The sequence below is a fragment of the Myxococcaceae bacterium JPH2 genome (assembly GCA_016458225.1).
In the GTDB taxonomy this organism is placed as follows: Bacteria; Myxococcota; Myxococcia; order Myxococcales; family Myxococcaceae; genus Citreicoccus.
Map to the genome: position 1 here is coordinate 861,184 of JAEMGR010000005.1, position 57,671 is coordinate 918,854.

The following is a 57,671-nucleotide window of genomic DNA, read 5'->3' on the forward strand; positions in this document are numbered from 1 at the left end:
TCCCGACCAATTGATGAAGTTGGAGAACAAATACTGGAACTGGATCGTCCTCTTCGGAGAGAGTCATCTGGATAGCATCAACAACTTCGTAAAGCTATTGGCGGAGAAGGTACCAACTCCCGACCAACTGACAAAGAGCCATTAGACACCTCTCCATTCAGCTCCCAGCCCCACTCATGAACTACTATCCCTGGCTTAACGCAGAAGACTCATCCTTCGCCTGGATCATGGCGACGCCCAACGTGCTGGCAAACAACCCCGACGAATACCTGCTCTACCGAGGGGTGTCTGTGAAGAGTTGGTTCCCAGCGAGCCCGACATTCTACCTGTCGAAAGGGCGCGGCATGGAGCTGACGGACTCCATCCCCAATGCGGTCAACCTCTGCTTCACCTCCGCGCGATTGAAGACGTTCATGGAGGAGCATTCAGGCGCAAGCCTTGAGTTTCTGCCGGTGCGCCTGCTCGATCAGAAAGAGCGACCCGTCCAGGAGCCGTATTACCTCATGAACCTGTTGGACACGCTGGACTGTGTGGACCTCGAGAAGTCCAAGTTCGAGCGGGCCGTGATCGATCCTTCCCTCATCATGACGTTCTTTCTGTTGGTGCTCGATGAGTCCAGGATCCCCGAGGACAAGAAGCTCTTCCGGCTGAAAGAGAGCCCCGAGTTGATCATCATCCGAGAGGATCTCGCGCAGGGAATCCTGGACACGGACCATAATGGGATGATGTTCCTGGAGATGCATGAGTACGGCAAGGAATGGGGAGGCCGTTGAAGTCCAGGAGGATGAGCCCTTGCTGACCGTGCAACATCATGAGGAGAACGCTCTCTACGCCCTCCAGCTCCTGGAGGCCCACTTGGATCAAGGGCAGCGCCCCGCCGAAGAACGGGAGCAGTTCCTCTTCCACATGTCTCGACATGGCCGGATCGCAGCCATCAGTGGCCTGCTGGTCCGCATGGATGTGCCCGCCTTCCACGACCGCCTTCGCCGCTCCGGCACCTATCGGCTGCGATTGCTCAGGGAGCGGCAGGCCGAGGGGCGCCCCTTCAACCACTTCACCGGGACTGGCCAGATTGCTCCCTTATGCGATGCACTCGCGGCAGGCGATGATGCCCTGGCGAAAGAGATTGCCGCGTTGTCCGCACCCTCCTGGGTGCGGCGAAAGGAGTTCGAGGACGACTGTCATTACGGACGCATCCTGGGCCTGCTCGCGTCCGACGGGTCACCCATTCCAAGTGATGCGGAGCTCCTCCTGGCGGACCTCGTCCGGAGCACGGGCGAAGACAGCGCGCCCCGGGTACGAATCTGCCGCGCACTGTTGGTACAGGAGCCAGAGGCTTTCCACGGAGCCCTGCAGGCGCTCGTCGAGGAGCACGGGGCACACTTCCGCTCCCGGGCAGGCTCGCTCGAGGCGAGTCAGGCCTACTTCCAGACGGAGCGCGCCATCTTCGTGGAGGGGCTGGCCTTGCTGCGACTAGCCATGAGACGGGGATTGGCCGTGGAGGAGCGAGAATACGCTTTTCTTCCCAGTCCTGCCTGGGCGAGGTGAGCGGACGGACGGCATTGGCCGTCGAGCCTGGCGTGTTGGTACCCGGGAGTGACTGGAATCCACCCACGCGCCTGTTCTAAAGCTGCGCGTGATGCGCGACCTCACGATTCCGTTGAAAGAGCTGAGCGAGTTCGACCTCCCCGCCGTGTGCATCGTCACCGGTCAGACGGAGGGCGTGGTCTTCAAGCCCGTGAAGTTCACGTGGTACCCGCGCTGGGTGAACTTCTTCGTCCTCCTCAACCTCCTCATCGCGTTGATCATCGCCGCGATCACCACGCGGCGGGCGAATGGCCAGTTGCCTTTCACCGAAGAGGCGTGGCGCGCGTGGCGGCTTGGACGCATCCTCTTCCCGGTGTCGTTGATCAGCGGCATCCTCCTCATCATCGCGGGCACCTGCTTGATGGTGGGGGAGGTCGTGCCCTTCGGGCTGATCGTCTTCGCGCTGGGCATCGCACTGCCCGTTGGGTGTCACTTCCGCTTCGTGCGGAACAAGGGCCCGGTGGTGAACCGGATCGACAAGGAGACCCTCACGCTGAGCCTGCCGAGCAGCGAGGCCGCACAGGCCTTCCAGGAGCGCCTCTATCCGCGCCGTCGGCCCCTGGCGAACCGCCCGACCATGGGGCGCGTGGGATGACCCTGCCCGTGCCTCCCGAGGGCGCCCTCTGCGGAGGCCACTCGGACATCGTCGCCACCAGCATCTGTCCGCGCTGTGGCGCCTTCATGTGCCCGCGCTGCGAACACCGCGTCCGCCCTGAGTCCGTGCCGATGTGTCCCGCCTGCTGGGAGCTGCGCGCCAGCAAGCTCCAACCCGCCCCAGGGCTGGGCGTCGCCCCCTCCACCGTGGGGCTCATCGCCGGCGTCATCGCGCTGATTCCCCTCTGCCCCATCATCCAGGTCGTCGCGCTGGTGCTCAACGTCATCGTGTGGATGCGCAACCGACGAGCCCCTCCTCCGACCGGCCGCTGGAAGCCGCTCGTGGGAATGGGGCTCGCCGTGCTGGGCTCGGGCATCACAGCCCTGGCCTATTTCGTCTTCAGCCGTCCGGACTGAGCCCAGGCGCGCGCGAGAATTCCCACCGCGCCTGGGGTTGCCCGTCCTCACCCTCCGGAACCACCGTTGCCGCATGGCGACGGACCTCACCCGGCTCCCCACGTACGCGCGCGCGGACGCAGTTCACGTGGTCATCGAGTCTCCCCGGGGCTCGACCCTGAAGCTCAAGTACGAGCCCGCGCTCCAAGCCTTCTCCGTGTCCCGGCCCCTCCCGCGCGGCCTCGGCTATCCGTTCGACTGGGGCTTCATCCCCGGAACGGTCGGCCCCGACGGCGACCCGCTCGATGCCCTGGTGTACTGGGACGACACGAGCTGGCCGGGCGTCGTGCTGCCATGCCGCCCCTTGGGTGTCCTCCTGCTCGACCAGCGCCCCAAGGGCGGGCCTCGGGACGCGAGGGAGCGCAACGACCGGCTCCTCGTCGTGCCCCTGTCCGCGGCCCGCGCCTCGGACCTCGGCTCGGTGATGGACCTGTCCGAGCGCGAGCGCGTCGAGCTGGAGCACTTCTTCCTCGCGACCCAGCGCTTCGAGGACAAGGACGCGAATGTCCTCGGCTGGGAAGGCCCCGAGGCCGCCTTGCAGCAGGTGCGGCACGCCGTGACGACGGAGCCATGAGATGACCAGGCCCACGCCCATCCGAGGCCTGGGGCCGGACAGCTCGCTGGGCGAAGCCGCCCGGCTCAGCCTCGCGGGCCGGCTCGCGGACGTGCACACCCACGAGGCCCGACTCCGACAAGGGCACGACGCGGACACCGTCCACGACCTGCGCGTCGCCACCCGCCGACTCCGCGCCGCCCTACATGTCTTCCGATCCCTGGGCCGGATGAAGACGCTGGAGCGAGAGGTGAAACGATTCCAGGACGCGCTCGGCCAGGTGCGGGACCTGCACGTACAAGCCGCGTGGCTGGACTCGGCCACCCACGAGCAACAGCCTCACGTCCAACGGGACATCACCGCGCTGCGCGACACCCACCTGTCCGACCAGGAAGCGCGGAGCCAACAGCTGTCCCGCGAGGTCCAGCGCTGGCACCGCTGCACCGCGCCCCGGCTGCGCTCGCGACTGAAAGACGTGAAGGATTCCCATCGCTTCATCAGCCGCCCCATCCGCCAGCAGCTTCGCAAGCGATTGCGCCGGGTGGACCAGTCCATGGCGCACTATGCCAAGGCTCACGACCCGACCACGGCCCACACGCTGCGCAAGGAATTGAAGAAGCTGCGCTACGAAATCGAGCTGCTCCAGCCCGCCCGCCCGATGCCGGACACCGCCCTCCAGGTGATGGAGCAGCTCCAGGATGGGCTGGGCGCACTGCATGACACGGACGTGCGCATGGAGCTGCTGGAGCACGACGCCGCCCAGGGCACCCCGCCCGAGCGCCGCGCCGCGCAAGCGCTCCTGCCCCGCGTGCGCGAGGAGCACGAGACGGATGCCGCCCAGGTGGCCCGTGCGCTCCGACGCTGGCACTCGGGCGCGCTGCCCCAGACGCTGCACGACGTGCTCACCTGAAGCGCGGCCCCCGTTGCACAATCCCTCCCAAAACGTTAAAAATCAGTAAATTCAGCTTTCATGGACGCAAGGGGCGCGTCCTCGGCACCCGCTCTGGGGGGAGCGGCGACCGGCCTCGTCCACCCCCAGGGGCCGACCATGAACCGTCGTGTGTCGTTGCTGCTGTGGTTCGCGCTGTCCAGCGTGTTGTGGGGGCCCGCCTCGGGCCTCGCGCAACAGCAGTTCTCCTATCGTCATCCAGACGTGCCCATGGGCAGTCCGCCGGTGACGACGGTGCGCGTGCTGTTGGAGCTGGGGAACACGACGTTCACCTCGCCGCAAATCACCATCACGCCCAGCGCCGGCACGGCGGAGACCTTCCCCGCCACGGACGGGCCGCATGACCTGTCGAATCGCGATCGCGTGTTCCTCCAGGGCATCGGGACGAACACCGTCATCCTCACGTACTTCGCGCGCAGCTTCCTGGCGATTCCGCCCAACCTCTGCGTCGTGAGCGGCACGGGCAACCCCACCCAGACGTATGACTTCTCCCTGCAAGGCTTTCCGACCATCACCGCGTACCGGATGACTGGCTATGCCGCCGCGTCGCAGGACGCGTGCTGGTGCGCCAAGCGGCGCGTGAAGACGAACCTGAACTGGGTCGTCGCGCCGCCGGGCGTGGACAAGGGCCGCATGCCGCAGGACATCGCGCTCGTGCTGGACCGCTCGGGGAGCATGACCGCGTCGGTCGTCGCGGGGATGTCTCGCTGGCAGGCGCTGCAGTCCGCCGCGGGCCAGTTCGTGGCCTTCTGGAAGCAGGAGGGCCTGGCCTCCAGTCGCTCCGGAGGCGTGGACCTGGGCAAGGACCGCCTCGCCATGTACCTGTTCTCCACCAGCGTCCAGCCGCTCAGCGCGGCCAGCCCCTATGTCGAGCGCGGCGCCACGGGGGCCGCGTGGGACGGGCTCGTCACGGAGCTCAATGCCGCCACCGCGACCGGCGTCACCGCGATGGGCGCGGGCCTGCGTGACGCCATCGAGCGCTACCAGGCCGACGTCACCGCGGGCCGGACGCTCAATGACCTGACCGTGGTGCTGATGACAGACGGCATGCAGAACCAGGAGCCCATGGTGAAGGAAATCACCATGGGCTCGCTCACGGGCCTCAAGACGCTCCAGTTCTCCACGGGCGAGGAGCCGCTCGTCGAGCGCTGCGTCCCCATCCTCTCCGTCCCCGTGGGGGACGTGGGCGTGCCGTGGGCGCAGTTGCTGGACCGCATCTCCCAGCAGACCTCGGGCAAGAGCCGGTTGACGCCCGCCATGGGGATGTCCGTCGCGCTCACCCAGACGCTGGTGGACACGCTGAAGGGCAACACGCCCTCCGCCGCGCTGCAGGTGCAGCAGAGCACGCCCGCGACGGCCGGCGCGGTGGCGCACCCGGTGGTGCTCGATGGCTCGGTGAAGAACGCCATCGTGGTGCTCGGGTGGCTGGGCACCTCGGACCTGGCCAAGGCGGGCCTCACGCTGCGCATCCTCCGGCCGGATGGCAAACCCGCGCAGCCGGTGGCTCGGACCGACGGGAACTTCTTCACCGTGCAGCGCGTGGACCTGCCCACCAGCGGGCCCGCCGGCAAGTGGACGATGGAGGTCACCAACAAGGTCGCGCAGGCCATTCCCTATCAGCTCTCCGTGTTCACGGAGGAGGCGGCGCTGGACTTCGACCTGCGGGTGCGCGGCATCCGCCATCCCGCGGGTGAGCCGCTCGTGCTGGAGGCGCTGGCGTTCCAGGACGGAAAGCCCGCCTCCCCGTCCGACGTCCAATTCAAGGTCGAGACGCGGGCCCCGCTCACGCCGCTGGGCGCGCTGCTGCGCGACACGAGCGGCAAGGTCTACACGGATGACATCAAGGGCCAGCGCACCGCCTACGAGGTGAAGCTGGACACGCTCATGAAGGACGGCAGCTTCCGCGAGAAGGCCCAGGCCCAGGTGAGCAAGACCTGGGAGATGGCGCCTCAGGACAAGGGGCGCTGGACGCTCGACTTCGCGGACACGACGGTGCCGGGCACGTACCGCTTCCTCGTCACGGTGGACAGCGCCCAGGGCCTGCACCGCGTGGAGACCGTGGAGGCGCACGTGGAGGTGCTCCCGCTGCCCAAGGCCACCGACTACAAGGTCGAGGACCTGGGGAGCGGACGCTTCCGCATCCGGCTCGTGCCGTATGGGGGAACGGGACTGCCGCTGGGCCCCGGCTTCCAGAATGAGCTGCGCGTGTTCGCGAAGGGCAAGGAGCTGCGTCACCCCGCCGAGGCCGGAGACAAGGCCGAGTTCCAACTCCAGGACCCGTACCAGGACGGCACGTACCTGGTGGACCTGGCGAACCTGAGCGCGGACCTGCCCATCACGGTGGTGCTCTCGGGCATCCCGCTGCTCCAGGGCACGCTCGCGAAGCTGGAGCCCGTGCCCGCGGGTTAGGCGCGCTCACGCCCGAGCAACCGTCGCGCGTGGGCGGCCACGGCCTCACCCAACGCGGTGGGGTGACGGACCTCGAAGTCGAAGGGCAGCCGCGCCAGCTCGCGCGCGAACCAGCGCAGGTCGTCCGTCTGCCCTCGCAGCAACACACCGGCCTCGGCGCGCTCCAGCACGCCGAGGCCCGGGAACACCTCGCGCCGCGCGGCCTCCAGGTCCGTGTGCAGCAGCACCTCCACCGCGTGCGCGCGCGGGAGCGTGGCCACGGAGACCGTGAGGTGCGCCAGCGCGTCAAAGTCAGGCGGGCGCTCGAAGGCCACGCCCAGCGACTGCACCGAGCGCACGCGGTCCAACCGGAACGAGCGCGGCTCGCGGCGCAGGTGGCAGTGGCCCACCACGTACCAACGCCCACTCCGGTACGCGAGGCCATACGGGTCGAAGTCGCGCTCGGTCTCCTCGTGCTCCGCGGACGCGTAGCTCAGGCGCACGCGTTGGCGCGCTTGGGCCGCCGCGCTCAGCGCCGTCAGCGCCGCGTTGTCCCGAGGCGTCTCGGGCGACCGCGACAAGTCCAGCCGCACCGTCTCGTCCACCGCGCGCACGCGTCGCTTCAGCGGCGCTGGCATCACCCGCTCCAGCTTCGCCTGCGCGCTGGCCACCGCGGGTGCGGCCTCGGCGAGCCCCAGTCCTCGCGCCGCCAGGAGCCCCACCGCGAGCGCCATCGCCTCGTCGTCGGTGAACATCATCGGCGGCAGCTTGAAGCCCGCCGCCAGCAGGTACGCGCCGTCCCGGCCTCGCTCCGCCGTGAGGGGGATGCCCAGCGCCTCCAGCGCGGCCACGTAGCGCCGCACCGTGCGACGGTCCACCTCCAGCCGTCGCGCCAGCTCGGCGCCGCTCATCCGCCCGTGCGTCTGGAGCAGCTCGAGCACCGTGAGGACGCGCGTGGTGGGGCGGGACACGAGGCCTCGTTCGAATGAGGGCGGATTCGGCCCTATATCGCGTCTAGGGTGCGCGCGCGCCCCCCGAGTCGGGTGGGTCCGCACCGAGGTCCGACGCATGACTCAGACAGCTCACCTGTGGCTCTTCTTCGTAATGGTGTTCGGCATCATCGTGTTGCCCGGCCTGGACATGGCCTTCGTGCTCGCCAGTTCGCTGGTGGGAGGACGCAAGGCGGGGCTGTCCGCCGTGAGCGGGGTGGTCGCGGGGAGCATGTGCCACGTCGCCGTCGGAGCGACGGGCGTGGCGGTGCTGCTCCAGGTCATGCCGGTGGCCTTCAACGCCTTGCTGTGGGGCGGCGCGCTGTACGTCGCGTGGATGGGCGTGTCGCTGTGGCGCGCCGGCGCGGCCTTCACCGCCCGCCCCCTGACCGAGCGGCGCTCCTCGTTCGCCACGTTCCGCCAGGGCGCGGTCACCAACCTGCTCAACCCCAAGGCGTACCTGTTCATGTTGGCGGTGTTCCCCCAGTTCTTCCGCCCCGAGTACGGGCCGCTGTGGCTCCAGACGCTCGTGATGGGCGCCATCATCGCGGTCACCCAGGTGGGCGTGTACGGCTCGCTGGTGCTCATCGCGGACCGGGCGCGCGGCTGGCTGGAGACGAACCCCGCCGCCAGCACCGCCGTGGCTCGGGTGGTGGGCTGTTTGATGCTGCTCGCCGCGGTGGCCACCGCCGTGGAGGGTTGGCGAGGCGTGTGAAGGATGCGGGAGGTCCGCGTTCGACCTGCGCGGGCACTGCCCGCCATCGGGCACCTCTCGGCCCGACGAACGGAAGGAGTCCTCCATGCTGCGTCGAACCTTGTGGGCCGCAGTGGGTTTCCTCGCGTCGGGCATTGTTGGATGTGGAACAGCAGGTGACGTGGGGCCCCAGGGGCCCGCAGGGCCCGCCGGCACGTACCAGGTGGGGCCGGGCCTGACGCTGAAGGATGGCGTGCTGAGCGTGAGCACGGGGACGACCGACACCACGGTGGTGGCGGGGAACGACACGCGGCTGAGCGATGCGCGGCCCCCACTGGCGGGCAGCGGCTCCTACATCCAGAACGGGACGACGCCGCAGGACGCCTCCCTCACCATCTCGGGGACCGCCACGGCGAAGGGCCCCATGACGAGCCGCACGAACCTGCGGGTGGACGCGCAGGCGGACGTGGCGAACCCCCTGCCGCTCCTGCGGGTGGAGAACTCCTCGGCCACCGCCCCCATCTGGGCGAACTACCCGCTGTTCACGGTGGACTCCGCGGGCGGGCTGCTGGCGCGTGGCGAGCTGGGGCTGGGCAAGGTGCCCATGAGCGGCAAGGGGCTGCGGCTGATGTGGCACCCCAGCAAGGCGGCCTTCCGCGCGGGCGGCGCTGACACCGAGTGGGATGACGCCACGGTGGGGAACTACTCGTGGGCGGGCGGCAACGCGAGCACGGCCAGCGGGTATGGAACGTTCGCCATGGGAGACCACTGCGTCGCGAGCGCCACGGGAGCCGCCTGCTTCGGTTCCACGAATCAGGCCACTGGGACTGTGTCGTTCGCCTCCGGCGCATCCACCACGGCCAGCGGCTTTGCCGCGACGGCGATGGGGTACACCGTGAGCGCGCAGGGCCAGGGCTCGGTGGCCATCGGGTATCGCGTGGTGGCGGACGCGGACTACGCGACCGCGATGGGGACGCGCGTGAACACGGGTGGGCACCTGGGCTCGTTCATCTGGGGCGACAACTCGACGACGACCATCGCGTCCAACTCCGCGGACAACCAGTTCTTGGTGCGCGCGGCCGGCGGCGTGCGCCTGCGGACCAGCCCCTTGCTGACCACCGGCTGCGACCTGCCGGCGGGCTCGGGCGTGTTCGCGTGCACTTCGGACCGCAACCAGAAGGAGGACTTCCGCGCGCTGGATGGCGAGGAGGTGCTGGCCAAGGTCGCGCGACTCTCCGTGGACACCTGGCGCTACAAGGAAGAGGCGCCCGGCGTGCGCCACCTGGGCCCTGTCGCCCAGGACTTCCGAGCGGCGTTTGGCCTGGGCACTGATGACAAGAGCATTGGCATGCTCGACATCGACGGGGTGAACATGGCCGCCATCCAGGCCCTGGAGCGCCGCACCCAGGAGCTGCGCGCGCGCACCGCCGAGGTCGACACGCTCAAGGCGGAGCTGGCCGAGCTCAAGCGCGGCCTGTCCCGCCTGGAGGCCACGGTCCAGGCCCGAGGTCACCAGCCGTAGCCCTGCTCCGCGCGGAGCGAGGCGCGCCGTCGCTCAGCGCTGGGAGAGGCCGTCCCAGGCGCGCATCGCCAGCGCGGCGACCTGGAGCAGCTCGGCCTCCGGGGCGCCGTCCTGCGCCTGCACGGACATGCCCTGGAGCACCGCGCCGAAGTAGCGGGCCAGCGACCTCACGTCCGTGCCGGACGGGACGTCGCCCTCGGAGATGCCGCGCGCGAGGCGGGCCTCGAGCTGCGCCAGCGCGTCCGCGCGGAGGCTGGCCGTGTGCGCGACGACGGCCTGGTTCTCCACCGCGCACGTGAGCGCGGCTGTCGAGATGAGGCAGCCCCGCAGCGCGTGGTTCCTCACGAAGTGGACCGCGGAATCCCGCAGCACGCGCGCGAAACACTCACGCGTCGTCCCCTCGCCCGTGAGCGCCTGCTGCGTGAACGCCCCCACCCCGGCGCGGTAGTGCGCGAGGCACCGCCGGTACAGCGCTTCCTTGGACTCGAACGCCGCGTAGAGGCTGGGCGCGGTGATGCCCATGGCCTGGGTGAGGTCCGCGATGGACGCCCCCTCGTACCCCTGGCGCCCGAAGACCGTCATCGCGCGCGCCAGCGCCTCTTCCACGTCGAAGCCGCGGGGACGTCCGCGGGCCCTGTGCGCTTCTGTGGGCTTCTTTTTCATAGCAGTCACTATTGAAATCCCCAGCCCGGCCCCTTAATTCCGTAGCAGTCACTACGTATTCAGGAGCCTCCCCTCATGCATTCCGCCTTGGCCGCGCTGCTGGTGGCCGCCAGTCTAGGAGCAAATCCCGCCGTCCCCGAGCCCTCCGAGCCACGCGCCCTGGCGGCGCGAGTGGACGCGGCCATCGACCGGGCCATCGCCGAGAAGCGCATCGTGGGCACGGTGGTGCTGGTGGCCCAGGACGGGCAGGTCGTCTACCACCGGGCGGCCGGGGCCCTGGACCGCGAGGCCGGGCGTCCCATGCGCGAGGACGCGGTGTTCCGGCTGGCGTCCATGACCAAGCCGCTGGTGTCGGCGGCGGCGCTGGCGTTGGTGGAACAGCACCAGTTGGAGCTGGATGCGCCCATCACGAAGTGGCTGCCCACCTTCCGTCCCAAGCTGCCGGACGGGCGCGAGCCGGTCATCACCGTGCGAAACCTGCTGACGCACAGCGCGGGGCTGACCTACGGCTTCTTCGAGCCCGGCGGGGAGGGGCCGTATCACCGAGCGGGCGTCTCGGACGGCCTGGATGCCTCGGGGCTGTCGCTGGAGGAGAACCTGCGGCGCATCGCCTCGGTGCCCTTGTCGTACGAGCCGGGGACGCGCTGGGCCTATTCCGTGGCCACGGACGTCCTGGGCGCGGTGGTGGCGCGCGCGGCGGGGGTTCCCTTGCCGGAAGCGGTGGAGCGCCTGGTGACGAAGCCGCTCGGGATGACGGACACGTCGTTCCTCGCTCGGGACGCGGCGCGGCTCGCGCCGGCCTACGCGGACGGACGCCCGGAGCCGACGCGCATGCAGCAGGACAACCAGGTGGTGCCCTTTGGCACGGGCGGCGTCCGCTTCGCCCCGAGCCGAGCCCTGGACGCGCGCGCGTTTCCCTCGGGCGGGGCTGGCATGGTGGGCACCGCGGCGGACTACCTGAAGTTCCTGGAGGCGCTGCGCCGAGGCGGCACGCCCATCGTGACGGCCGCCAGCGTGAAGGAGCTCTCCACCGCGCAGCGCGGTGAGGAAGCGCAGACGCAGGGGCCCGGCTGGGGCTTCGGCCTTCTGTCGGCGGTGCTGGTGGACCCCGCGAAGTCGCACGGCCCGCAGTCCGCGGGCACGCTCCAGTGGGGCGGGGCGTACGGCCATAGCTGGTTCGTGGACGCCAAGAAGGGCCTGTCGGTGGTGGCCATCACCAACACCGCGTTCGAGGGCATGTCCGGCGCGACCGGCATGTACCCCAGCGAGATTCGCGACGCCGTCTACGGCGCCACCGCGCCCGCCGCCGCGCCCGCGAAGGGCGTGCGCCTCTACACGCTGGACTGCGGCCGCATCGACCTGGCGGACATGGGCATGTTCTCCGACACGGGAGAGCACGCGGGCGAGGCGGGCTCGATGCCCGCGCCCTGCTTCCTCATCCAGCACCCGAAGGGGAACCTGCTCTGGGACACCGGCCTGGGTGACGCGGTGGCCAAGCTCCCGGACGGCCTCTCGCCCATGCCCGGCGTTCGCTTCCACGTCGCTACGACGCTCGCCTCGCAGCTCGCGCAGTTGGGGCTGAAGCCGGCCGACATCCAATACGTGGGCATCTCGCACATGCACGCGGACCACATGGGCAACGCCCTCGCGTTCCCCCAGGCCACCTGGTTCGTCAACGAGGCCGAGCTGAAGCGTGCCCAATCCCTGTCGTCCCCCGCCATCGGCGTGAACCCCGCGCTGGTGAAGGGCCACGCGAAGGCGAAGACGACCTACGTCGACCTGGACCAGGACGTGTTCGGCGACGGCACCGTGCGACTCATCAAGGCGCCGGGCCACACGGTGGGCCACCGCGTGCTGATGGTGAAGCTGGCCAAGACGGGCGCCGTCATCCTGTCCGGCGACCTGTTCCACACGCGGGAGAACTTCGAGAAGTCGCTCGTGCCGCCCTTCAACGACAGCCGCGCGGACACGCTGGCGTCCATCGACCGCATCAACCGCCTGATGCGCAACTCGGGCGCGCGGCTGGTGGTGCAGCACGAGTGGGCGGACTTCAACGCCCTGCCCAAGTTCCCCGCGTATCTGGAGTAGGCACCCGCGAACACCGCACCGGATGGCCCACCGCCGTCCGGTGCGTCACGCTGGCGTGCCCCAATGGGCAAGTCGACGGTCGAGGGCGCGCGGCTAGAGTGGTGGCGCCATGACCTTCAAGACCGCCGACCTCTGTGACACCCACGGCAGCGCGCCCCACTTCCAGGTCGCCTCCCCCGGACTGCTCGACTACGGCGGGCGTCGCGCGTTCTTCGGCCCCATCAGCACCGTGCACGCGCTGGAGGACAACTCGCTCGTGCGGCGCGCGCTGGAAGAGGAAGGGCGAGGCCGCGTGCTGGTGGTGGACGGCGGCGGCAGCCTGCGGTGCGCGCTGGTGGGAGACCAGCTCGCGCTGCTCGCCGAGCGCAACGGCTGGGCCGGGGTGGTGGTGAACGGCTGCATCCGAGACGCGGACGACGTGGCTCGCATCGCGGTGGGCGTCAAAGCGCTGGGCACCCACCCCCGCAAGAGCCTCAAGCGCAACGAGGGCGAGCGCGACGTGGAGGTCCGCTTCGCGGGCGTCACCTTCCGGCCGGGGCAGCACCTCTACGCGGACTCGGACGGCCTCGTGGTCTCCGACACGGCGCTGTCCTGAGCGACGCGTCACCGCCGGTGAGACCCTGCCCGCTTCCCGTGTCGGTGGGGAGCCAGCCAGGCCCACTTTGACTGCCTCCTGGGCCACGAGAGTGATAAGGGGCGCCCCCCCATGCGTGCCTGCGGACTCGACTTCGGAACCAGCAACACCGCCGCCGCACTCCCTGACGGGACCGTGCTGCCCCTGCAGCCCCACACGACGGAGCCGCGCCTGTTCCGCTCCGTCCTCTTCTTCCCGGACGAAGAGCAGAACTTCTACGCCGGGGCGGACGCCATCCAGCGCTACCTGGAGGACAACACCGGACGCTTCATCCAGTCCGTGAAGTCGTTCCTCCACAGCACCTCGTTCCGCGCCACCCAGGTGCGCGGGCGCACGTACACCATCGAGGACCTGGTCGCCGTGCTGCTGCGTCGCGTGCGCGAGGCCGCGGGCGAGCGGATGGGGGGCCCTCCCGAAGCGGTGGTGCTCGGACGGCCCGCCGTCTTCACGTCAGACCCGGAGCGGGACGCGCTCGCGGAGAAGCGCCTGCGCCGCGCCGCCGAGCTGGCCGGCTTCACGCACATCCAGTTCCTCATCGAGCCCATCGCCGCCGCGCTCGCCTACGAGGCGCAGCTCACGCGCGACGAGCTGGTGCTCGTGGCGGACTTCGGCGCCGGCACCACGGACCTCACGTTGATGCAGCTGGGGCCCTCGCGCCGAGGCAACCCGGACCGGCGCCCGGACGTAGTGGGCTCCACCGGCGTGCGCGTGGGTGGCGACCGCTTCGACGCGGAGATCATGCGCTACAAGCTGCTGCCCCGCTTCGGCGCCGGCTCCACGTACAAGGTCATGGGCATCAGCAAGAAGCGCCTGCCCATTCCGCAGCACGTGCTGGCCAAGCTGCTCTCCTGGCACGAGATGTCCTTCATCCGCGAGAAGTCCACCCAGGAGCTGCTGGAGGTCATGCTGGAGACGAGCGACCGCCCGGCGGAGATTGAAGCGCTCCACGACCTGGTGATGGACAACCTGGGCTACCGCCTGTTCCGCGCCATCGAAGCCGCGAAGGTGAAGCTGTCGCGCGAGGAGTCGACCACCATCGACTTCGAGGAGGCGCGCATCCACCTGCACGAGCCCATCACCCGCGCCGAGTTCGAAGAGGCCAGCCGCGGGCTGCTCGACGAGTTGGAGCAGTGCACGGACGGCCTGCTGTCACGCCACCCCGAGGCGAAGAACATCGACGCGGTGTTCCTCACGGGTGGCTCGTCGCAGATTCCCGCCGTGCGCGAGCTGTACGTGCGCCGCTTCGGTGAGGACCGCGTGCGCACCGCCGATGCCTTCACCTCCGTGGCCGAGGGTCTCGGCCGGGCCTCCGCCAACCTCTCGGCGTGAGCCCGAGGACCTGGGAGCCCAAGACTCCCAGGTCCCCTGTCTGTCCTATCGCGGGCGCTCCACCGGCAGGCTCTTGAGGTAGTCGACGGCGGCCTGGGCGGCAGGGTTGCCGTTCGTGTACCGGGAGAGATTGTCGATGAGCTCCTGCCGGTTGCGGATGGGCTGCGACGACGAGTCCAGGTTGAGCGGCGTGAGGAGGCGACGCAGCGCGCCCTTGGGGTCCTTCGGGTCGCTCTGGGCCACGGCCTTGAGCAGGCCCGCCGCCTGCTCGCCCGTGACGCCGCCGTACTTCAGGCGCTGCGCGAGGATGGGCAGCGCGTTGTCCTGGCCCTCGCCTCGAACCAGCGGGAGCTGCTTGGACAAGTCCTGGATCTGCTCGGGCGACAGGCCCATGTCCTTCGTGAGGTTCGCGAGCTGGTGCGAGTCCCCGTGGAGGAGCTGCTCCTGGTAGTTCTTGTCGTTGGGGAGCGCGGCCTGGAGGTACTTCTTGATGTCGTCGTTCTTCTTGATGTCCTCGATGCCGTTGCCCACCAACTCCGCGACGCCGCTGAAGGCCTCGCCGAAGCCACGGGTGAGGCTGCCCGCGACCGCGCCACCTGGGAGGGTTTGCGCGACGCTGCCCAGGACCGCGATGGCATCGCCGAAGGCAGCCACGGCATAGGCCGGGTTCTTCGTCTCGGCGGTCTTCTGGGTGTGAGACGCGAGGGACGCGGCGTTGGCCACCACGCCCAGCGCGGGAGACAACTCGGCGGCGAGCTTCGCGAAGGTGGCGCCCTTGCTCCCGAGCTTGCCCGCGTTGACCAGGCTTTGCGTGGCGCCAGCGGCCAGCTCCAATCCCTGCTCACCCGCGGTGGCCAGGTCCTTGATGCCATCCGCGTACGCCTGGTTGTCCAGCTTGTCTTTGCCCCAGGCGGCGTAGAAGGCGACCGCGCCGCCTCTCAGGGCACGCGTCGTGGGGCTGGCGTTGTCCCAGTCCTCGGTGAGGGACTTGAGCTTGTCCGGGTCACCGTCCGCCGCGCCGTCCAGGTCCGCCCACGCCTGCTGGCCATCCGCCGCCGAGCCCTTCGTCTCCACGCCCGGCTTGGCGTAGGAGTCCACCAGGCCCTTGATGTCTTCTTTGTATTGCTCGTAGGCCTTCTTGGGCTCGCCCGGGTTCGCGGCGATGTACTTGCCCGCGAGGTTCTGCACGGCCGGGGCGGTGATGTCCTTCTCGAAGTCCGGCTGCGTCCCGAAGGCCTTCTTCAGCTCGGGGTCCTTCTGGACTTGCTTGGCGAAGTCGACGGCCACCTTCGGGTCGGGCGAGTGGGCCACCTCCTTCATCGCGTCGTAGATGGCCTGACGCGCCGCCGGGTCCTGGATGGAGGCGCGCGCCAGCACGGCGGCGTTGGCGGGCTTCTGGAGCGTCTCGGCCAGCTCGCGCTTCTTCTGGTCCGCGGTGTCGTAGACGGCCTTGTTCTTCGGGTCGTTGCGGTAGGCCTCGATGTACTTCTGCTTCTGCTCGGACGTCAGGCCCGGGCCCACGCGCGCGAGCTGGCGCTGCAGCTCGGTGTTCTTCTCCTTGACGGCGTCGTTGGCCTTGGTGACTTCGCCCGTCTTGGATTTGATTTCATTGATGGGGCCCGCGTGCGCCGGGTCCGTGCCCAGCCGCTCCACGCCGAGCCGCGCGCCGATGTTCTTCCAGGTCGGGTTGGTGCCCGCCAGGTCGCGCAGGTCCTGGTCCCCCAGGTAGCCCTTGTCACGCGCCGACTTGAGCGCGCCGAGGATTTGCTCGCGCGTCTTCTCGCCGTCCTTCGTGGTCAGCGTGTACTCGCCATTCTCCTTCGTGTCGAAGAAGCTGGAGCCCTTGGGCGCGACGATGCCGTCCAACTCCTTGTCATCCTTCAGGCGCTTGACGAACTGGGCGATGAAGTCCGGGTCGTTCTTCTTCTCCTCGATGACGCCGAAGAACTTGCCTCGGATGTCCGTATCCCGGTTCGTGACGGGCGCCTTCTTGATGAGCTTGTCGTAATAGTCGTTCGCCTCCGCCACCGACTTGGGATTGAGCGGCTGGTTGGGCGTGGGCTCCTGCTTGGGCAGGTCCGACGGGTTCACCGGCTGGTTGCGCGGGAGGTTGGCGTTGTCCGCCACCATCATCCGCTGCAGCTCGGGAGGCACGCCCGCCTTGGTGATGGCCGCCTGACGCTCGGGTGAACCCGGAGGCGCGTCCAGGATGCTCTTCACGTCCTTGGCCGGAAGGCGCCCCGCCTCTTGGTATTGCGGCTGCTCCTTCAAGTACGAGTCCAGGGAGTCGTAGGACTTCTGGCTCGTCGGGTCGAAGACCTTGTCGCCCTGCTTCACCACGACGTGGCCCGAGTCGCCCTCGGCGCCCGCGCGCTGGTCCTTCAGGAACACCATCTCCGCGCGCCCGCGCAGCTCCGGCGAGGACTTGTCGATCCAATCCGCCGCCACGTCCAGGCAGTTGGCCTTGCCGTCGCGCGCGTCCTCCGTCAGCAGCGACGTGGCCTCGGTGCTGTTGGCGGCCTGCGGGCCCTCTTGAGGACCGAAGCGCTTGCGGAACTCCGAGCCCACGGGCGGGCCGTCGAACGTGGCCGCGTCCTCGCCCAGCCCCGTCTTGATGCGCTGGAGGTCCTGCCGGCTGAACGGCGGCTTCGCGTTCGTCTGCGTGGCCAGCGTGTTGGCCTTGAGCGCGGCCGTCTCCGCCTTCTTCGCCGTGTCCCGAACCTTCACGTCCGCCGCGGCCACGCGGTCCGTGGCCTGCTTCAGCTTCTGGCCCGCCGCGTCCAGCGCTGTCTTGGATTGCTGCGCCTGTCCTGGCGTCAGGCCCGGCTTCAGCGTGGCCTTCTGCGCGTCCGTCACGGACTTCTGCGCGACCTGCTGTTGCTGTCTCGCGGCCTCGGCGGCCCGTCGAGCCGCCTCCGCCGCTCGGGCCGCGGCCTCGGCGGCCCTTCTCGCCGCCTCCGCCGCACGCCGCGCCTCTTCCGCCGCGCGTTCCGCCGCCGCCTGCGCACCTGCCCCGGAAGCACTGCTCCCGCTGCTGACACCTTGGACTCGGCCCATGAGATTCACCCTTTTCTGTCTAGAGAGAGGTCCTTCATCTCCCTACGTCCCAGAAAAAAGTGGGTTACATGGCAGCCCTGCTCCCCACAGAAACCGAGTCACCCCTACGCAAACGCCAGACGGAGGCAACCTCCCGACATCACGCGTCAGGCCAAGCGGCAATCCCTCTCAGGGCCCGACCTGGACCGTGCGGCTCAGCCAGTCCACGCCGCCGCGTCCGTCGCGCGCCACCACCCAGAACGTGACGGTTTGAGGCACGTCCGCGGTCTCGTACTTCGACGTCGGGTCTCCGGGCTTGCCGTCCACGGGCTCCAGCGAGCGGAACGCCTTCACCTCGCCGTCGCCGGTGGCGAACCAGCTGTAGAAGACCTGCTCCGTCTTGGGGCCGTCCGCCGTGTCATACGTCTCCGCGCTGCCGTCGGCGAGCACCGGGCGGAAGCGCACCTCCGAGGCCAGCGGGAGCGGCCCCGCCAGGGTCGCGTCATTCCACAGCACGTCCGAGAGGGACGGGTTGTGATTGGGCGCCGTGGTGGTCCGCAGCGTCACGCGCCGCACGCCGCGCTCGATGCCCTCGGGCGTGCCGCTGCCATCCGAGGCCTCGTAGCCGACGAAGAGGGGGATGCCCTGGGCGAGCGCCTTCTGCACCGCGGGGTCGTTGAGGTTCGGCGTGTCCCCGCCCGTGCCCGTGCCCGGGAAGGACTCGCGCAGGATGGCCTGCACGCGCGGGTCGCTCAGGGACAGCACGCCCTCGGACAGCTCGACGCCGTTCGAGCCCGGGCAGCCCGTGTCGCCGTAAGGGTTCACGTCCGCGCGGCACAGCGCATACGTGACGGTGACGGGCCGGGAGTCCGGCGTCACCGCCAGCGCGGTGAAGGTGACGGGTGGCGGGAGCTGCGAGGCGCCCGGGTCGAGCACCAGCTCGGCCGGCTCGCTCTTGATGGCCAGCACGCGGACGCGGCGAATCTCGCTCTGGAGTTCGAAGTCGGGGCCGCACGCGGCCAGCGCGACGACCGAGGCGAGGAGGATGGACTTGCGCATGGCCTAGAAGCTCCCCTTGGCGCCGATGACAGGCAGGATGGGCAGACCCTTGAAGAACTCACGTTGCGAGTAATTGTAGTTGTAGGCCACGCCCTCCACCGCCGCGTTGTTGTAGGCGTTCATCACGTCCAGGAAGACATCCAGGTTCCAGGTGTCGAAGAGGAAGGTCTTGTCCACGCGGACATCCAGCTGGTTGAACGAGGGCAGCCGCTGCGAGTTCACCGCGGCGAAGTAGGGAATGAAGACATCCGTGGTGTCGTCGCGCCGCGAGCCCAGCACCGGCGTGGTGGGGTTGCCCGAGGCGAACCGCAGACGCGCGCCCACCTCCCAGCCCCGCGGCAGCTTGTAGCTGGCGATGGCCGTCAGCACGTGCGTCTGGTCATTGTCGAAGAGGCGCCACGCCGCGCCCGGCTCGTCCCGACGCTCGCTGCGGCTGAGCGTGTAGGAAATCCAGCCGAACAGCCGGTCCGTCAGCGAGCGGCGGATGAGCAACTCCAGGCCGTAGATGCGGCCCACGCCGCCGTTCTTCAGCCGCTCGGGCACCAATTCGCCGTCGCGCTCGATGGTCGCGTTGGAGCGGACGATGAGCCCGGTCAGGTCGTTGTAGAAGACCTCGCTGCTGACGAACCACTCGGGGACGGGCTGCCACTCGGCGCCCACGCCGTACTGGAGCGAGCGCTTGGCGCCGAGGTTGGGATTGCCGAAGGGCACCGTCGGCTCATCCTGGATGGGCGGCCCGTGGTAGACGCCCGCGCCGCCCTTGAGCGACAGCGTCTCCGTCAGCGCGTAGCGCACCGCCAGCCGCGGGTTGACCGTGCGCTGACGGTGCTCCTGGTCCGTGAAGACATAGCTCTCGGCGCGCACGCCCGGCACCACCAGGAGCCCCGGGAGCGGCTTCCAGCGCACCTCCGCCCAGAGCGACGGGAAGTACTGCGTGAAGTGTCCATCCGCGGTGACCAGGCTCTCCGTCACCAGCGGACTGGGCGGTTCGCCCTCGCGCGGCGGCGCCTGGATGTTGGCGGTGACGTTCGAGAAGTTGGCCACGATGTCGATTCCGCCCGCGACGGACACCGCATCACTGAACACATACTCGGCCGTGGGTCGCAGATACACATCGGTTGACGCGATGCGTAGGTTGCGCTCGCCAATGACGAACTGGACGAGGGTGTTGCCGAGGAGTCCTTGCGTGTCGAGGGTGAGAGCGCCGTCGCGGTACTGGTGGCGCAGCCGCAACTGGTTGAAGCCCGTGGTGACGTCGAGGTTGCCATTGACGGACGGGTCGTCATCCGCGGGACGGTCGAACAGCAATGCCAGACGGTCCCGCGACGTGAGGGCCTGCACCGTGAAGGTGTGTGCCTTGGCGGGCTTCCAGACGAGCTTGACCTGGGCGTCGTGGTAGCGCGGCGCGGTCTGGAGGTTGGGGCCGTCCTCGCTCTGGGGAACGGCCTTGAGCACCAGGTCCACATAGGAGCGCCGGCCGCCCACCGCGAAGCTGAGCGTGTCCGTGATGGGGCCCTCCACCACGGCGTTGGATTCAATGAGGCTGATGCCCACGGTGCCGTGGATGCGGTCCGTGCGGGGCTCGCGGCTGCGGATGTTGATGACGCCGCCGGTGATGTCTCCGTAGTAGGCGGAGAAGTTGCCGGGCAGATAGTCCACCGCCTCCAGCAGCTCTGAGTTGTAGACGGAGGTCAGCCCCCCGAAGTGGTACAGCAGCGGGATGCGCAGGCCGTCCAGGAAGACGCCGGACTCCTGCGGGCTGGTGCCACGGATGACGAGCTGTCCGCCATTGAACGCGGGGCGCGCCACGCCGGGCAGGTTCTGCACCACCTTCAGCGTGTCGCCCTGGGTGCCAGGGATGCGCTGCACCTCGGCGGCCTGGATGGTGGTGCGGGTGACCTCCTTGCGCTCGCGGGCGCTGCGCACCACCGTCTCGTAGGGGCTGAAGAAGCGCTTCTGCACGTAGTACGTGGCCTGCGTCTCCAGGCCCTCGCTGACGGACTCCTGGGTGCGGAAGCGGTCATAGCCGCCCAGCACTACCAGCACCGAGTGGGTGCCCACCGGCACGCCGCGGAAGGAGAAGCGCCCGTCCGCGTCGGTGACGGCGGACTGCTCCAGCTCCGGCAGCACCACCTCGGCGCCCGCCAGCGGCTTGCGCGTGCCGCGCTCCAGCGCCCGGCCGCTGAAGTTCACCGGCGCCTCGGGCGCGCCACCGTCCACGCCGCCATCCGCGGACTCCGGGGGAGGCGCGGGACGGAAGACGAACTGGTAGGCGTACTGGATGCGGACCGGCGCGGGGACGTTGTCCACCTCCGCCGGCTCGAACTCGAACTGCTTCACGGCCGCCGTCGCGGCCTCGTCGAAGCCGTGGCCCGCGGGCTGGGACACCTCGACGGCGGTGACGGCGCCGGTCTCCGAGATGTCGATGACCATCACCACCGTGCCCTCGAGCTGCTGGGCGGCGGCTTCCGGCGGATAGGTCGCCTCCACCTGCCGCTTGAGCGCGGGGGGCTTGGTGAGGACACCGGCGGGGGGACCCGCGTCGGCGCCCGCGTCCGGGGCCTGTTGGGCCACGGCCGCGGACGCGAGAAGAAGACAGAGAACGGACGCGAGCGTTTTCATAGGGGGTGCGCGGGTCTCCCGCGCACCGTCCTAGCGTCCTCCGAGGCTGGGAGCGAGCACGATTTCGATACGGCGGTTGAGGCTCTTGTGCTCCTGCGAGTCATTGGGCGCGATGGGCTGGTACTGCCCGTAGCCCGCCGCCGACAGCATGGTGGGGTCCACGCCCGAGTCCTGGAGCGAGTGCACCACCGCCATGGCCCGCGCCAGGCTCAGCTCCCAGTTGGTGGGGAACGCGCCGCCGCTGGTGGGCACGTCGTCCGTGTGGCCCTCCACGCGAATCATCTTCCCCTTCACGCCCTTGAGCGCCTCGGCGATCTTCGCGAGCGCCTCCTGGCCCTCCTTGCCCACGCGCGACGAGCCCGAGGCGAAGAGAATCTTGTCCTTGAGCTGCACCGTCATGCGGCCCTTCAGCTCGGAGAGCTGGATCTTGCCGTCGGAGATCTCCTGCTTGAGGCTCTGGGCGAGGCTCTCGTACTCGGAGCTCTTCTTCTCCAGCTCCTCCTTCGCCTGGGCCAGCTTCTTGGAGTTGCGCGACAGCTCCTCGTTGAGCGCCGCGAGCTGCGCGTTCTGCTCCTGGAGCCCCCGCCGCTCGGCCGCGGACTCGGTCAGGCGCGACTCGGCGGTGGCCAGCCGGGACTCCAGCGCGGCCTTCTCCTGCGCCAGCGCGGCCCCCTTCTCCTCCAGCTCCTTCACCTTCGCCTCGGCGGCCTGCCGGCCCCCCTTCTCGTCCGTGAGGTTCTTCGCGAGCTGCTCCGCCTCGAGCGCCTTCGCGTCGAACTTGCCCTGCGAAACGCACCCCGTGGACAGAGCCACGAGAGCCGCCAGCACCAGACGTGTCCGCATATGTACGCATCCCTCCGACAAATGGTGGAGGCGCGAGCCTAGCGTCCCGGACCCAGGTCGTCAGGCGCGGAGTTCTGAAATTTTGAGCCGAAACTTTCCTGCTCGGAGGGCGAGCGAGCAGGCTCAGTGGGGGAAGATGGGGTGCGCGTCGAGCCAGACGGAGAAGAGGGCATCCGCGAAGTTCTTGCCGGGGATGAGCAGGCCGCCGGTGGCCTCTCCCGCGACGAGGAGCCCGGAGCCGGGGACGTAGGTGAGGACCAGGTCACCGCCCTTGTGCACGTCACGCAGCGAGTTGAGCAGGGTCTCCATGGCGTGGTGCAGCGTGCCATCGCGCAGGTTCGGGTTGCGGCGCAGCCCGTCCCGGAAGCTCTCCACGAGCTGGGAGCGGCTGATGTTGCGCAGGAAGCGGAAGTGGAGGCGCTTGAGGCTGTCCGACGCGACGGCCTGGGTGGTGCACGAGGGCGAGTCCTCCAGGTAGAGGCTCCAGACGTACACGTTGAAGAAGAGCTTGCGCTTGAGCTCCATGTGGGCGAGCGCGAGCGTGCGGCCCTCCACCTGGAGCGAGTCCGGCATGTTCACGCCACCGGCCTGGCCCGCGTGAGCGACACCGGTGGCCAGAAGCACCCCCAGTGCCAGCTCCACCGTTCCCTTGCGCCATGGCTTCCCCGTCATGCACCCATCCCCTTGCTGCTGCCGCGTCGGTGATCGCAACGGTGCGCACGGGGCCCGCATGAGGCCACCACCCTGGATCACCGGGCTGTGGGGTAGTGGACGGCAAGCCGGGCGAAATGGCAAGGATGTTGGCGTACAAAGGACCCCACGTCCGCGGGGCAACCGAGAGATTGCCCTGGCGGTCCGACATGGCTCGCGGACCCGCCTGACAGGGTCGGGTCCGCAAGCCGCGGGGGGCACGGCGAGCCTCAGCGGCGCGAGGGGGGCGCGCCGTCCTGGCTGTAGCGGTCGCAGAGCGCCAGGTACTCATCGCTCGAGATGCCGAGCGCGGTGACCCGCTGCTTCTTGAGCCGGGGGCGCTCCAGTCGCGTCTTGATTTGAACCATGCGCATCAGGGGCAGGCCCATGTACGTCTGGTTGATAAAGGTATTCTCCTCCATGTCATCCCAGGCGATGACCATGCCGTCCTCGAAGAGGATGCCTTCCTGGCTGATGACGAGCGCGGGCTTGTCCAGACGCCCCAGGGCGCGGATGCAATTGAAGACCATCCACGCCGTGGCCAGCGTGATGAGCCCGATGAGGACCATGAAGAGGGGCTCGCCCATCAATCGCCAGGTGAGCGTCCCGAAGAGCAGCGTCCCGCCCGTGAAGGCCACGGCGCCCGCGATGAGCCGGGTCCGCGAGTAATAGAGTTCGTGCGGCTGCTGTGCCTTCGATTTCGTCCGAGCGGAGCTGTAGATTTGCATGAAGTGACGCCTGCGGTTGGAGAAGGGGTCAGTCGGCCAGTCGGGCCGACAGGTAGGCCAGGAGCACGGGTGCGTTGGGGATCTTCGCCTCGTCTATCTTTCGCGACTTGCCGCGCGCGACGATGATCAGCTCGCGGGTCGACACGGATTCATCTTCCTCATCCTGGCGGCGGATGCTGTCGATGTCTTCCCAGCGCAGCAGCTGGCGCTTGTGCGTCAGCCCCGCGTCGCTGAGCACGAGCGGCCCGAAGCGCACCGACTGGCCCTGGGCGACCTGGCGCCGCACGCGCTCCAGCAGCACCGGGACGACGCGCGCGTTCACTTCCTCGTGGAGCGCGTCCGCGTCGTCCCAGAGGTCCAGCCGCAGCCGGTACGTGCCGGCCGGGTGCTCCAGGACGAGCCGCGCGTACATGCGGTTCTCGACGATGCCGCGCACCTCGCGCCACGCGATGCGCGTCTCGCCCGCGCGGAGCCCCTCGGCGTCCAGCACCAGCGCCTCCGGGGCGCGCAGCCACGCGAACACGTCGCTGGCGCGCCACCCGACGGCGTAGACGCCGGCCGGAATCCCGAGAACGAACAGGAAGAGCCCGGCGCGAGACAGGAAGAGCGCCTCGAGCAGCGCGCGCGGCAACACGTACACCGAGCCGAGCGCGAGCAGCGCCGCCACCACCAGGAAGATGAGCACCACGCCAAGGACGAGCCAGAACAGCGAACCGCTGGGAAAGACGCGGCCGTACGAATGCTTCAGCAGCGGGACCTCCGGTGATGTCGCCGAGCACGGCCCCGGGCAGGGCCGCGTGAGTCTCGGGATGATGGCCCTGCTTCTATAGGCAATCACCCCTGCTTTGACGACACCTTTCGCCCCCGCCTGCCCCCCACGTTCGCTCGCAGTGCGGTGCGAGCGACACGGCACGGCCTGCCCCGCGTTAACATCCCAGATTAAATGTATCAGCCGCTTGAGCTGGCATCTCCTTGCAAGTGCCGACTTCGTGAACACTCAGCAGGTCGGGTTCTGTCCGAAACACTCGCTATTGGTGTATGGAGCCTCTGCTTTTCGCAGTGCCCCCCATGAGGAGTCCTCGATGCGTCGTCTTGGCTCAGCCATTCTTGCCGTGAGCATGCTCGCGGGTTGCGGCGGTTCCGTCGCCCCCGAGCCTTCATCTGAAAACACCGCGCGCCAGGAGGCGCCGCTGACGTCCACCGACGTGGACGTGGCCCCGGAGTGTCAGGGCATCATCAACTTCGTCAACACCGCCTCGTTCCAGACGCTGGACGCGTACCTGCCGAGCGACGTGGCGAGCAACCTGGTGGCCCGGCGCACCACGGCCCCCTTCGCGACGCTGGCGGAAGTGGCGGCGGTGCGGCTGGTGGGCCCGGCGCGGCTCGAGCAGATTGAAGGCGGCGCGCGCGCGGAGAGCTTCATCACGGCGAGCTGCGTGGGCATCGTGGACGAGCTGGCCGTCTCGGCGGATGACGCGGCCGCCATCGTGGCGCTGGTGAACAGCATCAGCTCCACCGAGCTGCACGAGGTGCTGCCCAACGCGTGGAACGGCGCGGTGAACCTGCTCACCCAGCGCCCCTTCACCAACGTGGACGCCATCGGGAACGTGACGGGCATCGCCACGGTGAGCATGCGCGCCCTGCGCAACGCCGCCACGCTGAGCAAGCCGTTCGAGGACCTGGTGGCCGCCATTGCAGCCACGCCCCGTGGGGACTTCTACGGACGGGTGTACCGCCACTTCGACTGGTGGGGCACGCTGCACAACCGCGACTACTACAGCCGCGTCGACGTGCAGGAGTGCTTCGGCATCGACCCCGTCGACATCCCGGGGTACCCGAACAACCTGCCCTCCATGCGCGCCACCCTGGCCACCGCGGCCGAGGTGAACACGGTCATCGGGGACACGGTGAACTACGCCCACCACATGCACCCGGTCTCGCCCGCGCTCATCACGGCGGGCATGAACAACCTGACCCAGCAGACCCAGGGGCGCTCGTTCAAGGGCTGCTACTTCCGCTACGCCGAGGATCCGTGGAGCGGCCACAACATGGCGTTCTTCGTGGACCCCGCGACCGGCTTCGGCGTGATGGCCGAGACGTACTGGAGCGAGTGATTCCGTCGCGCTCGCGGGGCAGGTGAGCCCACGAGCGCGTCACGGGTTGGCTCGGGCTCCGGTCATGTGCCGGGGCCCGGGCGTCACGCGTTCTCGGCGCCCTCGAACTTCACGCGGGCGTGAGACATGACGTGCTCCACCGCGAGCAGGTGCCACGCCACGTCCCGCATCTGCGAGGCGGCGGTGGGGTCGGTGAGCGACTCGCGGAGCTGCGCGGGGGTGATGCCGAAGGGCTCGGAGGACTCGCTCAAGAGCTCCAGCGTCTTCTCCGGCGTCAGCTCCAGCTTGTCCCGGCTGGCGATGGCGCGAAGCACCAGGGCAATCTTGAGGCGCCGCTCCACGTCCTCGCGGATGCCCGGGTGATGCAGCCACCCGTCGAGCGCCTCCTGCTGCTCCGCCAGGCTGAACTGCTTGAGCGCCAGCGACTCGCCCTCGAGCTGCGACCAGCGGCGGCGGATCTCCTCGTCCACCAGCGCCTTGGACACCGTCACGTCCGCGCGCGACACCACCGTGTCCAGCACCAGGGCCTGCGCGTCCACCCACAGGAGGTCCGCCATCTCCTGCTCCATCTCGTCCACGATGGAGTCCATCACGGCCTCGTGCGAGTCCCCGCGTCCCAGGGCCTTGAGGAAGGCATCGGACTCGGTGTCGGGCATCGTCACCTCGCGGGCGGCGCGCACGTCCACGATGAAGCGCGCGGGCTTGCCGCGAAGCTGCTCGGCCGGGTACTCGTCCGGCAGCGTGACGCCCACCTCCAGGCTGTCACCCACCTCGGCCTCGGCGATGACCTCCGCGAAGCCGGGCAGCATGGCCTGCGGCGCCAGCTCCATCCAGAAGCCCAGCCGCGTGCTCAGCGGGATGAGCTGGCCATTGGCATAGCCGAGGATGTCGAGCTGCACCTCGTCCCCCATGGCGACGGGCTCGCCTTCCTCGCGGGGACGGGACTGGGCCTGCGCGCGCGCCAGCTCGTGGAAGCGCTGCAGCAGGTCCTCCTCCGTGAGGTCCTCGGGAGCGGGGACGGTGATGTCCAGGTGCTCCAGCGAGGGCGCCTTCACCTCCGGCAGGTTCGACACGCCCTGGAGGCCCGTGGCGACGGGGAGGCGCTGCACCAGCTGCCGCACCGGGGACTCCGCGGGCGGCGGAGTCCCACGGGCCGCGGCGGGAACAGGAGACGGCTTCTTCGAGGCGTTCTTCTTGTCACTGCTGGCCACCGGGGGGCCTCCTGGCAGATAGCGACCGTGATCCCAGACGGGATTGAAGCGAGAGCGACTCAACGGTGCCTACCAGAATAGGGCCCTCCGGCGACAATACCCAGAAGTTCCCGGGATGAAGGACTACCCGAAGAGCCCGCCCACGAAGCTGGAGACGGCGGAGACGCCGGCGCCGATCTGGCTGACCACCGGGATGTTGGTGGCGGCGGCGACGGAGCCCACGGCGGTGATGACGCTGGTGACCTTCTTGGTGGTGCTGGCCTTGGGGTCGCGCACGGCGGAGTAGGCGCTGGCCACGTCGAAGGCGGCGATGGCGACGTTGGCGCCCGGGGCGAAGCGGCCCGCGGCCTTGGCCAGCGGACCCGCGGCGGCGCGAGCCGCGGCGGTGGTGGCGGCGCGAGCGGCGGCCTTGCCTCCCTCGTTCAGCGCGGCGCGAGCGGCGGCGCGGGTCGCGGTGCCCGCGGCGGTGCGCACGGCCGTGCCACCGGCCCTCACGGCGCCATCCACGGCGGTGCGGACACCGGCGCGCACGGCGGTGCGGCCCGCGCCCTCGAAGGCGCCCTTGGCGGCGGCCTTGGCGGCGGCGCGCGCCAGCTTGGGGCCCGCGCCCGGGACGGCGGCCTTGAAGGCGCCGCTGGCGGCCTTGTAGGCGCTGCCGAACTTGTGGGCGTCGCGGGCGATGTCGAGGCCGCCCTTGACGGTGGAGACGACGCCCTTGCCCGCGGCGGCGACCGAGCCCACGGCCTTGTCCCAATCCTGGCGGCTGCCGCTGCGCACCGCGTTGCGGATGTCGGAGGCGGCGGTGCCAATCTGCTTGGGCAGCTTGGCGGCGCTGGTGATGGTGCCGAAGACGCCGCCCGCGATGCCCAGCTTGCCCTTCAGGTCGAGCTTGGTCTTCGGGTCGGTCGCCTTGGACACCACCTTGTCGATGTTGTTGCGCAGGGTGGTGCGAAACCCATCGGCGCGCAGGCCGCGAACGTTCTCGAAGACGTCCTTGGTCGCCGTGGAGACCTTCTTGTAGGTGTCGTAGCCCTTCTTGAGCTGCTCCCCGGCCTTCTTCCCAGCCGCGAGCGGATCCTTGGCGACCTGGTGGAGGGTGTTGCTGACGGTCTTGCGGGCGCGGTCGATGAGGCTCATGGAAGGTCTCCCTCGGCTCGGGGGCGGGGAAAGGATTTGGAAGGGCGCTGCGATTGAAAGGATTATCGGAGCGCCGGGCGATCAGTTGCGCGGAAGTCCTTATTCTCCGAGAACCCAGCTCTAACGCGGTGCAGCAACCCAGGCATGCGCCTCGCTTCTGACAGGCCTACGGCTGGAGCAGCGGGGACGCCAACGAGCGAATCTCATGCGGAACCGAAATCTCTCGCTCCAGTTGGAAGCCTCGCGTCCAATTTCCGTAATCGGCATTGAGCACGAGCGCCCCGTCGATTCGCTGCAAGAGAATCTTCTCCCCATTGAAGAGCAGCCCCCCGTCGCGACCGTGGTCCAGCAGCAGCAACGTTGAGCGCACCATCAGCCGGTGGCCCTCGGCGTAGCCCTCGACGCCAGGACTGAGTCGGAAGCCGATGGACACATCCGGCCTGAACCGGAAGTCCCGCGCGAACAACGAGCGGCCCTCCTCGTCCAACCTGGCCGCATGGATCGACAAAGCAGGCCCAACCAGCTGCGCGTCACCCCCCACGCCAAGCCAAGCCGCTCGGCAATGAGGCGCAGCGCCTGCGCTGGCGTCATGTCCGTCGCCAGCTCGAGACTGTTCTCAATCCCCATACTCAACCCTCGCACCACCCCGAGACATCAAACCACCCGCCTCAACCCCAGACACTCCCAGGGAAACCAGAACCACCTCCCCGCCTTTGACGATGAACACCTCTTCAACCCCTCGATGGGCCATGTGACGAACTGGTGCCTCGCCTCCTCAATCGTCCCGGGGCGATCGTCCAAGTTCAAGACGATACGGTCGGCCTGACCTGGGTCCACCTTCATCCTCTTCACATAGTCCCACATGTTGCGGACCCTTTGCCCATTGGGGGAGTAGCAATCCGCATACTCACCGTTGAGCCGCTAGTCGGGCCTCTTGCCATTGGGTTTTCGACCGGGATTCTGTTCCACATGGTAGCCGTTCTCCGCGAGGGTGACGGCCGATTCACTCTCACGGTCTATCGCCTTGATGTTGTCAGGGTCTTCGTCTCCCACTTCATGGGGAGTCTTGCGCCCCGTCAGACTCCCCTTGGGTCGAGAAGCGACCTCGCCCCCTCCTGCGTGGTTGAGGACAACCAAGGCGCCAGCCCCAGCCCCCACCACGGTAGCCAGTTGCCCCGTTGGCACCGCGCTGCGCTCGAGCACCAGCGCCCCCTGTGCGGAGAGGGACAGCACGGGCACCATGGCATCGGCCCCTCCCATCGCCGCGGCCACCGCACCCGTCGTTCCTTTCGAGGCACCACCAGCCGCGGAGAGTGCAGTCACCAGCTTCGCGACAGCTTGGATCCGCTCTCCGCGCGTCATGGCCTGGAAACGCGCCAGGTACTCCAGCGAGGAGTCGATGAGAGCCGCCACGCTCGCAGGCAGGTTCTTCAGCGACAGCAAGCTGTCCGACGGGTGGGTGAAGAACTTCCCGATGGCCATGGCCAACTCGAAGAAGGCCTCCTGCGCACCATCCAATGAACGACTGACGAGGTCCGCGTCATCGTAGACCTTTGCCAGCGGGCGCGAGTCCACCACTCGCAGCCGCTCGTCCACGGGCAGGAAGAGGTCTCCCTCCACAACGTAGAAGTGCCCCAATTCAAAGCCCATGGCTCGGAAGGCCCCGTCCCGCCACACCACAGGAGCCACGCGCTGTTGTGTGCGCCCGGTGTAGACCCATGCGAGATAGCCATCCGGCCGCAGCACCACCACCCGCCGCGCCTTGAAGCGGTCCACCCGGCTGAGCAATTCCTCCCGAGACACCGTGCCCCGCACCAGCACCTCGCGCAGCAGGAGGCTTGCTCCCATTCGGGATGGGAAATTGCCCATCGTCAGCCGCTTGTTCATCAGCAGCGCCAACAGTCGCGCCGCCTGATGGGGCGTGAGCGGGCCCCCCGGCAGCGGCAGTTCGTCTCGGGGTTCCAGACCGGCGAGCCTCAACAGGCGATCAAAGCCATCGACCTGAGCCTCCTCGCCAGTGATGGCCCGAATGGCGACGACGGCCAAGTCTGGCTGAGTCACCTCCGTACGCGAGGAGCGCAAGGATTGATGATGCCTCAATCGCTCCGGCGGACTCGGAGCAGGGGGTGCCTGCACAGGCTCTGGGAACGCCACGACAGGCAAGCCATCACGCGCAATGTCCTGCGTCCCGACAGTGGCTTTGGCCAGCGTGTACCGCGACGGCAGCCTCGGCTGCCCGAAGAGAACGTGCTCAATGTCCAGTTCGACCTCAGTGCCCATGAGACGAGCCCCCAGCACGTCCGAGGCAAAGACCTCCAAATAGAAGGGGCCCAGTGTCCCGGTGAGGAACCCACCAACGGGGTGGTAGTTCGGATTGACCCTGTTGGAGTAACGCCTGACGAGGTGCCCGGATAGCAGGCTGTAACCCTCCAAGCCGCCCAACCATGCCCCCAGTGGTGCCGAGTCAGAGCCCAGTTTGAAGGCCCGAACCCACTGCCCCAGTCAGACAGACTGTCCCAGTCCTCTTTCCGAAGGAGCCCAACACCGGACTCACCACCCCACAGCCGCAGTCGCAAGGGGCGCCCAGCTTGACGCCAACCTCTGAACCGCCGTCGATGACCAGGGTGGGTTCGAACACCAAGAACCCCTCTGCGTTGCTCCCGCCTCGACGCGGCATCTGCGCAGAAGTCATGACGTCCAGCCGGGTCAGCGAGTGCCAGCCTTCAGAGTCGGGGATTGCAGCCCGCGCGAGCTCCGGTTCCTCGAACTCCTCCGCCCAACAGACGACCGGCAATAGCAACAGCGGCACCACCGCCAGCCTCATCCTCCCGAGCATCCCTGCCTCCCATGACTGGTTCGGCACCCCGGACCGGAAGCAAGGTCCTACCGAGCCGGGCTGACCTGACTGTCATCCCGTCAAGGACTGGACATGAAGGGTAAATCGGGCAACGGGAAGGCACACAAGCAGTGGCGGACCACGAACCACGGCCCCTCTTTCACGACGTCGAGCATCCCAAGCGGAGCCGCTGTGAACTGTCTTAGCGACACAGTGGCGGGCTTCGGACACGACAGGAGTGCACCTGCTGAGCCCTGGAGAATGAAGTGCACGCGAAGCAAGGCGCTGCGCTGAGCCCCTCGGGCCCCGAGAACTCAGTCTTGATGCGATGGCGGCCCCGCTGTAGGTCGTACCAGGGAGGCTGCCGTGTTGGATACGAAGACGCTGCGCTCGGACGCGCTCGGGAACTCACTCGCGGAGGCATTCCTCGCGTGGCAAGGCGAGGCGTGGCGCATCTGGCCCTTCACTGCGCGGGGCGAGGCGCATCACTTCCTCTTCGAGGCGGATCCCGCTCGACTGGGAGCGCTCATTGCAGCCACCCGCGCCTTCGAGGCCACGGGCGAGGCATCCCTCTTGCTCGACTTCTTCATGCACGAGCGCCCGGGCTTCGAGCGCGCGCTCGACGCTGTACGCACCCGGCCCGCTCCGGACGCATTGGAACAGATACTCAGCGAGGACCGCGAGGCGCGCGCAACCTGGCTGGGTGTTGGCGAGGATGGCGTCCGAGCCCATCGCTATCACCAGCTCGTGCACGGGCTGTTGCGTGTTCGGCAGCTCGAAGAGTTGAGCCCCCCGCCCGCGATTCTCCAGTTCAGCGCGGAGACCTTGCACCGACTCGTGCGCGAGCCGCCCGATGTCGCGGCGCTCCTCCACGCAACCCGCGAGCGCACTGAGAACGGCGATGTCCACGCGCTCTTCATGCTCTGCCTTCAGACCGCCTTGCTCCCGGAGTCCCCCAACCTGGGCCTGGGCTGCTGCCCGAGCCGAGAGCTGGACGAGACTCCATGCGCACTGCCTCGGACGCTGATCGCTCCATCCGATGACGCGGAGCACACCTTCTCGCTCCTCTCCGATGGGTTCCTGCTGCACATCGGAGACATCACCTGGGGCTCGGGGGCGGAACTCCAACGAGCCGCGCTGGACGGCGCGGGACTCGCGGAGGCGCTGGGGCGACTGGGCGCGCAGGGCGCCCCCGCGCTGTCGTTCATGGCCCGACTGGACCATGACCCCGACGACTTGGATTCCGAGTGAGGGCTCGCGCCTCGCTCAGGCGAGACCGCGCTGGCGGTTGACGAAGGCCGTGGTGCGGGCTGCGTCGTAGTCCGTGCGCAGGTCCGGGTTGGAGATGAGCTCGGCGAAGGCGTGGTGGAAGGGGATGGCGTCCTGCGGATCCGCCGCCTTCTCCTGGAGGCGCTTCGTCACCCAGTCCTGGATGGCGTCGATGGTGAGGTCCTTGAGCTTGCCCGCGCCCGGCAGCGGCATGTCCGGCAGCAACCCCTTCGCCGAGAAGAGCAGGTCCACCATGCCCTTCGTCGCTTCGTTGCGCTGGTTGAGTTCCTCCACTGCGATCTGGAAGCCACCCTCGAGCGCGCCCACCAGGCTGCCCATGAGCCGCGCCTCGCGCTTCGAGTCCGTGGACGGCGGGTTCTCGTTCGCGTGCCGCTCCAGGTCCTTCTGCATGTCGCCCAGCTTCGTCATCACCGTCTGACGGAGCGCGTCCTGGCCCTCGTGCGCGGGCGGCGAGAAGAGCGTGCGCGTGAAGAACTCCGACATCTTCTTCTGGCCCTCGATGCCCAGCGAACCCGAGGCGTCCTTCAGCGAGCTCAGCACCGCGTCCGCGTGCTGCGTGAAGAAGCGCGACGCCGCCGCGCGCGTGTCCACGTTCTCGCCAATCTTGTCGATGGTGTCCGTGAACAGCTTCACCGACTCGGGCGTGGCCGGCTGGATGCGGCTGGCCGCGTCCAACAGCTTCCCCAACGCGGGCGAGAACTTCGCATCCACATCCGCGTTGATGTTCTTCGTCAGCACGCCCACCGCGTCCGGGTTGTCCTTCAGGAACGCCTGGAGCCGCTCGGGCGGTAGCCCCGCCAACGCCGCCGCGGCCGCCGTGGCGCGCTGCGGGTCATACGTGCCCTGCGCACCCGAGATGGCCAGCTCGCGCTTGGCATACGCCTCGATGAGGTCCGGGTTGCCCGTGCTCGCGACCAGGTCCCCCAGCGCCTCGTGCGACTCACCGAGCACCGCGCCCCGCCCACCCTCCGCCACGCTCCTCGCCAGCTCATCCGCCGTCACCGCACCCGAGCGGTAGGCGTTGTCCAGCGCGCCCGCCAAGAGCTTGCGGTCCGCCTCGCCCAACCGCTCGGTGTGATTGAGGACCTCCCCCGCCACCGGTCCATACTGGAACATCAAGTCCATGAACGCGGCCTGCTTGGCCGGGTCCGGGTTGGCCTTGAGCCAATCCGTGACGGCGGTCGCGTCACGGCCGTCACTCGCCAGCGCGATGGCCTGCTGCGCGGACTCCATCTCCGAGCGCGTCAACGTGGCGGGCGCCACCGGCGCGGTGGCCGGCTGCGCGCCGCCCAGCTTCGCCGCCGCCGTCATCCCCCGCGTCGCGGGCTGGAAGCCATCCTGGTTGCGCTGGCGCTGCAGCGTGCGGACCTCCTGCCCCGTGACAGCGCGCGGCTGCGCCGTGTCCTGCTTGCTGACGGTGGACTCGATGGGACGTGGACCGCTGCGATCGACGCGTGGCGACATGGATTTCCCCCTTGGATAGAAATTCGGTTCAAGACCGTGTCTGGGTTTTCGGGCCAGGCACGCCACTTGTTTCCCAGCAACTGCAAGATTCACGTGAACTCGGCGTCAGGAATCGAGCGTCGGGGGTCAATCGTGAGCGCCCGGGTCCTTCGGGATTCCAGCGAGTAACAGCTCCCTGAGGGGAGGGTGTTCAACCGGGCGAGCGGGCCGCTCCAACTCCGATCATCCAAGGAATCTCCATGACGCTTGAGTCTGTACGGCTCTCAGGCGCGCTCGTGACGTTCGCGACCGCGCTGCTGATGGGCTGCGGCCACGAGGGCAAGCCGCAGGAACCCGACGAGCCGAAGTTCGATGTGACGGTGCAGCGCACGTCGTTTGGCATTCCCCATATCGCCGCCAAGAACTTCAAGGGCCTGGGCTACGGCATCGGGTATGCCTATGCCGAGGACAACTTCTGCCTCCTCGCCGAGGAAGTCCTCAAGCTGCGAGGCGAGCGCTCGAAGTACTTCGGTCCGGACGGGATGGTCGTCGCGGCCTCGGACCGACAGGTGACGAACCTCGACGCGGATTTCTATTTCAAATCCTATTTCGACCCGGGCGCCATCTCCGCGCGCTACAAGGACGCGCCCCACGAGGTGAGAGACCTGGCCGCGGGCTATGTGGCGGGCTTCAATCGGTATCTGAAGAAGACGGGCGTCGCGCACCTCCCTGGCGACTGCGCGGGCGCGGCCTGGGTGCGGCCCATCACCGAGGATGACCTCTACCTGCTCTGGCAGCACGTGGCCACGTACCTGTCCGGCGCGGACTTCGTGACGAGCATCGCCACCGCGCAGCCCCCCGCCACGGCGACAGGGAAGCCTACGGCCACGACTCGCGCGGCGAGCGTCCGGGTGGGACTGCCCGCCCCCGTCACGCCCTGGGGACGCCCGGTGGGCAGCAACGGTTATGGGTTTGGCAAGGACGCCACCGACAACGGCCGAGGGCTGGTCTTCGCCAATCCGCACTGGCCCTGGCGCGGCATCAATCGCTTGTACCAGATGCACTTGACCGTCCCTGGCCAGCTGGACGTCATGGGCGCGGCGATGGGAGGGATTCCCATGGTCATGATTGGCTTCAACGCGAAGGTGGCCTGGACCCACACCGTGTCCACCAGCATCCACCACGCGCTCCGCGAGCTGACGCTGACGCCCGGCACCCCGACATCCTACGTGGTCGACGGCCAGCCACGCGCGATGACGGCGCGGACCCTCCAGGTGGACGTGAAGACGGCCTCGGGCGCCATCGAGCCGCGAGTCCGAACGCTCTACACGACGAAGTACGGCCCCATCGTCATGAGCCCGAGCGACGGCGTGGATTGGAGCCCGACGCAAGCCTACGCGCTCGAGGACGTGAACCTGGGCAATCAGCGGGTCATCGAGCAGTGGCTGAGGATGGGACAGGCGCAGTCGGTGGAGGACCTGAAGGCCCGCATCGAGGGGGTGATGGGCATCCCGTGGGTCAACACCATCGCGGCGGACTCGGCGGGGCATGCGCTGTATGGGGACTTCTCCGTGAAGCCCAATGTCAGCGCCGCGCGGCTGGCGGCCTGCACGCAGTCACCCTTCGCCCAGGCGGCCTGGGCCTCGCGCGCGCTCGTGATGGATGGCGCCACGTCCGCGTGTGATTGGGAGACCCAGGGCAGCGACCCGAGCCAGCCCGCCACCCTGCCCGCCGCGCAGCACCCGAGCCTCATCCGCTCCGACTACGTGGCCAACATGAACAACAGCCACTGGTACGCGAATCCGGCCCAGCCGCTCACCGGCTACTCGTGGCTGGCGGGCGATGAGAAGGAAGACCTGGGCCTGCGCGCGCGGCAGGGCCTGCTCCAGATTCAAGACCGGCTGGCGGGACGCGATGGCCTGCCCGGCACGCGCTTCAACCTCCAGGCCATGGAGGCCATCCTGGTGGGCTCACCCGAGTTCCCCAAGCTGGGCAACCGCAGCCTCGTCGCCGACCTCCTGGCCGACGCGCTCACGGAGACATGCCGCGACCTCACCACCGTGGCCATCCCCGACGGCCCCACCGTGGACGTCCGCGAGGCCTGCGCCGTGCTCACGAGCTGGGACCGGCACAACAACGCCGAGAGCGTGGGCCCCCACCTCTTCCTGGAGCTGTATGCCCAGGTCTTCTTCGAGCTGTTCTACCTGGGCCACCAGGACGCGAACCTCTGGGAGTTGCCATATGACGTGGCGGATCCCCTCCACACGCCGCGCCAGTTGAAGGTGTCGCAGCCCGCGGTCCGCACGCTGCTCCAGCTCGGACTGGCGAGGGCGACCCAGTCACTCCTCGACGCGGGCGTCCCGCTGCGCAGGCCGTGGGGCGAGGTGCAGTTCACCCGCGTGGGCGACCGGAAGATTCCGCTCGGCGGCGGCGCCGAGGTCTTCAACGTGTTCCAGGCCAACCCCACGCTGAGCAGCCCCACGGGCCTGAGCACGGAGGGCTACGTCCCGGAGTACGGCGCGAGCATCGTGCAGATGGTGACGTGGGATGACCACGGCCCCGTGGCGGACGCGGTCCTCTTGTATGGGCAGTCCGCGAACCCGGCGTCGCCCTACTTCATGGACCAGGTCGAGCAGCTCTGGGCGAAGCGCAAGTGGAACCGCCTGCCCTTCCGGCCGGAGGAGATCCGCGCGGATCCCCACCTGACGTCACAGCGGCTGTCCGAGTAAGGACTCCGCCCGCGCGTCCATCGACTCACTTGATGGGCGCGCGGAGCTGGACGTCCAGCGACACCGCCGTGTAGCCACAGGTGCAGCACGCCGACTGCTCCGGCATGAGCGGCATCAACTCCACCCGGACCTCGGTCTCCACGCGCTCGGACACATAGCCCGGCGCGCTGACGTCAAAGGCATACTTTCCAGTGCGCGCCGCCGTCGTCGTGCAGACCGTGGTCAGTCCATCCGGTTGGCATTTCAGCTCCTGGGTGGACAGCGTCACCTCGGGAGCCCCGCGCCCCTCCACGCCCTTGAAGCGCACCGACAGGGCTGGAGCGCAGGGCGCGCACCGGACGGCCGCGCACTTCTCCGCGGAGTCCTTCTCACCGGTTCCACACCCCAGCGCGACCACCGCCACACACCCCACGATTCCTCGCAGTCGATTCATGCACGCACGAAAGGCAAGCCGCGTACCGGGGACAAACCCTTGGATTCCCACGCGAGGACCGAGGCGCGGTCGCGAACGCGCCTCGGAATTGTGAAGGGGCCTCGGATTCCCGAGGCCCCTCGTGTCAGCTCCGCACCACTCCGTCGAAGACGCCGTAGCCACCCGGGATGAAGAAGTCCTTGCCCGGCTCGAGCCCGAAGGAGCGCAGCACGGTGGCGGCGATGTCCTGCGAGCGCGGCGCGCGCGTCACCTTGTCCCCGGACTCCTCCACGAGCGTCACCGGCGCCCCCATGGGCGAGCCGTCCATCGTCTCGTCATAGCCGCCCAGCATCTGGTTGCCCTGGATGCCACCGCCCACGAGCAGCGCGCACGTCGCGGGGTGGTGGTCGCTGCCGTGCTTGGGGAACGTCCGCCCGAAGTCGCTGTAGATGTAGACGAGCGTCTCATCCAACAGCGTGCGGCTCGGGTCGGAGCGGCTCGGCGTCAGGCTCATCTCGATGCACAGCCGCCCCGCCATCTCCAGCGCGATGCGCAGGTGGTTGGTGTGCATGGACACGCCGTTGGCGCTGTGCGTGTCGAAGGTGAAGTTGTTGAAGCTGGAGGCCCGCATGTTCACGGACGTCACCAGGTCCGACTTCAACAACTGCAAGGCGAAGTCGTACGCCCCCATCGACGCGCCTTGGCCGCACGAGTCCGCGGAGCCGATGCAGGCGTCCCAGTTCACCGGATAGGCAGGGTCGGCCTTGAGCTTCTCCCACGTCGGCGTGGTGGCGAGCACCGAGAGGATGTCCCGGCGGATGGTGCGGCTCTCGCCCTTGTAGGCCTCATAGAGCTGCTCGAGCATCGCGTCCGTGCCGGTGGTGGAGATTTGATGCTCCGCGCGCAGCACGTCCAGGAGCGCCTCATCCACCACGCTCGCGGGCACGGTGCCCGACTGCGATGAGCCGTCGTAGCCGAGGTTCGGGATGTCATGCCGCGTCCGCAGCCCCTTCCAGGCGCTGTCGCGCTTGTCGGACAGCGTGGGCTCCACGGAGGACGGCGAGCCGAGCACCGTGGGATTGGCCCGCGCGGGCAGGCCCAGCGCCGAAGGCTGCATGCCGCGCAGGCTGACGTTGGGGATGGGGCGATCCGGGAAGCGGCTGGCCATCGCGTTGGCGATGACGGCCTGCACCGAGGGCGAGCGGAATGTCGCGCCCGCCACGCCGCACATGCTCGCGACGATGCCGCTGGCGTGCGCGGCCGTGTTCTGGTCCGCGCCCACGAGCAGCGTGGCCTTCTCGTAGAGTTTGTATTTGGGGTCGGCCCACGCGTAGCCCCAGGGCCGGAAGACTTGCTGCCCCTGCGCGAGGGGGTTCGTGCCCCGCGTGTCCGAGGGGCTGTCCCAGTTCCAGTAGATGGGCCCGCGGAGCTTGCGCACCGGCCCCGGCGCGTCCAGGTCCGCGGGGGAGCGATCGAAGTTCTGGACCTGGTCGGGCAGATAGCCAAAGGGAATGAGTCCCCCCTGCGCCAGGGGGATGAACTTGGTGATGCCGTTGCGAGTCAGCGGCGAGAAGAATGACTCCCAATGGAGTCCGCCATCCATCCAGATGCCCAGCATCTTGGTGGGGCGGCCCGAGGCGGGCACGGCCGCGCGAGCCGAGGACAAGCCATAGCGCGCCATCAGCCCGACATGAGCGGCCCCGAAGGCCAGCTCGAACAACCTGCGACGAGAGAGCTTCACGGTTGCCTCTTCAGTAGAAGATCCAGTGGGGGTGGCGAATGAAGTACGAGCACACGCCCACGTAGGCGGGCTCGGTATCGGTCGGCGTGGCGAGCGGCACGAACACGCGCGTGTAGAGCGTGTCCACCTGCGCGTCGGTGAGGCGCTCCCCCAGGAAGTGCAGGGACCAGCGGCGCAGCGTGGCCTTCACGTCCGCGGGGTTCGCGGTGCGCTGCGTGCCCGCGGGGAACAGCGCCACGTTGCCGCTCTTGGCCAGCGCCAGACGACACCACCGCTGGGACACCTGGGTCAGCGTGAGCGCGAAGGTGGGCGAGGCCGTCCGGTCCGCCGACGTCTGCGTCATCACCGAGCCACCGCCCAGGCCGTGATAGCGCTCGGCGGTCGGCTGCTGCCGAGGCGCGAGCAGCGCGTCCGGGGACTGCAACGGATACAGGTCATCCCCACGCGACTCCGCCATGGGAATGCCGTACTCGCGCGCCTCGGTGAAGAAGTCCGCGTCCGACAGGCCGAGCTGCTGGTACAGCGCGCGCTGCGTCTGCGTGCCCGTCATCCGAACGATGCGCGGCGCGTCCGCGTTGGGCCGCGCGTCCCGCTGCTGCGCGCCCAGTCCTTGAATCCACGCGCGCACGTCCGCCACTTGAAGCTTGGCCGTCCCCTCCGCGACGAGCTGCGAATAGGACTTCTCACCAATGGGCATCTGCTTGAAGGCGCCGGAGCCCCGGCCCTCCAACAGGCGCACGAGTTCACTGTCGTCGGGGTTGCCCGCCTTCACCAGGCGCGGGTCGGACACCAGGAGGCTCTGGAACGCATCCGCCGAGGCGAAGTAGCCGCGCGCGCCCTGCGCGTGACAGCCCTCACAGGTGGGCTTGAGCCCCTCCATGATGCGGACGGTTTCAGGGACCACGGGCGTGCCGCAGACGGGCTGCGAGCGGGAGGACAGCTCGGACGGAGCGCCCTCGCGACCACAGGCGAGCGCGAGGAAGGACAGCACGACGAGAGGTGCGATGCGGTTCATGTCAGCGCCCCCGCCGGAACAGATCCGACTGCGTGAGGGATTTGATGTAGGGCCTGACCTTCCGGCCGCCGGCGATGAAGCGGGACACCTGCGCGTCCAGGTAGCCCGCCTCGGTGGCCGGATCGATGTCCCGTCCCAGCACCTGCGCGTGCAGGTGCCGCACGACGCACTTGTCGAACGCACCGGCCGCGACGATGAGCTTGGCGAAGCCGAGCGGCCCCACCGTCCCGTCGCTCACCTGTCCCAACAACGTCTGGTCCGGCGGGAGGAAGTCGATGAACACCGCCTCCGGGTTCGCCTGCTCCTGCGCGGGCGTGATGGGCGTGAGCTTCGTGTCGGCCACGTACCAGCGGTTCCAGTGACTGAAGGGGTCCCCCCCATACGGATAGCTGCCCTGCCGCCAGCGCGTGGGCCAGTGCCACTTGGTGCCAATGCCAGGCATCAGGTACTCGGCGCCAAAGCCCTCGGTGGCCGAGCCCTGCTTCGCGTAGCGCTTGAAGTGGATCGCCGCCGGGTCCAACCGGCGGTGGCAGTGCTGACACGGCCCCTCCGAGCCCGGGTCACGGCGGTACTCGTTGAACTTCTGCCCCATGGGCGGCGCGAGCACTTCGCACGCGAGCGTCTCCAACGCTCGGGCGCCGCGCACGCGCTCTCGGGGATAGCCCGACAAGAAGCCGGCGGTGGTGAGCATGCCCGCGGCGGGAATCCCGCGCATCGGAGCGGTCACGGAGCGCGGGTCGTAGCGGTAGTCGCGGTCCGCCAGGAGGAAGGGATTGCGCGAGGGCACCTGGAACTCTCGCCACGCCTTCGGGTCGCCCTGCGTGTGCAGCGGGTCCGCTGGCTCCGACGCGAAGCGGGCGGGACGCCACCAGCTGTCGTCATTGCGCAGGTCCGTCATTCCGCCCGCGAGGCCCTGCATCACATACGCGGCCTGGAGGTTGGTGGGCCCCACCGAGTAGCTGCCCAGGATGAGGTCCGTCATCGGGCGGTCGTGCCACACGAGGTGCGCGTACAGGCGCGCGGGCTCCTCGGACACGAGCCGCCGCTGCCCCTGCTCGGCGTAGTGCAGGTAGTCCTCCCAGCCCGTGTACTGCTGGTAGTCGGCGTGGCAGCGAATGCCATTGGGGCCGCAGCCGCAGGTGCCCACGGGCCCGGCCTTGAGGCAATCGACCGTGACCGGGTTGCCGTTCTCACTGCCCACGCCCGTGTCCGCGACGTTGGCCGCGGTTCCCACCAGGCGCGCGGTGGTGCCGGGCGCCCACCACGGCTCGATGCTGATTTCCGCCACGGGCGTGCCGTCCGCCTTCACGCCGTCACACGCCGTCGTGTCGCCTCGGTAGTAGCGCCACGCGCCCACCTTCGCGGAGCCCGCGGGACAGGGCATCAGCGCGCGCTGCTGCTGCACGCCATACTCGGGCGCGTCCGCGGTACTGGGGACCAGCGGGATGTTGAACCAGTCCCGGGCCTGCTCGAACATCGTCCGATAGAAGGCCGGGTCGTGCAGCGTCTGGTCCACGAACGTGTCCACGTAGGCCTGCTGCGCGGTGGCGTCTCCCGCGGCCTCCAGCGCGGCGTACTCCGCATCTGTCGGAGGCGTGCCCCGCAGCGCCAGCGCCGCGCGACGCAGCACCCGGCTGGGCGCCAGCGTGTCCGGCCGCTCCCCGCCGTCCACGCCCTCCGAGGGTGGGGGCTCGACACAACCCGAGTCCGCTGGGTCCTGCGGATCCCCAGGCTTCCCGCCCACCGTGCCCGTGCATCCCAGCCAGACGACGACCGGGAGCACGCAGCACAGCGCGCGCAGCCCACGCGGCACCCTTCGCCAGCGCGGAGGAGGCTCCGACCACGTACTTGAAAGAATTGGAAGGCGCGAAATCATCGAGCGCCGCTAGGCAATGCGTGTGCCACGCGGATTCGCGCCCGCCAGCAGGTCGCGCTCACTCGGGAGACGCGCGCGGCGGCGAATGGGGAGCCTGGGGGCGCACGGGGACTGCCCCCACCAACCTGGGGCCTGCGCCCCCCAGCTTCGAAAATCGCGGGGGGTCGCGACCGCTCTTGGGACGACTCATCCCAGGCTCGGTCAGCGTGAGCGTGCGCCGCGCCGCCTTCCCCGAGGAGGTGGCCCATGGCATGGGCGTTGCTCTTCCGAGCCATCTCTCCGAAGGGGATTCCGCGCCATGATGAGCACGCTGGTCCAGGACCTACGCTTCGCGCTGCGCGCCCTGCTCAAGAACCGTGTCTTCACGGTGGTCGCGGTGGTGACCCTGGCCCTGGGGATTGGCGTGAACACCGCCATCTTCACGGTGGTCGATGCCACGCTGCTGCGGCCGCTCCCCTACCCGGAGCCCGACCGACTCGTCGACCTCTGGGAGATCCGCCCGCTGAGTGGTGAGTTCGGGCGCTCCCAGGCGTCCTATCCCAACTTCCTCGACTACCAGTCGCAGACGGAGCTGTTCTCGTCGTTCGGCGCCTACCTCGGCAACCAGCAGCTCGTGGCGATGGGCAGCGGGGCGGCGGAGATGCTCCCCTTCGCGATGGTGTCGGGGGACTTCTTCAAGACCCTGGGGACCCGCCCCACGCTGGGCCGGCTCCTCAACGCGGAGGACGACCAAGACGGCGCCGAGCGCGTGGCGGTCATCAGCCACGGCATGTGGCAGCGGCGCTTCGGTGGGAAGACGGACGTGGTCGGCAAGACGTTCTCCCTGCGCGGCGCCGTCTACAGCATCGTGGGCGTCGTGAGCCCCGAGTACCAGTTCGCGCTCGCGAGTCCCGTGGAGGCGTGGGTTCCCCAGCGGAACCTGCTCCCCGAGGACATGAAGACGCGGCGAAGCCTGCGCTGGGTGAAGGTGATTGGCCGGCTGGCGCCGGGCGTGAGCCAGGAGCTGGCGCAGACGAAGCTGCGCGAGCTGGCGTCGCGGCTCGCCACCGAGTACCCCGCCGCCAACACGCACCTGTCCATCGAGCTGACGCCGCTGCGCGACGAAGTCGTGGGCTCCGTGCGTCCGCTGTTGTTGCTCATGCTGGGCGCGGTGGGGCTGGTGCTGCTCATCGCGTGCGGCAACGTGGCCAACCTGATGCTCGCGCGCGCGGCGTCGCGGCAGCGCGAGATGGCCATCCGACAGGCGCTCGGCGCGGGTCGGGGGCGGCTGGTGCAGCAGCTCCTCACCGAGAGCCTCCTGCTCGCCGTCTTTGGCGGGTGTCTGGGATTGCTGTGCGCGCAGTGGGGACTCGAGGTCCTGCTGTCCGCCATCCCGGAGCAGCAGCTGGCGGTCATGCCCTATCTGCGCGAGCTTTCATTGGATGGTCGGGTCCTGGGCTTCACGGCCGGCGTCTCCATCCTGACGGGCGTGTTGTTCGGATTGGTGCCGGCGCTCACGGGCTCTCGCGCGGACGTGCGGGGCGCGCTCCAGGCCGCGGCGCCGAACGCGAGCGGCAGCGCACGGAGCAAGCTGCGGCGAGCGCTCGTGGTGGGCGAGGTCGCGCTGGCGCTCATGCTGCTCGTGGGCGCGGGCCTGTTGCTCAAGAGCATGACGCGGATGATGGCGGTGGACCCCGGCTTCGAGCGCCAGGACCTGCTCACGGGCTACCTGATCATGCCCCAGGGAAAGTACCAGGGCCCGGGCGAGGCGAGCGACCTCATGGCGCGGCTGGTGGATCAACTCCAGGCGCGGCCGGACGTGCAGGGCGCCGCCTTCGTGTCTCGGCTGCCGCTCAGCAACGGGGGCAACACCGCGCGCTACGTCATCCTCGGCCGGCCGCCCGCGGCGCCCGGACAGGACAACGAGGCGTTCTTCCGCACGGTGTCGACGGGCTACTTCCAGACGCTCAAGGTGCCCCTGGTGCGCGGGCGCTTCTTCGCGCAGACGGATGGGACGGACGCGCCCAAGGTGGTCATCATCAATCAGGCGCTGGCGGCGCGGCTGTTCCCGGGCCAGGACCCGGTGGGCCAGAGCCTGCGCCTGACCTATTCGCCGACCCAGCTCCCGCGCGAAATCGTGGGCGTGGTGGCCAATGAGAACATGGAGAGCCTGGACGCCGTGGCCTCGCCGGCCATGTACGTGCCCATCGCGCAGGATGATCCGGACAACGCGTTCCTCGCGGTGCGCATGCGACGGGGCGCGACGGGCATGGCGGCCGCGGTGCTCGCCACGGTGAAGGCGGAGAACCCGGAGCTGGTGCTGGTGGACGTGCGCACGCTGGACGAGCGCGTGGAGACCTCCTCCTCGGTGTTCCTGCGCCGCTACCCCACGTTGGTGGTGGGCGCGTTCGCCTCGGTGGCGCTGCTGCTGGCGCTGGTGGGCGTGTATGGCGTCATCGCGTACTCCATCGCGCAGCGGACGCGCGAAATCAGCATCCGCCTGGCCCTGGGCGCGCGGCGAGTCGACGTGCTCTCGATGGTGGTGCGCGAGGGCGCGGGCATGGCGCTGATGGGCGTGGGGCTCGGGTTGGTCGGCGCGTTGGCGCTGGGCCGGGTGCTCCAGCGGCTCCTGTTCGGCGTGGACGCGAGCGACCCGCTGGTGCTCGCGGGCGGCGCGGTGCTGCTGGTGCTCATGGCCGTGCTGGCCAGCTACCTGCCCGCGCGGCGTGCCTCGCGCGTGGAACCGGCTGAAGCGCTGCGCTGAGGTCGGGAGTGCCGCCGGGGCCCTTGACGCGCGGAAAGCCGAAGAGTCGTTCCACTGCGCCACAGGCATGAAGCGAAGCCCTTCGGGTGGTAGCTCCAATGCCATCACTCGCCCAACCACGGAGCGCTCGCGGTCCACACACGCGAGTCTCTGACAGAAGCAGAGGGGTCAGTAACGCAGCACCTGCTCTCTCATGCTGGCGTCTGGCGGAATGAACTGTACGCCCTGGAGTGCAGCAACTCCAAGGCGTCTTTCCACCGAGAAGAGGCCACCGGCCGCGGAAGGCGGTGATGGCCGACCAGAACCGAAGCAGGGTGAACCGGCTCACCAAGACGGAGCCTCACTGGCGCAGCAATCACAACCGGATTCACCCTGAGAACTGGGAGAGAGCCATGGCCCAGACCAGAAGCGGGTGGTTCTGGGAACGGACCTCGACGCTCGACTCCAATGAATGGTCACGCTGCCCGGAATCATCTCGGCAGAGCGGAGCGTCATTGCCTACTCGTTCGTCGGTACTGGATGGAGGCGAGATCCTCCGCCGAGAGGGAATGCTCAGTATTTCTGCCACGTCAACACGTAGGTGGAAATCTCCAGCGGCGTTTCGGTGAACTGGACCACTCCGCCACCAAGGTCCGTCAGGGATACGGCCACTCGATACCAGGTTCCGCTTCCCATGCATTTATCGTAGCGCCGCCCCTCGTAATATCCCGTGCTGATCAGGGTAAGGTTGTCGAATACGGGCGAGCCGACGGTCCAGCATGGGTGTCCCGACGGGACGGACGTCTTGACCGCGTCGCCACTGGTGTTCATTGCAATCTTCCAACTCGGGTCGGCAACGATGTACCAGTTTCCGACAAGCGGATCCCCAGAAGAGAGAATGGCAGAACTCGCGGTGTCGATGCTGTCTTGATTGTTGCTCTCGACAGCGGGGCCGCCGCAGGCGGTGGCGAAGAGGGAGAGAGCCGCAATGATGGTGGCTATTGGCTTCATGCTGTGAACCCCATTCGAGATGTGAAGCCGTCGAACTGACCGGTATTTAGCATTTAGCATGGTAATCTCATTTGTGAGCATGAAAAGAGCGGGCGCTGGAATGCTTGCCGAAGGGAGGGGGAGTCTTTGCTTCCCCACTGCCAAAAATCAGACCGTGCCGACCGACGTGCGACCCCATCCTTGTGCGGCACGCGGCCGCGGACGTCCCAGGCAACAAGGCCGCCGATAGGTTTCCGTCCAACCGCTCTGGAAGTGCTCTTGCGAGGCTATGAGCGCTTCCGGGAGATTGGCGGGCGCTCGGCGCATTGTCCTCTTCGGTGAGCATCAAGGCGGGCCTCGCTCGCGTCCCCCACGCCGCGACGTCGCCTCGCCGAGTCTGGCCCCACGTAACGAATGCCGCGCAAGGAACACTTCCGCTCAGGGTGTGCGTCAAGGAGATGGCAGACAATGTAGACGCTGCCCCGAAGGGTCGACCCTGAGGCCTCTCTCGGCAGCGCATGTCGGCGGGGTCGGCATAGAGTGGCGCCATGCCCTCTTCCTCCGAGCCTCAGGTCCACTTCCGTGCCTGCAACCTCTGCGAGGCCATGTGTGGCATTCGCATCGAGGTTCGCGACGGCCGCGTCCACTCCATCCGTGGCGATGACGAGGACCCCTTCAGCCGAGGCCACATCTGCCCCAAGGCCCTCGCGCTCCGGGACCTGCACGAGGACCCCGACCGCCTTCGCCACCCCATGCGCCGCACCGCCTCGGGCTGGGAGCCCGTTGGCTGGGATGAGGCGCTCGACGATGTGGCCCACCGGCTCCATGCCCTGCAACAAGAGCACGGCAACGACACGGTCGGCGTCTACCTGGGCAATCCCAACGTCCACAACCTCGGCGCCATGATGTTCGCGCCCGAGATGGTGCGCTCCCTCCATACGCACAACCGCTTCTCCGCCACGTCCGTCGATCAGCTCCCGCACCAGCTCTCGGCCTACCTCATGTTCGGGCACCAGCTCCTCGTGCCCATCCCAGACATCGACCACACCCGGTACATGCTCATCCTTGGCGCCAATCCGTTGGCCTCGAATGGCAGCATGATGACCGCGCCCGATGTCCGCGCTCGCCTGCGCGCCATCCAGCAGCGTGGCGGTCGCGTCGTCGTCGTGGATCCGCGCCGCACGGAGACCGCTCGCATCGCGGACCAACATGTCTTCATCCGCCCAGGCACCGATGCGCTCGCCCTCCTCGCCCTGCTTCATGTGGCCCTCGTGGAGAACCCGCCGCGACTGGGCCGGCTCGCGGAGTTCGTGGACGGGTTGGACGTGGTGCGCGAACAGGTCCGCGACTTCACGCCCGAGCGCGTCGCTCCGCATACCGGCGTGGACGCGGACACCTTGCGCGCGCTGGCTCGTGACTTCCTCGCCGCGGACGGGGCCGTCTGCTACGGCCGCATGGGCCTGTCCACCCAGCCCTTCGGCGCCCTCTGCCAATGGCTCATCACCGTCCTCAATATCGTGACGGGCAACCTGGATCGCGAGGGCGGCGCGCTCTTCACTCGGCCTGCCTTTGACCTGGTGGGCGGTCCGCGCGCGCTCGGCCTGGGGCGCGGCAGCCTGGGGCGATGGAAGAGCCGGGTGCGCGGCCTGCCTGAGTTCGCCGGCGAGCTGCCCGTGGCCGTGCTCTCCGAGGAGATCCTCACCGAGGGCCCCGGGCGCATCCGCGCGCTCGTCACCGTGGCGGGCAACCCCGCGCTGTCCACGCCCAATGGCGCACAGCTCGAACGCGCGCTGGAGCGGCTCGACTTCATGGTGAGCATCGACCCGTACCTCAACGAGACGACGCGCCACGCGCACTACATCCTCCCGCCCGTGTCACCGCTGGAGCGCGGCCATTACGACCTCGCCTTCCACATGCTCGCCGTGCGCAACACCGCGCGCTATGCGCCGCCCCTCTTCCCGCCCGGCCCGGATGCGCTCGAGGACTGGCGCATCCACCTGGAGCTGAAGCGCCGCCTGGACACGCTGCGCCACGGGACTCGGCTGAAGGACATGATTGCGTACCACGCCATCAAGCGCATGGGACCCGAGCGCCTGCTCGACGTGGGCCTGCGCATGGGACCGTATGGCGCGCGCTTCCGTCCGTTCCGCCAAGGTCTCACGCTGGCCAAGCTTCGTGAGCAGCCTCACGGCGTGGACCTGGGCCCGCTCAAGCCCAGCCTCCCGCAGCGACTGCAGCACAAGGACCGTCGCATCCGGCTCGCGCCCGAGCCCCTGGTCGCGGACCTGCGGCGGCTGCGCGAGACCTTCCCCGAGGCGCGCGTGTCCTCGCCGCACAACGGAGAGCTGTTGCTCATTGGCCGGCGTCACCTGCGCGACAACAACTCCTGGCTTCACAACACGCCGGGCCTGGTGAAGGGCAAGCCTCGCTGCACGCTGATGGTGCACCCCGAGGACGCCTCGCGGCTGGGGCTCGTCGAGGGCGCGGAGGCCCTCGTCACCTCGCGCGTGGGCCGCGTCACGGTGCCGGTGGAGGTGACGGACGACGTGATGCCGGGCGTGGTGAGCCTGCCCCACGGCTATGGGCATCAACGACCGGGCATCCGCCTCACTGTCGCCGCCCAGCACGCGGGCGCCAGCATCAACGACCTCACCGATGACCTCGCCCTGGACGCGGTCAGCGGCAACGCGGCCTTCAGCGGCACGCCGGTGCGGGTGACGAGCGCGGCGGTGACGGGCGTCGGGGCCTCCACACCAGCGGCGTGAGCGCACCGGCCAGGACGAAGCCGGCCTGCACCGTGTGCGCCAGCAGCGCGATGGACATGGCGCGCGCGGTGGTGGTGCCCAGCGCGCCCGCCGCCAGCGAGAACGCGCCATCCGTGACGCCCACCTGCCCCGGCACGAGCGACCCCAGCGCCAACGCCACCAGGTAGAGGCCCTGCGCGAAGAAGGCCTGCACCGCGCTCGCGTCGATGCCCACCGCGTGCGCCAGGACCGCGTACTGCATCACCTGGAGCGAGCGGCTGCACATGAAGGCCAGCATGGGACGCCAGGGCAAGAGCGGGCCCGAGCACGCTGAGTCCTGGAACACCTCCGTCTGCGAGGCCCAACGCTGACGCCGCCGCAGCAGCCACGCGCCCAGCCTCCTCGCACGCATGCAGGCGCGCACGCCCAACGAGGTGAGCAGCAACACCGTGCCATGGATGAGCATGGCGATGGTGAAGGCAGACACCCCCGTCATGAGGAAGGAGGCATACGCGCACGGAAAGGAGATGAGCCCACCCGCCCCCAGCGACGCCGCCTGCGCGGTGGCCGCCGCGGATGAAGCCGCCGCGCCCCCCGTGTAGGGCGTGACGAGCGCGGCCTTGGTGGCCTCCGCCGCGGCTCGGCCCGCGGGCGCCATGCTGGACACGGCGGTCCCAATGAGCTGCGCGCGCGCCAGCACCGACACCGGGATGAGGCGCGCCCGCGGTCCATGCGCCAACCAGGTGGCCGAGGCATCCAGCGCCTGCCGTCCCACCTCGATGAGCGCCACCCACGGCAGCCACGGCGCGGCTTCCTTCAGCGCGAGCCCCAGCTCGCTCGGGCCCGCGCGGTGCACCAGCATGGCCAGCATGCCCAGGCCCAGCAGCGCGAAGAGGATCCTCACTCCCACGACGAGCCGGAGTCGCCAGGAGCCACCGACCAGCGCTCGCCCCGGCCCCGCCTCGCCTATCCCGGGCCCGACCACGGCCGCGTCCTGGCGCGCGTCTCTCACCGTCGCCCTCCTCGCCCATCGCGCCCCCGGCCCCCGGGGTCGTGGTGAAGGTGCGCAGCCCCGCCACTCCTGGCGAGGGGGGACCCCGAGCACACGACCCCTGTCCGCCGGGTGCGTCACCTGGAGGACAACACCAGGGCCCTGGGGCTCCAGGCACCCCGCACGGGCCCGCACGTCCGCATGGGAACGTCGCGCGGAGAACGCGGCGCGCGCGGCTCGGCAGCCGCGACGAACGTGGCTAGGGTGCGGCCCGAGACGGCAGGACGAACGCGGGAGCGACACATGAAAGCGGTGCGGTTCTCGGCCTTCGGGCCCCCCAAGGACGTGGCCCAGCTCGTGGACGAGGCGCGCGAGGCCCTCAAGCCCGGCGAGGCGCGAGTCGCGGTGCTCGCCACGCCCATCAATCCCTCGGACCTGCTCACCCTCACCGGTGAGTACGGCATGCTGCCCAAGCTGCCCGCCACGCCCGGCAACGAGGGCGTGGGCCGCGTCGTCGAAGTCGAGGACTCGGACGCGGTGTCCCCCGGCGACCTGGTGTTCCTGCCCACCGGCGCGGGCACGTGGCGCACGCACCTCACCGCGAAGGCGGCGGAGCTGTTGCCCGTGCCGCCGGGCCTGGACCTCATCCAGGCCTCCATGATGGCCATCAACCCGCCCACCGCCTACCTCATGCTGCGGCAGTTCGTGACGCTCCAGCCCGGAGACTGGGTCATCCAGAACGCGGCCAACTCCGCGGTGGGGCGCTACCTCATCACCCTGGCGCAGGTGATGGGCGTGAAGACGGTGAACGTGGTGCGCCGCGAGTCCCTGGCCGCCGAACTCAAGGCCCAGGGCGCGGACGTGGTGCTGACCGACACGGACGAGCTGCCCCAACAGGTGAAGGACGCCACGCGCGGCGCCAAGGTGCGCCTGGGCATCGACGCGGTGGGTGGAGACTCCACGCGACGGCTGGGCGACTCGCTGGCCACGGGCGGCGTGGTGGTGAACTACGGCGCCATGAGCGGCAAGGGCCCCAAGCTGTCCGCGGCGGCCTCCATCTTCAAGGACATCTCCCTGCGCGGCTTCTGGCTGGTGCGCTGGATGCGGAACGCCTCGCGCGAGGAGCAGAACGCCACCTTCGCCCGGCTCGCAGAGCTGATGTCCGTGGGCACGCTGCAGACGACGGTGGACGGCACCTTTCCGCTGGAGCGCATCCACGACGCACTCCAGCGCGCGATGGAGGAAGGCCGCAACGGCAAGGTCATCCTCACCCCGAACCCCGCGACCTGAGCGCGCGCACGCCCCCAAGGACAGACACCATGAAGCGAGTCGAAGGCAAGGTCGCCCTGATTACTGGCGCGGCGGGCGGACTGGGCGCGGCGGCGGCGCGGCTGCTGGCGCGCGAGGGCGCTCGCGTGGTGGTGACGGACCGGCGCGAGGACGAGGGGCGACAGGTGGCCGAGTCACTGGGTGACTCGGGCCTCTTCGTGTCCCTGGACGTCACGCGCGAGGAGCAGTGGGAGCAGGCGATTGAGCAGACCCTGGCGCGCTTTGGCCGGCTGGACGTGCTGGTGAACAACGCCGGCATGGGCATCCCCAAGGACGTGGAGACGCTGTCCCTGGCCGAGTGGCGGCTGGTGCACGCGGTCAACCTGGACGGCACCTTCCTCGGGTGCAAGCACGGCATCCGCGCGATGCGGCGTCACGGCGAAGGTGGCTCCATCATCAACATCTCCTCCGTGGGCGGACTGGTGGGCATGGCGGGCGTGCCGGCGTACTCGTCCGCCAAGGGCGGCGTGCGGCTGTTGAGCAAGTCCGTGGCGCTGCACTGCGCGCAGAAGGGCTACGGCATCCGCGTCAATTCCATCCATCCCGGCTTCGTGGAGACCTCGATGGTGGAGGCGCTGGCCCAGGCCTCGGGCAAGCCCGTGGAGGCGCGCGCGCGCATGGTGCGCGGCATTCCCCTGGGCCGGCTGGGTGAACCGGATGACGTGGCCTACGCCATCGTCTACCTCGCCTCGGACGAGTCGAAGATGGTGACGGGCTCGGAGATGGTCATCGACGGCGGGGCCACCGCGCAGTAGCGGGGGTCACTCCCAGGGCGCCATCAGCAGTTCGACCATGCGCGCGGCCAGGTCCTTGCGGTGCGTGACGAGCTGTCCCCAGGCCTGGGCGTGCTGCGCCCAGGCCTGAGGCTCCAGCCCCGCGGCCTGGAGCACCCGCAGCGCATCCGGGTTCATCCCCAGCGCCTTGAGGACGCGCACGTAGTGCCACACCGTGGGCATGGGCGTGCCGGGGAAGTGAGCCTCCGCGTCCAGCGACTTGCCCTCTATCTGGGGCCGCAGGCGCGCGAGGATTCCGGCGTCGTCACCCGCGTCCGGGCCGCGTGTTGGAGTCGGGGGGTCGAACTGAAGGCCCGGGGTCTCCTCTCCGCTTCGCATGGCCGCCATCCGCCGCTCCCACTCCTGGCGCGCGGACACCATCTCTCCCACCAATCGCTGACGCGCGGCCCGCGACTGTTGCTCCAATTCCTGACGTCGGGCCTCCGCCTGCCGCTCGTGGTCGCGGAGCCGCGACTCGGACACGCGCCGCATCAACTCCTCTTCCTCGCGACGGGACGCCTCCGCGAGGCGACGCTCCTCGTACTCGGCCATCCACTGGAGCCGAGGCCGCGTCTCCTCCGCGAAGTCACTGACAAAGCCAGACTCTTCCGGAGGCACGGGCGTCGCGAGCACCCGCTCCGCGAAGCGGGGGAACCAGGCGCGAAGTCGCCGCGCCTCGGGCAACAGCACGCCATCCAGTTCCTCCGCGCCCAGCGCATTGCCCAACGCGCACGCGGCGGTGAACACCGCCAGCGCGGCCGTGCGCGGACGCCGAGCGATGGCCCCCTCCGCCGCGGGCCACACCTCCGCGAGCCGGCGCGGCAGGTCCGCGGCCGGAGTGTCCTCCACCAGCAACGACACCTGTCGATTCAAGCCCATCGGATCCACCCGCCCCCACGCCCGGAAGCGAGCCACCGCATCGGGCTCCTCGGCCACCTGCCGCTCCCACAGCGAGTCCCGCCAGGGAGAGAAGGCCGCGAGCAATCGCTCGCGCTCCTCCGGATGGGAGCGGAAGCGCGCCCACACGGTGTCGATGAACGCCTCGCGCCCGGTGCTCCCGCTCCATGCGCGCACCGCCTCATACAGCGGCGCCACCACGTCCTCCTGTCCCGGCCCCTCCCAGATGGCCACCCACAGCCGCGGGACTCGCTCCTGCCACCCGTCCACGACGCGATCCGCCCACGAGGGCAAGGACATCAGCGCCATCAGCAAGGGGCCCGCGCAGTCCTCATCGCGAGCCCAGACATTGAGCAGCCGCGCCTGCGCGGGCTCCGCGAGCAGGAGGAAGCGCCGGAAGCCAATGCCATCCATCGCCTTGGCGCGAGCCTCCAGCGCATCGTTCGACAGGGCCTCGGCGGCGCCCTCCACGAAGGCGCGCACGGCCTCCACGTCCGGCAGCGCGTGGCCATGCTCCTGTGGCGCGGTGCCCGCCCAGTCCACGAAGCGCAGGGCCGCTTCGCCCGGTAGCCCAGGCAGCACCGACAGGGCCCAATCCGCCCAGCGCGCCTGGGCGTCCGGCGGCAGCAACACCAACGGCTCGCGCTGCGCGAATGGCAGCAGCCGCTCCACCAGCCCGCCCGGCGTGCGCGCCGACACCGCCAGCACCGCCGCGAGCGCCTCCGGTGGCGTGGGCCTGGGCAGCTCGGCCAACACATCCTTGGCGGCCTGCGCGTCACCCGTCAGCGCCACCTCCGCGAAGAGCCACCGCGAGCCCAGCGCGGTCAGCCGCCGCCGCGCCTGGGACACCGTCTCCGGGTCGCTCGAGGTCAACCCCTCGCGCAGCCCCTCCGCGTCCTCCAGGCACAAGGCGCACTCGAAGCGCAGGTCCGCGTCCGCCGCGGCTCGCAGTCCCTCTCGGAGGCGATGGAGCACCGCGCCCGTGGGCTGCTCCTCGGTGGCGCGCACCCAGGCCACCGCCGCGCGCGCGCCCAACGTCGCGTGTTCGAGCAGCGCGAGCGACAGCACGCGGACGCGCTCGTACCCCGTGGAGGACATCCGCGCCCAAGGCCAGACCTTCCAGCGCGTCAGCGCCAGCATCGCCTCCAGGCCCGGGAGGCCATCCTGGTCCAACATGCCGCGCACCGTGGCGAGCACGTCCTGCGAGGGCTGCCCCTGGTGCACCAGCACGAGCGCCGCCAGCGAGCGCACGCCCGCGTCCGGGAAGTTGCGCCAGAGCAGCTCGGGCGTGTCCGGCCAGGGGCCCGGCGGGCCCAGGACGTCATCGAGCACACCCATGTCCAGCGGCAACATCGCCGCCCAACCATCCTCCAGCGCCGCCGCGAAGCCGCGCTGGAGCAGCCTGGCCTCCAGCCGCTCCGCGACCTCCACCACGCGCCGGACCCGCGCCCACTGCGCCGCGTACCGGCGTCGCAGCTCCGCGCGAGGCTCCACGGCCAACGCCGCCACACGGTCCGCGAGCGCGAAGCGGTCCACCCCCGCGCGAAGCAGCTCGCGGGCCGCCCCATGATCCTCGGGAGGCACCGCGCCACAGAAGCAGTGCGGACAGGAGACGCCGGGAGCGATGAAGCGCACGCAGCCCGGGCAGCGGACGTCTTGACCTCGGTGGACTCCCAGGTCGAGCAGAGCGGACATGTCCGCTGTCTACTCCCGGAAGCCAGGACTGAGGAGCCCCCCCGGCGTGGCGCGAGGCGTCAGCGCAGGAGCAGCCAGTCCACGCTCACGGGCTGGTCCGCCTCATTCGAGAGGTTGACCGTGAAGCCCGTGGTCGCCTTCTGGGTGACGAAGGGCGCGCCCGCCGCGTTCGCCGTGGCGATGATGCGATAGGCCGCGTCCAGCTCCGGCCGAGGGAACACCACCGCCACGTCCACGCTCCCTGGCGGCACCAGCGCGGTGCCCGAGAAGTTGCTGGACGCCGTGTCCCCCGCCGACAGCCCCCGGACGTTGGTGGCCGAGCTGCCATCCTCCACCGACACCGCGCCCGGCGTCTGGGACCACGTGAGCGGGAGCTGCTTCCAGTTGCCCGGGGCCAGCACCTTGATGGGACGGATGACGGGATTGGGCAGCCCATCCGTGGGCAGGCGGAACACCTCCGCGCGCGGCCCCGCGCGGCTGGGATTGAAGGTGCTGCCCGTAAAGACATACGCCCCCGAGCCCGGCCGGATGTCGATGAGGGGTGTGTCGGGGCTCGACAAGGCCTCGAACGTACAGTTGGTGGCGGAGAGGGACACCAAGTCCTGCGCATACACCAACCCGCGCCGCCGAGGATTGGAGAAGCCGAAGTCCTCGTCGGTGAGCACCACGAAGCGCATGTCCACGCTCATGGCCCCGCCCAGGCTCCCCACCAGGTAGAGGTTGTAGATGCCATTGCCGTTGTAGATGTTGTCGAGGATGACCGAGCACTCGGCCACGATGATGGGGAAGTTGGGGACCTTGGTGTCGATGTCTTGAAGCCGGGTGACGCCCGAGTTCTCCACGGAGATGCCGAACAACGTCCCCACGCCCCCGAAGATGGACACCCGCTGCACGCGGCTCAGATAGCAATTGTTGGTCAGCCGGATGCCGTAGCGCGTGCTGAGGAAGATGACGTCCTCCACCAGCACGGAGACACACATCCTGGCGTAGATGCCATTGCCCTTGGCGATGCGCAGGTCGCTCACCTCCACCCGCACCAGCCCGCCCTCATAGGCGCTGTTCATCACCGGCACGTAGCCTCGGGTGGAGGGGCCCACCTGGACCTGCATCAGCCCATCCGCCTGCCCGTCGAAGTTGAGCAGGGCCAGCGTGTCCGCGTCCGCGACGTGCTTGTGCGTGGGGATGGGGAAGGCCGCCGTGTGGCGCGCCACCCGGCTCACGTGCACCGAGTCGAGGTAGCCATACGCCTGCTCCGTCTGCGGCGGCGCCTGCGGGAAGTAGTAGCTCGCCCCCCCGAGGATGACGTCCTCCCACGGCTCCTGGTTCATATTCCCCGTCGCGGGTGTGCACGCCATCAACTTCCCGTCGATGAAGACGCGCATCATCACGCCGTCATAGCTGGCCTCCAGGTGATACGTCCGGTCCACCTGGAGCGCGTAGTCCGCCGTGCGCGCCGTCAGGTATTGGCCTCCCACCGTGAGCTTGAATGACACACATCCGGGATGGAGGTTGTCGAAGTCACCACAGCTCAGCACGAAGGCGCGGTGGGTGGGCGGCGCCCGCCCCAGGCACCCCCAGGACGAGATGATCATCTGCGCGTTGATGATTTTCTTGGGGCGGAAGAAGCACTGGACGGAGAACTGAGACAAGCCATCCAGGTCCAGCGAGGGCAGCTCGCGCAGGTTGAGCGAGTACGTCTCCCGCCGGCTGAACATATCCAGCGCCATTCCCGGCCCCAGCGCCAGGGGCGGCACCAGCGGAATGGTCGGCGCGACGCCATCACTGATGTAGATGGCGGGCCCGAGTCCGTCGTTGATGAGGGTGGTCAGGCTCTTGCCGTCCCCGTGCATCCGCAGGTAGCTGCGGCGCATGCGCAGGGGGCGGGTGATGCGGTAGCGCCCCGCGGGGAGGCGCACCGCCGCATGGGCCTCTTCCGCCGCGGGCCCCGCGTTCTGCGCCGCATCCAGTGCCGCCTGGATGGCATTCGTGTCATCCGCGACGCCGTCCCCGACGGCGCCGTAATTCTTGACGTCGATATCCGAGCGAATGACCGTGCGGACATCCAACAGCGCGCTGCGAAGTGCATCGGGGTCCGTGGACAGCGGAGTGTTGTCTCGGATGAAGTTGGGCAAAGGGCCTCCTGAGCCGGTGAATTGGGACTCATAGGATTGTCATGACCCTCCGCCGATGCACTCGTTTGACACGAATTGCCTGAAACCCTGCGTCAGGGAAGAAATGCCCCCTTCACCGCGTCCAGCAGTGGATTGGCGCCGGTGGTGGGATTGATGCATCCCTGATTGAGCGTCCAGATGATGGTGCCTCCGTAACCCTGGGCGCGCGCGAAGGCGCCCTTGGCGGCGATGGCCTGGGGACTGTCATAGGTAATCCATCGCACCGTGCCGTCCTCCACCGGCGTGGTGAAGGTCAGGTAGCTGGCCTTGGCCGCATCGTCCCAGTGGTATGTGCCGGTGGGGGCAAAGCGGGAAATCTTCTCGTAGGTGAAGGAGTTGTCCCCGCCCACATAGTCGGACCAGTTGGTGAAGTTTTGATAGGGGCCGGTGATGTGTCTCCAGGCCAATCCATAGAAGGGGATGCCCATGCCCAGCTTCGCCTTGGGGATGCCAGCGCCGACCCAGGCCTCCAGGCTGGATTTGATGGAGGACGGATGGTTGCCGGCGTCACCCTGGAGCGCGGACGTGTACCAGGAGATCCACCCATCCCAGACACCAATCATCTCGTAGGACATGACATTGAGCTGGTCCATGAGCGGAACGAGGTTCACGAACCAGGGGTCCGCGTCGCTCGGGAAGTTGGCGTTCACCCAGCCAATGGGGATGGTGAGCAACATGTTGGGGCGGGCCGCGCGCAGCGCCTGCACGAGCGCGAGCAGGTCCGGCTTGTCCGCCTCGTTGATGGGCTCCCAGTCGATGTCCAGGCCGTCATAGCCAAACGTGTCCATGGCGTTGAGCAGGTTCTGGACGAACTTGGCGCGGTTGGCGGCCTTGGCCGCGCCCACCCAGCCGTCATGCTCGCCCGAGCCACCAATCATGATGATGGCCTTGCGGCCCGCGGCGTGGGCGCGCGTGGACAGCGTGCGAGCAATCTGCTGGCCGTTGTCGTTGTCGAACTTCGTGTTCAGCGTGCCGTCGGGCTTGGGGGTGACGCGCCCGACGATGATGTGGGTGAGCGCGCTGAAGTCCACCTTCTCCGGCGGATACAGGTCCACGTTCCAGCCCGTGTAATAGCCCGACACCCAGAGGTTGCCGCCCGGCGAGGACGGCGTGACGGTGACGGTGGCGGACGCGCTCTTGCTGGAGTCCGCTCGGCTGGTGGCGACCACGTGGTAGGTGCCCGCCGTCGCGGGCGCGGTGTACAAGCCCGCCGCGGTGACGGTGCCGCCCGCCGCGCCCTCCTGCACGGACCACGTCACCGCCGTGTTGGTGCTGCCCGCCACCGTGGCGGTGAACTGGCCTGACTGGCCCGTCTGCAGCGAGAGGGTCTCGGGCGACACGGCCACGAACACCCCCTGCTTGCCCTCCACGCCCACCTCGTCGAAGTAGAGCGTGGGCAGCGTCTGGCCGCGCGTCTCCTGGAACTCGATGCCCGTGAGGGTCGCGTTCGCGGGCGCGAGCGAAGTCAGGGGAACGCGGCAGGACGTCCACGCGTTGGCGGGAATGGAACCTCCCCCGCACGTGGGGCCGAGCAGGACGCCGTCGGTCCAGGCACCGTTCACCCGCGCGCGCACCCGCACGAGCGCGCCGCCGCCAGCAGCGCCGCCATTCACGCGCAACACGAGGGCCGTCTGGTTGAGCGTGGCCAGGCCCGGCTGGGAGAAGACGAGCGCCTGGGATGGCCCCAGCGTGACGGAGATGGAGTAGCGGCCCGCGGAGACGGGCTGCGGGTTGGTGAGGGAGTGCGGCGCCGTCGTGTCATCGCGCCACGGGCTCACCATGCTGTCGCGGTAGATCCACGTCATCGTCGTGTTGCCCGCGGGCACCGACGCGGAGACGACCTTGGAGCGCGTCCCCTCACCTGACGCATTCGAGGCGGAGAGGGCGTACCAGTACGTGAGGCCGGTGTAGACGGACGTGTCTCGGTAGGACGTCGTCGGAGCGGACACGGTGGCGATGCGCGTGAAGGGGCCCGCCGGACCCGAGGCGCGATACACGCCGTAGGCCGTGGCCCCCGAGACGGCGCTCCACGTGACGTTGATGGAGGTGCCCGAGACGGCGGCCGCGACCTGCGCGGGCGGCGCGGGCGCCACGAAGTTCAACTCGATGCTGTCCACGTACAGGGAGGGCA

The 57,671-nt window shown here is 69.0% G+C and carries 41 protein-coding genes and 2 pseudogenes (1 of these 43 running past the window's edge); 20 read left to right on the forward strand and 23 right to left on the reverse strand.

Annotated elements, in window-relative coordinates:
• The 8 genes from JGU66_12305 to JGU66_12340 all read left to right on the forward strand — a co-directional run.
• Positions 1 to 145, forward strand: the end of a protein-coding gene (locus JGU66_12305; GenBank protein MBJ6761550.1) for an AHH domain-containing protein. 620 nt of this gene lie to the left of the window's left edge; the window shows 145 of its 765 coding nt (coding positions 621-765); the start codon falls outside the window, past its left edge; it ends in the stop codon at positions 143 to 145.
• A 31-nt stretch (positions 146 to 176) separates the two neighbouring features.
• Positions 177 to 773 (forward strand): hypothetical protein, encoded by a 597-nt coding sequence (locus JGU66_12310; protein MBJ6761551.1) that lies wholly within the window; start codon positions 177 to 179, stop codon positions 771 to 773.
• Positions 774 to 792: 19 nt separating this feature from the next.
• A complete protein-coding gene (locus tag JGU66_12315; GenBank protein MBJ6761552.1) occupies positions 793 to 1,548 on the forward strand; it encodes an immunity 49 family protein in 756 nt (251 codons plus the stop codon).
• A gap of 88 nt (positions 1,549 to 1,636) precedes the next feature.
• On the forward strand, positions 1,637 to 2,182 hold the full coding sequence (locus tag JGU66_12320) for a hypothetical protein (GenBank protein ID MBJ6761553.1): 546 nt from the start codon (positions 1,637 to 1,639) through the stop codon (positions 2,180 to 2,182).
• Positions 2,179 to 2,598 carry a hypothetical protein gene (locus JGU66_12325; protein MBJ6761554.1) on the forward strand — a complete coding sequence of 140 codons (420 nt, stop codon included), beginning with the start codon at positions 2,179 to 2,181 and terminating at the stop codon, positions 2,596 to 2,598. Before JGU66_12320 ends, JGU66_12325 begins: the two co-directional genes overlap by 4 nt.
• A 73-nt stretch (positions 2,599 to 2,671) precedes the next feature.
• Positions 2,672 to 3,211, forward strand: a complete 540-nt coding sequence (locus tag JGU66_12330; GenBank protein ID MBJ6761555.1) for an inorganic diphosphatase — start codon at positions 2,672 to 2,674, stop codon at positions 3,209 to 3,211.
• A gap of 1 nt (position 3,212) precedes the next feature.
• The gene (locus JGU66_12335; protein ID MBJ6761556.1) at positions 3,213 to 4,100 is read left to right on the forward strand and encodes a CHAD domain-containing protein; all 888 of its coding nucleotides are present in this window, start codon (positions 3,213 to 3,215) and stop codon (positions 4,098 to 4,100) included.
• Between the two features lie 138 nt (positions 4,101 to 4,238).
• Positions 4,239 to 6,548 (forward strand): VWA domain-containing protein, encoded by a 2,310-nt coding sequence (locus JGU66_12340; protein ID MBJ6761557.1) that lies wholly within the window; start codon positions 4,239 to 4,241, stop codon positions 6,546 to 6,548.
• Here the strand turns inward: JGU66_12340 and JGU66_12345 are convergent.
• Positions 6,545 to 7,498 (reverse strand): YafY family transcriptional regulator, encoded by a 954-nt coding sequence (locus tag JGU66_12345; protein ID MBJ6761558.1) that lies wholly within the window; start codon positions 7,496 to 7,498, stop codon positions 6,545 to 6,547. The genes JGU66_12340 and JGU66_12345 overlap by 4 nt on opposite strands.
• 97 nt (positions 7,499 to 7,595) lie before the next feature.
• On the opposite strand from JGU66_12345, the gene JGU66_12350 reads away from it, so the two are divergent.
• Both JGU66_12350 and JGU66_12355 read left to right on the forward strand, forming a co-directional pair.
• Positions 7,596 to 8,231 carry a LysE family translocator gene (locus tag JGU66_12350; GenBank protein ID MBJ6761559.1) on the forward strand — a complete coding sequence of 212 codons (636 nt, stop codon included), beginning with the start codon at positions 7,596 to 7,598 and terminating at the stop codon, positions 8,229 to 8,231.
• Positions 8,232 to 8,316: 85 nt separating this feature from the next.
• Positions 8,317 to 9,732, forward strand: coding sequence for a tail fiber domain-containing protein (locus JGU66_12355; GenBank protein MBJ6761560.1), 1,416 nt, complete (start codon positions 8,317 to 8,319; stop codon positions 9,730 to 9,732).
• A gap of 33 nt (positions 9,733 to 9,765) precedes the next feature.
• Here the strand turns inward: JGU66_12355 and JGU66_12360 are convergent, their stop codons facing one another.
• Entirely contained in the window at positions 9,766 to 10,395 is a 630-nt protein-coding gene (locus JGU66_12360; GenBank protein MBJ6761561.1) for a TetR/AcrR family transcriptional regulator, read from the reverse strand.
• Positions 10,396 to 10,470: 75 nt separating this feature from the next.
• Between JGU66_12360 and JGU66_12365 the strand changes: the two genes are divergently transcribed.
• From JGU66_12365 to JGU66_12375, 3 genes are all read left to right on the forward strand, one after another.
• Entirely contained in the window at positions 10,471 to 12,483 is a 2,013-nt protein-coding gene (locus tag JGU66_12365; protein MBJ6761562.1) for a serine hydrolase, read from the forward strand.
• A gap of 109 nt (positions 12,484 to 12,592) precedes the next feature.
• The gene (gene rraA / locus JGU66_12370) at positions 12,593 to 13,078 is read left to right on the forward strand and encodes a ribonuclease E activity regulator RraA (GenBank protein ID MBJ6761563.1); all 486 of its coding nucleotides are present in this window, start codon (positions 12,593 to 12,595) and stop codon (positions 13,076 to 13,078) included.
• A 111-nt stretch (positions 13,079 to 13,189) separates the two neighbouring features.
• Positions 13,190 to 14,446, forward strand: coding sequence for an Hsp70 family protein (locus JGU66_12375; GenBank protein MBJ6761564.1), 1,257 nt, complete (start codon positions 13,190 to 13,192; stop codon positions 14,444 to 14,446).
• Between the two features lie 45 nt (positions 14,447 to 14,491).
• Here JGU66_12375 and JGU66_12380 read toward each other — a convergent pair whose 3' ends face one another.
• From JGU66_12380 to JGU66_12410, 7 genes are all read right to left on the reverse strand, one after another.
• On the reverse strand, positions 14,492 to 17,503 hold the full coding sequence (locus tag JGU66_12380) for a hypothetical protein (protein MBJ6761565.1): 3,012 nt from the start codon (positions 17,501 to 17,503) through the stop codon (positions 14,492 to 14,494).
• A gap of 168 nt (positions 17,504 to 17,671) precedes the next feature.
• Positions 17,672 to 18,541, reverse strand: coding sequence for a hypothetical protein (locus JGU66_12385; GenBank protein ID MBJ6761566.1), 870 nt, complete (start codon positions 18,539 to 18,541; stop codon positions 17,672 to 17,674).
• Between the two features lie 3 nt (positions 18,542 to 18,544).
• Entirely contained in the window at positions 18,545 to 21,163 is a 2,619-nt protein-coding gene (locus JGU66_12390) for a TonB-dependent receptor (GenBank protein MBJ6761567.1), read from the reverse strand.
• A 30-nt stretch (positions 21,164 to 21,193) separates the two neighbouring features.
• On the reverse strand, positions 21,194 to 22,006 hold the full coding sequence (locus tag JGU66_12395; GenBank protein MBJ6761568.1) for an OmpA family protein: 813 nt from the start codon (positions 22,004 to 22,006) through the stop codon (positions 21,194 to 21,196).
• A gap of 123 nt (positions 22,007 to 22,129) precedes the next feature.
• Positions 22,130 to 22,678 (reverse strand): chalcone isomerase family protein, encoded by a 549-nt coding sequence (locus JGU66_12400; GenBank protein MBJ6761569.1) that lies wholly within the window; start codon positions 22,676 to 22,678, stop codon positions 22,130 to 22,132.
• Between the two features lie 248 nt (positions 22,679 to 22,926).
• Positions 22,927 to 23,424, reverse strand: a complete 498-nt coding sequence (locus JGU66_12405; protein ID MBJ6761570.1) for a hypothetical protein — start codon at positions 23,422 to 23,424, stop codon at positions 22,927 to 22,929.
• Positions 23,425 to 23,452: 28 nt separating this feature from the next.
• Complete coding sequence (locus JGU66_12410) at positions 23,453 to 24,175, reverse strand: hypothetical protein (GenBank protein MBJ6761571.1); 723 nt, start codon at positions 24,173 to 24,175, stop codon at positions 23,453 to 23,455.
• Between the two features lie 331 nt (positions 24,176 to 24,506).
• Here JGU66_12410 and JGU66_12415 point away from each other — a divergent pair, with 331 nt between their 5' ends.
• Complete coding sequence (locus JGU66_12415) at positions 24,507 to 25,538, forward strand: hypothetical protein (protein MBJ6761572.1); 1,032 nt, start codon at positions 24,507 to 24,509, stop codon at positions 25,536 to 25,538.
• Between the two features lie 83 nt (positions 25,539 to 25,621).
• Here JGU66_12415 and JGU66_12420 read toward each other — a convergent pair whose 3' ends face one another.
• The 4 genes and pseudogenes from JGU66_12420 to JGU66_12435 all read right to left on the reverse strand — a co-directional run bounded on the left by JGU66_12420 (position 25,622) and on the right by JGU66_12435 (position 30,166).
• Positions 25,622 to 26,749: a peptidylprolyl isomerase gene (locus tag JGU66_12420; GenBank protein ID MBJ6761573.1), complete on the reverse strand. Its 1,128-nt coding sequence runs from the start codon at positions 26,747 to 26,749 to the stop codon at positions 25,622 to 25,624.
• A 123-nt stretch (positions 26,750 to 26,872) separates the two neighbouring features.
• Positions 26,873 to 27,886, reverse strand: coding sequence for a hypothetical protein (locus tag JGU66_12425; GenBank protein ID MBJ6761574.1), 1,014 nt, complete (start codon positions 27,884 to 27,886; stop codon positions 26,873 to 26,875).
• Between the two features lie 166 nt (positions 27,887 to 28,052).
• Positions 28,053 to 28,513 (reverse strand): annotated as a pseudogene (locus tag JGU66_12430) (hypothetical protein).
• 27 nt (positions 28,514 to 28,540) lie between these two features.
• Positions 28,541 to 30,166 (reverse strand): annotated as a pseudogene (locus JGU66_12435) (hypothetical protein).
• 922 nt (positions 30,167 to 31,088) lie between these two features.
• Between JGU66_12435 and JGU66_12440 the strand changes: the two are divergent.
• Entirely contained in the window at positions 31,089 to 31,973 is an 885-nt protein-coding gene (locus tag JGU66_12440) for a hypothetical protein (GenBank protein MBJ6761575.1), read from the forward strand.
• Positions 31,974 to 31,988: 15 nt separating this feature from the next.
• On the opposite strand, the gene JGU66_12445 is transcribed toward JGU66_12440, so the two are convergent.
• The gene (locus JGU66_12445) at positions 31,989 to 33,476 is read right to left on the reverse strand and encodes a hypothetical protein (GenBank protein ID MBJ6761576.1); all 1,488 of its coding nucleotides are present in this window, start codon (positions 33,474 to 33,476) and stop codon (positions 31,989 to 31,991) included.
• A gap of 239 nt (positions 33,477 to 33,715) precedes the next feature.
• Here JGU66_12445 and JGU66_12450 point away from each other — a divergent pair, with 239 nt between their 5' ends.
• The gene (locus JGU66_12450; GenBank protein ID MBJ6761577.1) at positions 33,716 to 36,184 is read left to right on the forward strand and encodes a penicillin acylase family protein; all 2,469 of its coding nucleotides are present in this window, start codon (positions 33,716 to 33,718) and stop codon (positions 36,182 to 36,184) included.
• A gap of 25 nt (positions 36,185 to 36,209) precedes the next feature.
• Here JGU66_12450 and JGU66_12455 read toward each other — a convergent pair whose 3' ends face one another.
• The 4 genes from JGU66_12455 to JGU66_12470 all read right to left on the reverse strand — a co-directional run bounded on the left by JGU66_12455 (position 36,210) and on the right by JGU66_12470 (position 41,165).
• Positions 36,210 to 36,617, reverse strand: coding sequence for a hypothetical protein (locus JGU66_12455; GenBank protein MBJ6761578.1), 408 nt, complete (start codon positions 36,615 to 36,617; stop codon positions 36,210 to 36,212).
• Positions 36,618 to 36,741: 124 nt separating this feature from the next.
• Positions 36,742 to 38,337 (reverse strand): DUF1501 domain-containing protein, encoded by a 1,596-nt coding sequence (locus tag JGU66_12460; GenBank protein MBJ6761579.1) that lies wholly within the window; start codon positions 38,335 to 38,337, stop codon positions 36,742 to 36,744.
• A 10-nt stretch (positions 38,338 to 38,347) separates the two neighbouring features.
• On the reverse strand, positions 38,348 to 39,352 hold the full coding sequence (locus tag JGU66_12465) for a hypothetical protein (GenBank protein ID MBJ6761580.1): 1,005 nt from the start codon (positions 39,350 to 39,352) through the stop codon (positions 38,348 to 38,350).
• A 1-nt stretch (position 39,353) separates the two neighbouring features.
• Positions 39,354 to 41,165 (reverse strand): hypothetical protein, encoded by a 1,812-nt coding sequence (locus JGU66_12470; protein MBJ6761581.1) that lies wholly within the window; start codon positions 41,163 to 41,165, stop codon positions 39,354 to 39,356.
• A 361-nt stretch (positions 41,166 to 41,526) separates the two neighbouring features.
• On the opposite strand from JGU66_12470, the gene JGU66_12475 reads away from it, so the two are divergent.
• Positions 41,527 to 43,971, forward strand: a complete 2,445-nt coding sequence (locus JGU66_12475; GenBank protein ID MBJ6761582.1) for an ABC transporter permease — start codon at positions 41,527 to 41,529, stop codon at positions 43,969 to 43,971.
• 552 nt (positions 43,972 to 44,523) lie between these two features.
• On the opposite strand, the gene JGU66_12480 is transcribed toward JGU66_12475, so the two are convergent.
• Positions 44,524 to 44,961 (reverse strand): hypothetical protein, encoded by a 438-nt coding sequence (locus tag JGU66_12480; protein MBJ6761583.1) that lies wholly within the window; start codon positions 44,959 to 44,961, stop codon positions 44,524 to 44,526.
• A gap of 527 nt (positions 44,962 to 45,488) precedes the next feature.
• On the opposite strand from JGU66_12480, the gene JGU66_12485 reads away from it, so the two are divergent.
• On the forward strand, positions 45,489 to 47,705 hold the full coding sequence (locus JGU66_12485; GenBank protein MBJ6761584.1) for a molybdopterin oxidoreductase family protein: 2,217 nt from the start codon (positions 45,489 to 45,491) through the stop codon (positions 47,703 to 47,705).
• Here JGU66_12485 and JGU66_12490 read toward each other — a convergent pair.
• Complete coding sequence (locus JGU66_12490) at positions 47,635 to 48,816, reverse strand: flippase-like domain-containing protein (GenBank protein ID MBJ6761585.1); 1,182 nt, start codon at positions 48,814 to 48,816, stop codon at positions 47,635 to 47,637. The genes JGU66_12485 and JGU66_12490 overlap by 71 nt on opposite strands.
• 162 nt (positions 48,817 to 48,978) lie before the next feature.
• On the opposite strand from JGU66_12490, the gene JGU66_12495 reads away from it, so the two are divergent.
• Both JGU66_12495 and JGU66_12500 read left to right on the forward strand, forming a co-directional pair.
• The gene (locus JGU66_12495; GenBank protein ID MBJ6761586.1) at positions 48,979 to 49,965 is read left to right on the forward strand and encodes a zinc-dependent alcohol dehydrogenase family protein; all 987 of its coding nucleotides are present in this window, start codon (positions 48,979 to 48,981) and stop codon (positions 49,963 to 49,965) included.
• A 29-nt stretch (positions 49,966 to 49,994) separates the two neighbouring features.
• Positions 49,995 to 50,759 carry a glucose 1-dehydrogenase gene (locus tag JGU66_12500; protein MBJ6761587.1) on the forward strand — a complete coding sequence of 255 codons (765 nt, stop codon included), beginning with the start codon at positions 49,995 to 49,997 and terminating at the stop codon, positions 50,757 to 50,759.
• A gap of 6 nt (positions 50,760 to 50,765) precedes the next feature.
• On the opposite strand, the gene JGU66_12505 is transcribed toward JGU66_12500, so the two are convergent.
• From JGU66_12505 to JGU66_12515, 3 genes are all read right to left on the reverse strand, one after another.
• Positions 50,766 to 53,369: a hypothetical protein gene (locus JGU66_12505; GenBank protein MBJ6761588.1), complete on the reverse strand. Its 2,604-nt coding sequence runs from the start codon at positions 53,367 to 53,369 to the stop codon at positions 50,766 to 50,768.
• A 59-nt stretch (positions 53,370 to 53,428) separates the two neighbouring features.
• Positions 53,429 to 55,501 carry a hypothetical protein gene (locus JGU66_12510; protein ID MBJ6761589.1) on the reverse strand — a complete coding sequence of 691 codons (2,073 nt, stop codon included), beginning with the start codon at positions 55,499 to 55,501 and terminating at the stop codon, positions 53,429 to 53,431.
• A 92-nt stretch (positions 55,502 to 55,593) separates the two neighbouring features.
• Positions 55,594 to 57,345 (reverse strand): chitinase, encoded by a 1,752-nt coding sequence (locus JGU66_12515; GenBank protein MBJ6761590.1) that lies wholly within the window; start codon positions 57,343 to 57,345, stop codon positions 55,594 to 55,596.
• Between the last annotated feature and the right edge of the window lie 326 nt (positions 57,346 to 57,671).

Bases quoted from the DNA above. Each gene is read 5' to 3' on its own strand.
- JGU66_12355 (MBJ6761560.1), top strand. From the start codon at position 8,317: ATGCTGCGTCGAACCTTGTGGGCCGCAGTGGGTTTCCTCGCGTCGGGC.
- JGU66_12360 (MBJ6761561.1), bottom strand. From the start codon at position 10,395: ATGAAAAAGAAGCCCACAGAAGCGCACAGGGCCCGCGGACGTCCCCGC.
- JGU66_12390 (MBJ6761567.1), bottom strand. From the start codon at position 21,163: ATGAAAACGCTCGCGTCCGTTCTCTGTCTTCTTCTCGCGTCCGCGGCC.
- JGU66_12485 (MBJ6761584.1), top strand. From the start codon at position 45,489: ATGCCCTCTTCCTCCGAGCCTCAGGTCCACTTCCGTGCCTGCAACCTC.
- JGU66_12380 (MBJ6761565.1), bottom strand. From the start codon at position 17,503: ATGGGCCGAGTCCAAGGTGTCAGCAGCGGGAGCAGTGCTTCCGGGGCA.
- JGU66_12400 (MBJ6761569.1), bottom strand. From the start codon at position 22,678: ATGACGGGGAAGCCATGGCGCAAGGGAACGGTGGAGCTGGCACTGGGG.
- JGU66_12385 (MBJ6761566.1), bottom strand. From the start codon at position 18,541: ATGCGCAAGTCCATCCTCCTCGCCTCGGTCGTCGCGCTGGCCGCGTGC.
- JGU66_12340 (MBJ6761557.1), top strand. From the start codon at position 4,239: ATGAACCGTCGTGTGTCGTTGCTGCTGTGGTTCGCGCTGTCCAGCGTG.
- JGU66_12505 (MBJ6761588.1), bottom strand. From the start codon at position 53,369: ATGTCCGCTCTGCTCGACCTGGGAGTCCACCGAGGTCAAGACGTCCGC.
- JGU66_12450 (MBJ6761577.1), top strand. From the start codon at position 33,716: ATGACGCTTGAGTCTGTACGGCTCTCAGGCGCGCTCGTGACGTTCGCG.
- JGU66_12310 (MBJ6761551.1), top strand. From the start codon at position 177: ATGAACTACTATCCCTGGCTTAACGCAGAAGACTCATCCTTCGCCTGG.
- JGU66_12475 (MBJ6761582.1), top strand. From the start codon at position 41,527: ATGATGAGCACGCTGGTCCAGGACCTACGCTTCGCGCTGCGCGCCCTG.
- JGU66_12445 (MBJ6761576.1), bottom strand. From the start codon at position 33,476: ATGTCGCCACGCGTCGATCGCAGCGGTCCACGTCCCATCGAGTCCACC.
- rraA (MBJ6761563.1), top strand. From the start codon at position 12,593: ATGACCTTCAAGACCGCCGACCTCTGTGACACCCACGGCAGCGCGCCC.
- JGU66_12405 (MBJ6761570.1), bottom strand. From the start codon at position 23,424: ATGCAAATCTACAGCTCCGCTCGGACGAAATCGAAGGCACAGCAGCCG.
- JGU66_12330 (MBJ6761555.1), top strand. From the start codon at position 2,672: ATGGCGACGGACCTCACCCGGCTCCCCACGTACGCGCGCGCGGACGCA.
- JGU66_12325 (MBJ6761554.1), top strand. From the start codon at position 2,179: ATGACCCTGCCCGTGCCTCCCGAGGGCGCCCTCTGCGGAGGCCACTCG.
- JGU66_12455 (MBJ6761578.1), bottom strand. From the start codon at position 36,617: ATGAATCGACTGCGAGGAATCGTGGGGTGTGTGGCGGTGGTCGCGCTG.
- JGU66_12365 (MBJ6761562.1), top strand. From the start codon at position 10,471: ATGCATTCCGCCTTGGCCGCGCTGCTGGTGGCCGCCAGTCTAGGAGCA.
- JGU66_12335 (MBJ6761556.1), top strand. From the start codon at position 3,213: ATGACCAGGCCCACGCCCATCCGAGGCCTGGGGCCGGACAGCTCGCTG.
- JGU66_12480 (MBJ6761583.1), bottom strand. From the start codon at position 44,961: ATGAAGCCAATAGCCACCATCATTGCGGCTCTCTCCCTCTTCGCCACC.
- JGU66_12395 (MBJ6761568.1), bottom strand. From the start codon at position 22,006: ATGCGGACACGTCTGGTGCTGGCGGCTCTCGTGGCTCTGTCCACGGGG.
- JGU66_12500 (MBJ6761587.1), top strand. From the start codon at position 49,995: ATGAAGCGAGTCGAAGGCAAGGTCGCCCTGATTACTGGCGCGGCGGGC.
- JGU66_12495 (MBJ6761586.1), top strand. From the start codon at position 48,979: ATGAAAGCGGTGCGGTTCTCGGCCTTCGGGCCCCCCAAGGACGTGGCC.
- JGU66_12375 (MBJ6761564.1), top strand. From the start codon at position 13,190: ATGCGTGCCTGCGGACTCGACTTCGGAACCAGCAACACCGCCGCCGCA.
- JGU66_12465 (MBJ6761580.1), bottom strand. From the start codon at position 39,352: ATGAACCGCATCGCACCTCTCGTCGTGCTGTCCTTCCTCGCGCTCGCC.
- JGU66_12350 (MBJ6761559.1), top strand. From the start codon at position 7,596: ATGACTCAGACAGCTCACCTGTGGCTCTTCTTCGTAATGGTGTTCGGC.
- JGU66_12415 (MBJ6761572.1), top strand. From the start codon at position 24,507: ATGCGTCGTCTTGGCTCAGCCATTCTTGCCGTGAGCATGCTCGCGGGT.
- JGU66_12515 (MBJ6761590.1), bottom strand. From the start codon at position 57,345: ATGACGTGGATCTACCGCGACAGCATGGTGAGCCCGTGGCGCGATGAC.
- JGU66_12425 (MBJ6761574.1), bottom strand. From the start codon at position 27,886: ATGAGCCTCATCGACCGCGCCCGCAAGACCGTCAGCAACACCCTCCAC.